Annotated in this window: 38 protein-coding genes and 1 pseudogene (2 of these 39 cut by a window edge); 22 read left to right on the plus strand and 17 right to left on the minus strand. The window is 69.2% G+C overall.

All coding sequences use genetic code 11. From position 1 onward, the window contains the following. Window positions 1–1,096: the beginning of a P-loop NTPase fold protein gene (locus ACLJRM_RS20865; RefSeq protein WP_410664019.1), read on the minus strand. It extends 1,436 nt beyond the left edge of the window; the window shows 1,096 of its 2,532 coding nt (coding positions 1–1,096); it begins with the start codon at window positions 1,094–1,096; the stop codon falls past the left edge of the window. A gap of 107 nt (window positions 1,097–1,203) precedes the next feature. Between ACLJRM_RS20865 and ACLJRM_RS20870 the strand changes: the two genes are divergently transcribed. Next, window positions 1,204–2,454 carry an MFS transporter gene (locus tag ACLJRM_RS20870; RefSeq protein WP_410664020.1) on the plus strand — a complete coding sequence of 417 codons (1,251 nt, stop codon included), beginning with the start codon at window positions 1,204–1,206 and terminating at the stop codon, window positions 2,452–2,454. Here the strand turns inward: ACLJRM_RS20870 and folE are convergent. Then, window positions 2,444–3,040 carry a GTP cyclohydrolase I FolE gene (gene folE, locus ACLJRM_RS20875; RefSeq protein WP_101607437.1) on the minus strand — a complete coding sequence of 199 codons (597 nt, stop codon included), beginning with the start codon at window positions 3,038–3,040 and terminating at the stop codon, window positions 2,444–2,446. The genes ACLJRM_RS20870 and folE overlap by 11 nt on opposite strands. 120 nt (window positions 3,041–3,160) lie before the next feature. On the opposite strand from folE, the gene ACLJRM_RS20880 reads away from it, so the two are divergent. After that, window positions 3,161–3,892 carry a helix-turn-helix transcriptional regulator gene (locus tag ACLJRM_RS20880; protein ID WP_410600921.1) on the plus strand — a complete coding sequence of 244 codons (732 nt, stop codon included), beginning with the start codon at window positions 3,161–3,163 and terminating at the stop codon, window positions 3,890–3,892. Between the two features lie 5 nt (window positions 3,893–3,897). Here the strand turns inward: ACLJRM_RS20880 and ACLJRM_RS20885 are convergent, their stop codons facing one another. Both ACLJRM_RS20885 and ACLJRM_RS20890 read right to left on the minus strand, forming a co-directional pair. After that, window positions 3,898–4,350: a carboxymuconolactone decarboxylase family protein gene (locus ACLJRM_RS20885; protein ID WP_101607439.1), complete on the minus strand. Its 453-nt coding sequence runs from the start codon at window positions 4,348–4,350 to the stop codon at window positions 3,898–3,900. A 73-nt stretch (window positions 4,351–4,423) separates the two neighbouring features. After that, window positions 4,424–5,119: an SDR family NAD(P)-dependent oxidoreductase gene (locus ACLJRM_RS20890; protein ID WP_410664021.1), complete on the minus strand. Its 696-nt coding sequence runs from the start codon at window positions 5,117–5,119 to the stop codon at window positions 4,424–4,426. Between the two features lie 104 nt (window positions 5,120–5,223). On the opposite strand from ACLJRM_RS20890, the gene ACLJRM_RS20895 reads away from it, so the two are divergent. Next, window positions 5,224–5,820 carry a TetR/AcrR family transcriptional regulator gene (locus ACLJRM_RS20895; protein WP_410664022.1) on the plus strand — a complete coding sequence of 199 codons (597 nt, stop codon included), beginning with the start codon at window positions 5,224–5,226 and terminating at the stop codon, window positions 5,818–5,820. On the opposite strand, the gene ACLJRM_RS20900 is transcribed toward ACLJRM_RS20895, so the two are convergent. Beyond that, a complete protein-coding gene (locus ACLJRM_RS20900) occupies window positions 5,817–7,199 on the minus strand; it encodes a cytochrome P450 (protein ID WP_410664023.1) in 1,383 nt (460 codons plus the stop codon). The two genes, ACLJRM_RS20895 and ACLJRM_RS20900, sit on opposite strands and share 4 nt — an antisense overlap. Before the next feature lie 89 nt (window positions 7,200–7,288). Between ACLJRM_RS20900 and ACLJRM_RS20905 the strand changes: the two genes are divergently transcribed. Beyond that, window positions 7,289–7,885, plus strand: coding sequence for a TetR/AcrR family transcriptional regulator (locus ACLJRM_RS20905; protein WP_101607443.1), 597 nt, complete (start codon window positions 7,289–7,291; stop codon window positions 7,883–7,885). On the opposite strand, the gene ACLJRM_RS20910 is transcribed toward ACLJRM_RS20905, so the two are convergent. Beyond that, window positions 7,803–8,597, minus strand: a complete 795-nt coding sequence (locus ACLJRM_RS20910; protein ID WP_410664024.1) for a glycosyltransferase — start codon at window positions 8,595–8,597, stop codon at window positions 7,803–7,805. The genes ACLJRM_RS20905 and ACLJRM_RS20910 overlap by 83 nt on opposite strands. Before the next feature lie 10 nt (window positions 8,598–8,607). Continuing rightward, a complete protein-coding gene (locus tag ACLJRM_RS20915; RefSeq protein WP_410664025.1) occupies window positions 8,608–9,237 on the minus strand; it encodes a class I SAM-dependent DNA methyltransferase in 630 nt (209 codons plus the stop codon). Between the two features lie 153 nt (window positions 9,238–9,390). Here ACLJRM_RS20915 and ACLJRM_RS20920 point away from each other — a divergent pair, with 153 nt between their 5' ends. After that, a complete protein-coding gene (locus ACLJRM_RS20920; protein ID WP_410600927.1) occupies window positions 9,391–9,735 on the plus strand; it encodes an MmcQ/YjbR family DNA-binding protein in 345 nt (114 codons plus the stop codon). Window positions 9,736–10,588: 853 nt separating this feature from the next. On the opposite strand, the gene ACLJRM_RS20925 is transcribed toward ACLJRM_RS20920, so the two are convergent. The 6 genes from ACLJRM_RS20925 to ACLJRM_RS20950 all read right to left on the minus strand — a co-directional run bounded on the left by ACLJRM_RS20925 (window position 10,589) and on the right by ACLJRM_RS20950 (window position 18,446). Further along, window positions 10,589–11,836, minus strand: a complete 1,248-nt coding sequence (locus tag ACLJRM_RS20925) for a DUF222 domain-containing protein (RefSeq protein ID WP_410664026.1) — start codon at window positions 11,834–11,836, stop codon at window positions 10,589–10,591. 203 nt (window positions 11,837–12,039) lie between these two features. Next, window positions 12,040–13,659 (minus strand): ribosomal protection-like ABC-F family protein, encoded by a 1,620-nt coding sequence (abc-f, locus tag ACLJRM_RS20930; RefSeq protein ID WP_101607446.1) that lies wholly within the window; start codon window positions 13,657–13,659, stop codon window positions 12,040–12,042. A 232-nt stretch (window positions 13,660–13,891) separates the two neighbouring features. Then, on the minus strand, window positions 13,892–15,301 hold the full coding sequence (locus ACLJRM_RS20935) for a GH1 family beta-glucosidase (protein WP_168214307.1): 1,410 nt from the start codon (window positions 15,299–15,301) through the stop codon (window positions 13,892–13,894). Then, on the minus strand, window positions 15,298–16,155 hold the full coding sequence (locus tag ACLJRM_RS20940) for a carbohydrate ABC transporter permease (RefSeq protein ID WP_101607447.1): 858 nt from the start codon (window positions 16,153–16,155) through the stop codon (window positions 15,298–15,300). Before ACLJRM_RS20940 ends, ACLJRM_RS20935 begins: the two co-directional genes overlap by 4 nt. Continuing rightward, window positions 16,152–17,141 carry a carbohydrate ABC transporter permease gene (locus tag ACLJRM_RS20945; RefSeq protein WP_410664027.1) on the minus strand — a complete coding sequence of 330 codons (990 nt, stop codon included), beginning with the start codon at window positions 17,139–17,141 and terminating at the stop codon, window positions 16,152–16,154. The genes ACLJRM_RS20940 and ACLJRM_RS20945 overlap by 4 nt, the downstream gene beginning before the upstream one ends. 3 nt (window positions 17,142–17,144) lie before the next feature. Then, window positions 17,145–18,446, minus strand: a complete 1,302-nt coding sequence (locus tag ACLJRM_RS20950; RefSeq protein ID WP_101607449.1) for an ABC transporter substrate-binding protein — start codon at window positions 18,444–18,446, stop codon at window positions 17,145–17,147. Between the two features lie 182 nt (window positions 18,447–18,628). Between ACLJRM_RS20950 and ACLJRM_RS20955 the strand changes: the two genes are divergently transcribed. From ACLJRM_RS20955 to ACLJRM_RS20995, 9 genes are all read left to right on the plus strand, one after another. Further along, a complete protein-coding gene (locus ACLJRM_RS20955; RefSeq protein ID WP_174720407.1) occupies window positions 18,629–19,675 on the plus strand; it encodes a LacI family DNA-binding transcriptional regulator in 1,047 nt (348 codons plus the stop codon). 108 nt (window positions 19,676–19,783) lie between these two features. Next, entirely contained in the window at window positions 19,784–20,797 is a 1,014-nt protein-coding gene (locus ACLJRM_RS20960) for a LacI family DNA-binding transcriptional regulator (protein WP_101607450.1), read from the plus strand. 65 nt (window positions 20,798–20,862) lie between these two features. Further along, on the plus strand, window positions 20,863–22,536 hold the full coding sequence (araB, locus tag ACLJRM_RS20965; RefSeq protein ID WP_101607451.1) for a ribulokinase: 1,674 nt from the start codon (window positions 20,863–20,865) through the stop codon (window positions 22,534–22,536). Further along, window positions 22,533–23,219, plus strand: coding sequence for an L-ribulose-5-phosphate 4-epimerase (locus tag ACLJRM_RS20970; RefSeq protein WP_101607452.1), 687 nt, complete (start codon window positions 22,533–22,535; stop codon window positions 23,217–23,219). Before araB ends, ACLJRM_RS20970 begins: the two co-directional genes overlap by 4 nt. Beyond that, window positions 23,216–24,721: an L-arabinose isomerase gene (gene araA / locus ACLJRM_RS20975; protein WP_410664028.1), complete on the plus strand. Its 1,506-nt coding sequence runs from the start codon at window positions 23,216–23,218 to the stop codon at window positions 24,719–24,721. Before ACLJRM_RS20970 ends, araA begins: the two co-directional genes overlap by 4 nt. A 40-nt stretch (window positions 24,722–24,761) precedes the next feature. Further along, window positions 24,762–25,883: a multiple monosaccharide ABC transporter substrate-binding protein gene (chvE, locus tag ACLJRM_RS20980; RefSeq protein WP_410664029.1), complete on the plus strand. Its 1,122-nt coding sequence runs from the start codon at window positions 24,762–24,764 to the stop codon at window positions 25,881–25,883. A 5-nt stretch (window positions 25,884–25,888) separates the two neighbouring features. After that, a complete protein-coding gene (gene mmsA / locus ACLJRM_RS20985) occupies window positions 25,889–27,412 on the plus strand; it encodes a multiple monosaccharide ABC transporter ATP-binding protein (RefSeq protein WP_174720408.1) in 1,524 nt (507 codons plus the stop codon). Between the two features lie 3 nt (window positions 27,413–27,415). Next, entirely contained in the window at window positions 27,416–28,663 is a 1,248-nt protein-coding gene (gene mmsB, locus ACLJRM_RS20990) for a multiple monosaccharide ABC transporter permease (protein ID WP_101607455.1), read from the plus strand. Between the two features lie 162 nt (window positions 28,664–28,825). Beyond that, window positions 28,826–32,575 carry a glycoside hydrolase family 2 TIM barrel-domain containing protein gene (locus ACLJRM_RS20995; RefSeq protein ID WP_410664030.1) on the plus strand — a complete coding sequence of 1,250 codons (3,750 nt, stop codon included), beginning with the start codon at window positions 28,826–28,828 and terminating at the stop codon, window positions 32,573–32,575. Between the two features lie 429 nt (window positions 32,576–33,004). Here the strand turns inward: ACLJRM_RS20995 and ACLJRM_RS21000 are convergent, their stop codons facing one another. Both ACLJRM_RS21000 and ACLJRM_RS21005 read right to left on the minus strand, forming a co-directional pair. Further along, entirely contained in the window at window positions 33,005–33,868 is an 864-nt protein-coding gene (locus ACLJRM_RS21000) for a LysR family transcriptional regulator (protein WP_410664031.1), read from the minus strand. A gap of 55 nt (window positions 33,869–33,923) precedes the next feature. After that, window positions 33,924–34,550, minus strand: a complete 627-nt coding sequence (locus ACLJRM_RS21005) for a cupin domain-containing protein (RefSeq protein ID WP_410664032.1) — start codon at window positions 34,548–34,550, stop codon at window positions 33,924–33,926. Window positions 34,551–35,369: 819 nt separating this feature from the next. Here ACLJRM_RS21005 and ACLJRM_RS21010 point away from each other — a divergent pair. From ACLJRM_RS21010 to ACLJRM_RS21030, 5 genes are all read left to right on the plus strand, one after another. Further along, window positions 35,370–36,617: a sensor histidine kinase gene (locus ACLJRM_RS21010; protein ID WP_410664033.1), complete on the plus strand. Its 1,248-nt coding sequence runs from the start codon at window positions 35,370–35,372 to the stop codon at window positions 36,615–36,617. Continuing rightward, a complete protein-coding gene (locus ACLJRM_RS21015; RefSeq protein WP_410601327.1) occupies window positions 36,608–37,258 on the plus strand; it encodes a response regulator in 651 nt (216 codons plus the stop codon). Before ACLJRM_RS21010 ends, ACLJRM_RS21015 begins: the two co-directional genes overlap by 10 nt. A 122-nt stretch (window positions 37,259–37,380) precedes the next feature. Continuing rightward, window positions 37,381–37,911: a hypothetical protein gene (locus tag ACLJRM_RS21020; RefSeq protein WP_410664034.1), complete on the plus strand. Its 531-nt coding sequence runs from the start codon at window positions 37,381–37,383 to the stop codon at window positions 37,909–37,911. A gap of 11 nt (window positions 37,912–37,922) precedes the next feature. Further along, entirely contained in the window at window positions 37,923–38,609 is a 687-nt protein-coding gene (locus ACLJRM_RS21025; protein WP_410600938.1) for a VC0807 family protein, read from the plus strand. A 69-nt stretch (window positions 38,610–38,678) separates the two neighbouring features. After that, on the plus strand, window positions 38,679–39,905 hold the full coding sequence (locus ACLJRM_RS21030) for a macrolide family glycosyltransferase (protein WP_410664035.1): 1,227 nt from the start codon (window positions 38,679–38,681) through the stop codon (window positions 39,903–39,905). A 57-nt stretch (window positions 39,906–39,962) separates the two neighbouring features. Here the strand turns inward: ACLJRM_RS21030 and ACLJRM_RS21035 are convergent, their stop codons facing one another. Next, window positions 39,963–40,289, minus strand: coding sequence for a hypothetical protein (locus ACLJRM_RS21035; protein WP_410600940.1), 327 nt, complete (start codon window positions 40,287–40,289; stop codon window positions 39,963–39,965). Window positions 40,290–40,738: 449 nt separating this feature from the next. Here ACLJRM_RS21035 and ACLJRM_RS21040 point away from each other — a divergent pair, with 449 nt between their 5' ends. Next, window positions 40,739–41,725: a transcriptional regulator gene (locus ACLJRM_RS21040; protein WP_233224168.1), complete on the plus strand. Its 987-nt coding sequence runs from the start codon at window positions 40,739–40,741 to the stop codon at window positions 41,723–41,725. A gap of 194 nt (window positions 41,726–41,919) precedes the next feature. Here the strand turns inward: ACLJRM_RS21040 and ACLJRM_RS21045 are convergent, their stop codons facing one another. Further along, window positions 41,920–42,945, minus strand: coding sequence for a methyltransferase (locus ACLJRM_RS21045; RefSeq protein WP_410664036.1), 1,026 nt, complete (start codon window positions 42,943–42,945; stop codon window positions 41,920–41,922). A gap of 470 nt (window positions 42,946–43,415) precedes the next feature. On the opposite strand from ACLJRM_RS21045, the gene ACLJRM_RS21050 reads away from it, so the two are divergent. Both ACLJRM_RS21050 and ACLJRM_RS21055 read left to right on the plus strand, forming a co-directional pair. Beyond that, complete coding sequence (locus ACLJRM_RS21050; protein ID WP_410664037.1) at window positions 43,416–57,302, plus strand: type I polyketide synthase; 13,887 nt, start codon at window positions 43,416–43,418, stop codon at window positions 57,300–57,302. 41 nt (window positions 57,303–57,343) lie between these two features. Continuing rightward, window positions 57,344–57,671, plus strand: a pseudogene (locus ACLJRM_RS21055) (type I polyketide synthase) (its annotated part continues 9,029 nt past the right edge of the window); the annotation flags it as partial.

Here is a 57,671-nt window from a genome sequence, read left to right on the forward strand (position 1 = left end):
CGTAGTCACGCGGCTTCCGTCGCCTTCGCTTCGCTTGTTTCTGCTGGGCGGTCAGGGTTCTGCGTTCGAGGCGGACCGCGCTGAGCCTGCCGAGGAGGGTCTTCTCGGTCTTGCGGCGTTCGGCGAGCGCGTCGGCCTGACGCTGGAGGTCGTTCTCGGCGCCGCTCGCGGCGAGGTTGTCGAAGATGTGCGTGGCGAGACTGGCGAGAAGGTTCGCTTCGCTGTAATGCCAGGCGTTGAAGCTGATCTGGCGGACGCTCGAACAGTAGGACGACACGGCTTTCCCGTGCGCGCCGGCCACGGTTTCGGCCTCCTGCGCGGAATCGGCGAGTTCGCGGACGCGCAGCTGCATCTGGCGCATGAAGAAACTCTTGCCGGAACCCCAGCTGCCGAACAGGCCGATCGACAGGGGAGGGGTGATCATCCTGGAGACGACCAGGTCCGCGAGCATGCGCACGTCGGGGCCGATACCGAGGCGGTCGACGCCGTCGTCGGTGTCGGGCCGGTAGTCGGCGACGTGGGCGGCGAAGGGGTCGGGGACCGCCGCCGCGTTCGTGACGCGTGCGCGGGTGAGTTCCTCGATGGTGAGAGCGTGCGGCCAGTTGTGCATCCGCTCGGCGGTGGTCCGCTCCTTCGTGGAGAGTTCCGGCAGGATGCGATGGACCGCGGGGCGAAGGCGATCGATGCCGCGGCGCAGGTTCGGGTTCTCGAAGTTGCTGGCGCCCACCAGCCCGAGCACGCGCCGGGCGGGGTCTCTGGCGAGCCAGTTCTCGACGATGGCAGGTTCACGGCCGATGACCTGGGGCAGCTTGTTGTCGAGCCAGATCACGGCCGGGGCGGCATCCCGGTCGAGCGCGAGATCGTTGATCTCGGGTTCGACGATCAGCTCAGTCTGCGGGAGCACCGCGAGCAGGGCTTCGTAGGCCGAGCGCCGGGCGCCCGAGTTGGTCTCGAACACGATGAGCGTGAACCGTGCGGTCGACAGTGTGGACCTGAGGTCTCCGTCGATATCGCGAGGTAGGTAGAGGCCGAGACTCGAACCCCGTGGCTTGCCCTTCAGCAGAATCGACGGATCGACGTCGCGCACCAGCACCATCCGCGGTCCCCTCCCAAGGCCGAACGGAAGGGCAGTCTAGAGGTCCGCTGCTCAGCTGTGGGTGAAACTCCGCCTCCGCTCGGTCACCGCTCGCTACGTTGGATTCCATGACGGGGGAGCGGCTGGACGGCAGGTACGTCAAACTCTGGGCGGCGAGCACGACCTCCGCACTGGGCAGCGGTCTCGCGACGGTGGCGGCACCGTTGCTGATCGCGTCCCGCACCGACGATCCGCTCGTGGTCTCGGGCGGGTTCGCGGTGGCGTGGCTGCCTTGGCTGCTCTTCTCGCTGCCGGGCGGGGTGCTGGTCGACAGGGTGGACCGGCGCAAACTGATGATCACGCTCGACTGGATCCGCGTCCCCGCCGTCGCCCTGCTGGCGGTCGCGATCACGACGGGGAACGCCAGTGTCGCCCTGGTGTACGCCGTCCTCTTCGTGATCAACTCGGGTGAGGTCGTGTTCCGGACGGCGAGCGGGGCCATGTTGCCCTCGATCGTCCCGAAGGCGTTGCTGGAGCGGGCGAACGGGCGGCTGTACGCCGGGACGACGTTGACCCACGGCATGCTCTCCGGGCCGCTGAGCGGGCTCCTGTTCGGTGTCGCGGCGAGTATCCCGTTCTACGTCAACGCCGGGACGTACGCGGTCAGCGCCCTTCTGCTCGGACTGATCGCGGGCGCCTACCGGCCACGGTCCGACGACGGCCCCGGCGAGCCGGTGAAGCGGCGCTCGATCCGGGCGGAGGTGGCCGAAGGGTTCCGCTGGCTCGCGGGCCAGCGCCTGCTGCGGACCATGGTCGGGCTGATCGGCCTGCTGAACGTGACGCTCGTGGCGGCCACCTCGATACTGGTGCTGCTGGCCAAGGAACGGCTTCAGCTGGGGGCCGTCGGGTACGGCTTGCTCTTCACCTGCATGGCGGTGGGCGGGCTGCTCGGCTCGGTCGCGGGCGACCGGCTGATCGCCTGGTGCACGCCGACCTGGACGTTGAGGATCGGGCTGCTGGTCGAGGCCGGGACCCATCTGGTGCTCGCGACGAGCACGAGCGCGCCGGTGGTCGGGGTGACGTTGTTCCTGTTCGGGGTGCACGGCGCGCTGTGGGGCATCGTCGGCAGTTCCCTGCGCCAGCGGCTCACCCCGCCGGAGATGCTCGGCCGCGTCGGCAGTACCAGCTTGTTCATCGTCGCGGGCGGGACCTGCTTCGGCGCGCTGCTCGGTGGCGTGGTGGCTTCCGAGTTCGGCCTGACGACGCCTTACTGGGTGGGCTTCGTGGTGGCGATGGTCGTTTCCGCGCTCACCTGGCGGGTTTTCGATCGCGAGGTCGTCTCCGCGGCCTACGCGCAAGAGCCCGCTGTCAGCCGTTGATGCCGGTGAGGGCGAAGAACTCCTGGCGCGAACGGGCGTCTTCGCGCAGCGTGCCGAGCAGGGTGGAGGTGACGGTGCTCGAACCGGCGGCCTGGACACCGCGCAGGGTCATGCACGAGTGCTCCGCCTCGATCACGACGCCGACACCGCGCGGCTCGAGCTGCTCGTCGAGCCAGTCGGCGACCTGTTTCGTGAGCCGTTCCTGAACCTGCGGCCGGCAGGCGAAGTGTTCGACGATCCTGGCCAGTTTCGACAGGCCCAGGATCCGATCGCCGGGCAGGTAACCGACGTGCGCGACCCCGACGAACGGCAGCAGGTGGTGTTCGCAGACGGAGCGGACCGGAATCCCCCTGGCGAGGACGAGTTCGTCGTAACCCTCGTCGTTGGGGAAGGTCGTGAGGTCGAACGACCGCGGGGTGAACAGTTCGGCGTACGCGCGGGCCATCCGGCCCGGGGTGCCGCGGAGGCTCTCGGAGTCCAGCGAAATGCCCAGTGCGGTGAGGAGATCGGCGGCCGCGGCCTCGGCGGCCTCCAGGTCCGGCCCCGGCCCGGGTTCGTGCACGACACGCAAGGCTGGAGTGGACATAAGGCCTCCTAGGCTGACCGCGATCCCCAGAGCAATTCGACTAAGATTGTTGGGCTTTTTATCGCCCGCCGGTTCAGCCTACATGGTAGATCCGCAGTTCAGGATGTTCCGCCGGTTGAGATGGGCGATATCGTGGTGTACGTGACAGTGTCCGATCCGGACGGCTTCGACGCCCGTTCCATCACCGCGGTGGCGGCGCTCGACGACGACCTCCGCCGGGGCATGTACGCCTACGCCCGGGGCGCGCGGCGTCCGGTGACGCGGGACGAGGCGGCGGCCGCTGTCGGGATCTCCCGGAAGCTCGCCGCCTTCCACCTCGACAAACTCGTGGCGGCGGGGCTGCTCAAGTTCGGCTTCGCGGCGGGGCCGGTGGTCAAGGTCGGGCGCAGGCCCAAGGTCTACGAACCTGTCGACGAGGCCATCCAGGTGCAGCTTCCCGTGCGGCGGCACGAGATCCTGGCGGGCATCCTCGCCGAGGCCGTACTCGCCGAAGGAACCGGCGAGACCGCGCGGGACGCCGTCCTGCGGGTCGCGGGGGAGCGTGGTTTCGCGGCGGGCGAAGAGGAACGCGCACGGACCCGGCCGGGCAGGCTCGGCGTGGAACGCGCGCTCACCGTGGCCGAAGGGGTGCTTCGCCGTCACGGCTTCGAGCCGAGCCGGGACACCAGTACCTGCGTCCGGCTGCGGAACTGCCCGTTCCACCCGCTGGCGGCCGAGGCGCCGGAGCTGGTCTGCGGGCTCAACCAGGCCTTCCTGGCCGGTTTCCTGACTGGCGTGCGCGCCGGGAACGTGGAAGCGGTCCTCGTCCCCGGCGCGGCCGAGTGCTGCGTGGAGCTGCGACAGGCCAGATAGGCCGGTCAGGCGGCGCCGGCGACCTGCCGGGTGGCGACGTTGAGCCGGTTCCAGGTGTTGATGGCGGCGATGGACAGGACCAGGCTCGAGAGCTGCTTTTCGTCGTAGTGACGGGCCGCTTCCGCCCAGACCTCGTCGTCGACCGGGTCGGCCCGGTCCGCGATCCGCGTGAGGGCCTCGGCCAGCGCGAGGGCCGCGCGTTCGGCGTCGGTGAAGTAGGCCGTGTCACGCCACGCGGCGACGGTGAAGATCCGCTCGTCGGACTCGCCCGCCTTGCGCAGTTCCTTGGTGTGCATCTCCAGGCAGCCGCTGCACCCGTTGATCTGGCTCGCGCGGACGTGCATGAGGTAGTGCGTGGTGTTCGGGACGCCGGTGTCGCCGGTCGACTCCGCCAACGCGATCAGGGCCTTCAACGTGGCGGGGTTCGCCAGTGCCGGGTTCGGGATCCGTGCTTCCATGAGGTTCTCCTCCAGGGTTTCCGTCTTGCTTTCACCGCACTGACGGATCCCGGGAGGAAGATGTGACCGGGCCCTACCAAGGCACGACTTCGCCGTAGAGGTCGAGGAACTGCAAACCCTTCGCACCCGCTTGGGCCTCGAGGACGTCGACGACGGCCGGCATGCTCTCCGCGGGGGAGAGGGGAGCGCCGGGGCCGCCGAGCGGCGTCTGGTTGTGGCCGGGGTGGATGAGCAGCTTGGTGTGCCCATCGTCGGCGTGCCGGGTGGAGTAGCTGCGCATCAACTGGTTGAGCGCGGCCTTGCTGGCCTTGTACAGCTCGAAGCCCGGCCGGGTGTTCAGGGAGACGCTGCCCTGCCTGGAGGACATGACCGCGACGGTGCCACCGGGTACGACCAGATCGCGGAGGGCCTCGACGGTGCGAAGCGGGCTCAACGCGTTGGTGAGCATCACTTCGGCGAAGGTGTCGGCTGAGACCTCGGTGATCGGCAGGTTCCCGCGATCGATCGCGGCGTTGACGAAGAGTAGGTCCAGTTCGGTGCCGTCCAGGCGTTCGCGCAGGGCTGCGAGCTGGTCGTCACTGGTCATCTCCAGCGATTCGACCCGCAGCCGTCCGTTCGAGGCATCGGCCTTCGCCTGCAGTTCGCCGCCTTCTCGACGTGCTGTGGCGATGACTTGCCGGCCGCGCCGGGCGAGCTCCTCGGCGAGGGCGAGCCCCAGTCCTCGGGAGGCGCCGATGACGAGGGCTTGTCGAGTGGAGGTGTCGGACACGGAAACTCCTTGAGATTCGAGGATTTGTCTAGACGCGACGTTGCGTCTAGACGGTATCACGGTTGCTGCCGCGCCTTCCCGCACCGACCGGTACTGTGGCCCGCATGCCCGCCGCGAATTCGCAACCCCCCAGGGCGCGCTCCGGCAATCAGCGTGACGAGGCCGCCCGCCTCGCCGTGCTCCATGCCGCGGACGACCTGCTCGTCGAGCACGGCTTCGCCCGGCTGACCATCGAGGCGATCGCGCGCCGGGCGGGCGTCGCCAAGCAGACGATCTACCGCTGGTGGCCCTCGAAGGTCGAGATCCTGCTCGACACGCTCATCGAAGACAGCGAAAAGCGCTTCCCCGTACCGGTGGACAAGTCCACAGAGGACGGCATCCGCGGCTATTTCCGCGGCTTCGCGCGGTTCGTCACCCGCGATCCGGCGGGCAAGGTCCTGCTCGCCCTCATCGCCGAGGCGCAGCACAACCCGGAGACGGCCAAGAGCCTTCACGCCCGCTATCTCGATCCGCGTCGTGAGTTGGAGCGTGACCTTCTCACGCGCGGAATCGAAACCGGTGAGATCTCGCCCAGGCTCGACCTCGACGCCGCCATCGACGCCATCACGGGCCCGGTCGTCTACCGGGCCCTGACGGGGGCGAGCGTTCCCCGCGGCCTGGTGGACGCCCTCTTCGACGAACTGCTCAAGCCCGGCGCTTAGGCGGTCGTTCCCACCGTCGCGCGATCGCGGAGGGAGACGTCGAGCTTGAACCCCTCGGGCTTCAGCGTCAGCAGCTCCTGCACCTTCAGCAGGTAGGAGGGGTCGCCGCGCAGGTCGTAGCGGCTCAGCAGCATGCCGAGGACCAGTGTCGCCTCGTGCAGGGCGAACTGCCGCCCGATACAGGCCCGCTCACCGGTGCCGAACGGCTTGTAGACGTGCGCCGGGCGGGCCCGGTTGCGATCCGGGGCGAAGCGGTCGGGGTCGAACGACTCGGGGTCGTCTCCCCAGACGGGATCACGGTGCAGCGCCGGGATGAGGACGAGTGCCCACTCGCCCTTCCGGAGCCGGTAGGAGCCGCCGACGACAGTGTCCACCTGGGCCTGGCGCGCGAACGCGGGCGCTGTCGGCCAGAGCCGCAGCGCCTCGTCGAGCACTCGCCGGACATAGCGGAGCTTGACGACCTCCTCGTAGGACGGATCCGGGTTCTCGCCCCAGACCTTGTCCACTTCGGACTGTGCGCGGGCGAGGACGTCCGGATTCCGGGCGAGGTAGTACAAGGCGAACGACAGCGCGCCCGACGTGGTCTCGTGCCCGGCCACCAGGAAGGTGATGATCTGGTTCCGGATGTTGACCTCGTCGAGTGCCGCGCCGGTGCCCGGCTGCGTGGTGTTCAGCATGAGCCCGAGCAGGTCTTCGGTGCTCGTGTCGCCCCGGCGTGCTTCGACGACCTCGTCGACGACGGAGTGGAGGAAGGCGAGGTCGGCTTCGTTGCGCCGGTTCGCCTTGCGGCTGAGGAGCGGGCCGATGACGGGCGGCTGGAGCGCCATCCGCTGCGCGTGCCGCAGCGTGCGGACCATCGCGGCGACGAACGGATGTGGTTCGGCCCGTTCGAACGAGGAGAAGCTGTAGCCGAACCCCGTCCGCCCGATGGTCTCCAGCGTCAGCTTCGTCATGTCGTCCGCGACGTCGACCTCGCCGCCCCGGTCCCAGGTGTCCAGCAGTTCACGGGTGATCGCCAGCATCGTCGGGTGGTAGCGCTGCATGGCGTTGCGGCTGAACGCGGGCGCGAGGATCTCGTGCGCGCGCCGCCAGTTCGGCTCCTCGTTGTGCGCGGTGAACAGCCCGTCGCCGCCGAGCGGCCGCAGGTTCGAGATCGCGGGCGTGACGTGTTTCGCGAACCGCTTCTCGTCGGAGAGGTCGGCGACCATCTCCGCGCCGTGGACGAACACGATCCGGCGCCCGAACACCTTGCGTTCGAAGACGGGGCCCAGCTCGGCGGCATGCCGCATCGAGTCCTGGACCGGGGTCTTCGGTGAAACGCCGAGCACGTCGCCGATCAGCGGGATCCGGCGCGGGGGATGGGGGAGTGCGGTGGCCATCGGGCCCTCCAGGTGAGCACTGTTGAATCGACATCCAATAGCGAGAGTGGCGTGGTACTGAACTCGTGTCAAGTAAGTACGATGACCGAATGGCGCCGAGTTCTCCCGGAAGGCCCCGCAGCAGGCTGAGCACCGCCGAGCGGCGGGAACAGTTGCTGAGGATCGGCGCCCGCCTGTTCGCGGACCGGCCGTACGACGACGTGTGGATCGAGCAGGTCGCGGACATCGCCGAGGTGTCGCGAGGGTTGCTCTACCACTACTTCCCGACGAAACGGGACTTCGTCACCGAGGTCATCAAGGCCGAGGGCGAACGCCTGCTCGCGATGACCAGGACCGATCCCACGCTGCCGGTCGCGGAGCAGCTGATGGCGGGGCTCGACGCGTATCTCCGCTACGTCGAGGCCAACGAGGACGGCTACCGGGCACTGCACGCGGGCACGGCCATCGCGGTCGACGACGTCCGGGACATCCTGGACAACAACTTCGCCGAACAGGGCCGCCGGATCCTGGCGGTCCTGTGCCCGGACGGCGACCCGCCGGAGACCCTGCGTGTGATCGTCCGAGGCTGGCTGGCCTTCGTCGTCGCCGTCTGCCTCGACTGGCTCAAGTACCGCGGGCTGACCCGGGACCAGACCCGCGACCTGTGTGCGAAGGCGCTGCTCGACCTCGTCGACGTGCCAGCATGACCTCGGCGCGTTCTTCGATCAGTTTCATCCGCGCGAGCCGTTCCGCGTCGTCGTTGTGCGCGGCGGACGCGGTGACCTGCCCCGGCCACTTCCGGTAGTACATGCCGCAGGTGGCCACGAAGTACCCGTCGGAAGAGGCGTTCGCGGCGAGGATCAGCCCGGTGTCCTCCGACGCGGGCAGCGCCATCCAGCCGCCGAGGTCCAGCAGCAGTTCACGGCGGATGCACAACGTCCCGGCCACCACCGACGACACGTAGCCGTTGCGCTGCCAGTACCGCAGGATCGCGCCTCGTTCGATCGGTCCCTCCTCGGGATCGCTGTCGACCCCGGCCGTGGTCCCGTCCGGGAAGAGGTCGAGGACCCGGCAGGTCGTCCAGCCGATCGCGGGATCCTCCAGCGCCGCGATGTCGCGTGCGAGCGCGCCGGGCGCCAGGACGTCGTCCGCGTCGAGCGCCTTGATCAGCTCCCCGGAGGCACGGGACAACGCCATCATCCTCGCCACCCCAGGGCCGCCACGGCGACCAGAACCGGGAATTACGCGTCCGTCGGCGGGGAGGACGTCGTCGAGCAGGCCGGTCTCGCCGTCCTCCTGCACCAGCCATTCCCAGGTCCAGCCCGGCGGGAGTTCCTGCGAGGCGAGGGACTCGTACGCCTCGGACAGGTACGGAAGACTCGGCGGGTGGACCGGGGTGATCACGCTGATGACCGGCATGAACGCAACGCTAGCCGGGGCGGCGGGCCATGATCAGCAGGTGTTCCTCCGGAGGTGTCCCCGGCTCGTCCGCGGTGAAGAGCTCCGAATGCGTCCCGGTGACCTCGAGCCCGGCCGCCCCGACCCGGCGGACGAGGTCGTCCGGCGCGAAACTGGTCTCGAGGAAGGTGCGGCCGAAGAACTCCGCCGGCACGTCCTCGGCGTCGCGCGGCACGGTGACCAGCGCGAACAGGCCACCGGGCACCAGCCAGCGCGCGACCTGCGCGAGCACGGCTTCGGTGTCCTTGCGCGGCATCTGCAGAAACGGGAAGAAGGCGCAGACCGCCTCCCAGGACCCGGGCGGCGAGGTCCATTCGCGCACGTCAGCGTGGACGAAGGTGGCGGCGGGAACCTGCTCGCGCGCGAGGCCGATCATCACCGGCGACACGTCGAGCCCGGTCACCCGATGTCCGGCGGCGGACAGCTCCTCGGCGACCGGCCTGCCCGTTCCGCTGCCGATGTCGAGCACCCTCGACGACGGCGGCAGCGCGGCCAGCAGTCGCCGCACCGCCTTGTCGACCACCGGCGCCCGCCCGAAGGCGTCCTCGTAGGCGGAACCGATGGCGTCGAACAGTTCCGCCGCCGTGACCGGTCGGTCCATTCCTCAGCTCCCCGGGTCGAGTGGGCTCGACGCGAACCTACCGTCCCGGCCGGGTGGCGTCGAGTCTCTGTCCACTTCGGACTGTCAGGCCGGGCTTCCGGTCTTGTCGGTGGGTTCGCCTAGACTGTGGCCGCCGAGTTTTGGGGGTTTCAGGTGAGTGTGCGGAGTGACGAGTTCCACCGGATGCTGGAGGCGCTCGCGGACGTCCAGCGTTCCGACGCGACCGAGTGGGAGTCGTACAGCGTTCGTGGCAAGCGGTTCGGGTACTACTGGCCGCGGACCCAGACCGTCGGCCTGAAGCAGACGCTGTCCGAGCAAGAGGCGCTCGTGGCCGAGCGGCCGGACGTCTTCGAAGTGCAGTTCACCGCCGGGGGCTTCGGCTGGGTGGTGGTCCACCTCGACGGCATCGAGTCCGACGAGCTGACCGAACTCGTCTACGAGGCCTGGCGGCTGTCCGCCCCGGACGAACTGGTGGAGCAGGTTCCGCCGCCCTGCTGACCGTTACCGCGTTCGTGTGTTGACGCGCGTCACTTCGGTGCTCGGGAACATGTGGCGGTTGTGTGCGTTGTAGAGAGTGTCGGTACGGATGGTGCCCCCGGGCCTCAACCTCCGCCTTCATGGAATACCGGTTCGGCCGGAGCCATGTTGTGCCACTCGCCGAGAGGCGGCCCTCCGTATCGACCTTTAGCTCCCGCTTCCGCTCGCAGGTAACCCCCAGGCCTTCGCTGAGCGGGAGCGGGTCTTTTTTGTTGTTCGCGCATTCGTGTGTTGACGGGGGTCACAGGGATCGGGGCTTGGTGCAGGGGAACATTTCGGCCGGTGGTGCGTTGTAGAGAGTGTCGGTACGGATGGTGCCCCCGGGCCTCAACCTCCGCCTTCATGGAATACCGGTTCGGCCGGAGCCGTGTCGTGCCACTCGCCGAGAGGCGGCCCTCCGTATCGACCTTTAGCTCCCGCTTCTGCTCGCAGGAACCCCCAGCCTTCGCTGAGCGGAAGCGGGACCTTTTCTTTTGAATGAGTGGGTTTGAATCGGCGTCGGAATCAGTGCAGTAGCTCGACGACCCGCCCGCTTCGGCGCCTGGTCGCCTGAAGTACGTGAAGGCCCCCTTCATTGCGTCTAGCGCAGTGAAGGGGGCCTTCACGTACCCGTGGTCTTGATTCGCCCGCCGTGGGTACGCGGCGCTGTTGGCCCTGAACCCGAATCGGTACTTGACCCTGGCGGTGGGTGGCTGAGCTGGGTCGAGTGCGGGAAAGCGGTGCGTCGGGCACTGAATGGCGACCTCGGCCGGGCGCCCCGGGGTTTGGGCATGGCGAGGGGCCCGTCGCCGGTGTGGCTGGCGGGCTCCTCGGGTCACACACGGGTATTACGCCGGGATCTTCTTAACGGATCTAAATACTGGGGCGGGATGAACTCCGGTAACCCGTCGGCCGCCATGCGGACTTCCCAATCACCGTGGTGGATCAATCGATGGTGGAAGCCGCACAGCAGCACCAAGTTCCTGAGATCTGTCGGTCCGCCGTCTGCCCAGTGGTGGATGTGGTGGGCGTGGCAGTTCTTCGGCTTGCGATGACACCCGGGGAACGCGCAGCCCCCGTCACGGATGTTGAGGGCCCGGCGTTGGCCGGGGGTGACGAATCGTCTCAGCCGTCCCACGTCCAGCGGCTCACCCGCGGCGTTCATCACCACCGGCAACATGAGGCAGTCGCAGGCCGCCATCCGCGCCTCGCGGGCGGTCATGGTTCCGACGAAGTCCACGCACGCCGTGCCCAGGCCGGTTTTCAGTTCGTCGAGGCCGATGGTGACGTGGATCAGGGTGCGGTAGCCGCTGGTCCCGGGCTGGTCCGGGCACGCGATCGCCAGATCAAGTAGCTCGGACCAGGCGTCGCCCTGGCGTTCGGCCTTGGTGCGCAGGTCGGCTTGGCCGAACTCATCCACCGGCCGCGGCTTCACATACGCCTCAAGAGCAGCCGCGGTCCGCGCACCGGACTCGTCATCCAACAGACCATTCAGTTTCCAGTAGCCGTCTTTGCGGCGTTCCAAGGTCAGCTCGCGACGAGGCTGCTTCGGTTCGGGGTCTTTGGGTTCTTTGCCGTCGGGGTCGAGCCAGCCCAGCAGTTGGTCCCCGAGGTCCGATATCTGCTGGGGTCCGGCCTTCCGGGCGAGGTCGGCGAGGGTTGTCTCCGCGTGCTCCCGATCCTCCACCGATATCTCGGCGGGGATCTTCCGCAGGATCTCCACGATCTGCTTGATCCGTTCCTCGCCGATCGCGCCGTCCGCCGCCGCAACAGCGGTCGCCGGTGCGAAGGCCGGGATCTCGGTGCCGTCTAGGGCCCGTGTGGGGTTCAGGTCGATTGCGCGATTCACGTATGGCCGCGCCTCGCCCTGGCTCAGTCCGGCGACATCGGCGAACCACGCCAACGTCGTCCCATAACCGTATAAGTCTTTCGCGCCACGAGAATCAATCTCCGCCAAATACCGCCCCAAACCGGCGGAAGCGACCCGCATCACCTGCAAGAACTGCTGCACGCCATGGGCAAGCTCCAACTTGCCAGCGCGCCACAACTCCTGCGGCAACTCGGGAACAAAGGTCTCGGACACCTCTCCATAATACCGCAAACCTGTCGAACAAGTGTTCATAATTTTAAGCAACGAGCAATCCGTGCATTCACCACTGACGGGTGATATCTGTCATTGAGGGAATGTCAATGAGTAGTGACCGAAGGCCGAAGTGGGTCGTGAGTGGCGAAGAGGGTTCTAACCCGAATCGCCACTCACGACCAACCCGACCCAAAGAAACCCCGTCAAGACTCCACAAGAGCCCCATCGGCCAACCGAACCCGCCGATTCACCTTGATCTCGGTCAGGAACCGCTCGTCGTGACTCACGACCACGAAAGCCCCCTGATACGCCCCGAGCGCGCTCTCCAACTGCCCGACGCTGACCAGGTCGAGATTGTTCGTCGGCTCGTCCAGCAAAAGCAGCTGAGGTGCGGGTTCGGCGAACAGGACGCAGGCCAGGGTGGCTCGCAGCCGTTCGCCGCCGGAAAGCACGCCGACGGGGAGCTGGCTTCGCGCGCCCCGGAACAGGAATCGGGCCAGCAGCGTCATCCGTTGCGACTCGGGGAGAGCGGGGGCGAACACCGCGAAGTTCTCGGCGATGGTCCGGTCCAGGTCCAGCAGGTCCAGTCGTTGCGACAGGTAAGCGATCCGGCCCTCGGCACGCTTCAGGACACCGCCGTCGGGCTCCAGGTCTCCGTTGAGCACCCGCAGGAGGGTCGACTTGCCGGTGCCGTTGCCGCCGGTCAGCGCGATCCGTTCGGGGCCGCGGATCGTCAGGTCGACCCCGTCGCCCGCGAAGACGTCCCGGCCGTCGTACCGGACTTGGAGGTGCTCGCCGTGGAACATCGTGCGCCCGGCCGGGACATTGGTACCCGGAAGGATCAGCGAGATCTTCTGATCGTCGCGAAGGGAACGCTCGGCCTCGTCGAGACGGTTCTTCGCATCGCTGACCCGCGCGGCGTGCGTCTCGTTCGCCTTGCCCGCGGATTCCTGGGCGTTGCGTTTCATGGTCCCGGCGAAGATCTTCGGCAGGCCGGCGTTGCCGAGGTTGCGGGCCGCGTTGCCCGCTCGACGGTCGGCGCGTTCTCTGGCCTGCTGCATCTCCCGCTTCTCGCGTTTGACCTGCTGTTCTGCGCTGCGGACGTTGCGTTCGGCGACCTCTTGCTCGGCCTTGACCGCCGCTTCGTACTGGGTGAAGTTCCCGCCGTGGTACCGGACATCGCCGCGGTCGAGTTCGGCGATGCGGTCCATCCGGTCGAGCAGTTCCCGGTCGTGACTCACCAGCAGCAGACAGCCCGACCAGTCTTCGAGGACGCCGTAGAGCTTGCGGCGGGCGTCGAGGTCGAGGTTGTTGGTCGGTTCGTCCAGCAGCAGGATGTCGGGCCGTTTCAGCAATTGCGCCGCCAGGCCGAGGGAGATGATCTGCCCGCCGCTCAGCGTGCGCAGGCTCCGGTCCAGCGAGATGCCGTCGAGGCCGAGCCTGTCGAGCTGGGCGCGGGTGCGTTCCTCGATGTCCCAGTCGTTGCCGATGGTGGTGAAGTGCTCCTCACTCGCGTCGCCGGACTCGATGGCGCTCAGGGCCGCGAGCTGCGGGGCGATACCCAGCACTTCGGCGACGTCCAGGTCGGCGGTGAGCGGCAACGTCTGCGGCAGGTAGCCGAGGATTCCCTGGGCGGAGACGGATCCGGAGACCGGCCGCAGCTCGCCGGCGATCAGTTTGAGGAGCGTGCTCTTGCCCGCCCCGTTGGGCGCGACGAGGCCGGTGCGGCCCCCGGGCACGGTGAAGGACAGGTCGTCGAAGACAGGGGTGTCATCAGGCCAGGTGAAGGACAGCGCGGACACGACGACGAAGGCGTCTGACATGGAAATGACCTCGTGAAGGACAGCGGGCGCGTCGAAGCAGCACCGCGGTGGACGTGGCTTTGAGGGAACGACGAAATGGCCACATCGGCGTCAGCGCCGGTGGCCTGGCAACTCCGGCTCACCCGGAGATGTCGTCTTCACCTGCCACGTCTGGTCTCCATGCTCGTTGATCAGCTGCGCCTCCACCATAACAAAACCGGTCGGAGCCCGCCCGGGCTCCGACCGGCGGCCCTCAGCCCAGCCCGTTGAGGCTGATCGCCCGCGCGTACCAGAGCGCGCTTCGCTTCGGCGTCCGACGCTGGGTCGCGTAGTCGACGTGCACGAGGCCGAAGCGCTTGGCGTACCCCTCGGCCCACTCGAAGTTGTCGAGCAGCGACCAGTAGAAGTACCCGCGCAGGTCGACGCCCGCCTCGATCGCCTCGTACGCGGCGCGCAGATGCGAGTCGAGGAAGGCGATCCGGTCGGTGTCCACGATGTCCCCGCCGATCAGCGCGTCCGGATAGGACGCGCCGTTTTCGGTGATGTACAACGGGATCTGCCGGTAGTCTCGATGCACCTGCAGTAGACACTCGGTGAGTCGCGAGGGCTGCACCTCCCAGCCCGAGTCGGTGCGCGGCGCCGCTTCGTCGGGGACGAAATGGACGTCGGGGACGCCGAGCCAGTCGGGGCCCGCCGGTTCGCTGCCGGGTCTGGGGGTGCCCGAGACCTGGTAACCGCGGTAGTAGTTGATGCCCAGCCAGTCGATCGGCGCCGCGATCGTGGCCAGATCGCCCTCGCGCACCAGCTCCTCGAACCCGAGCGGGGCCAGGTCGGCCACCAGATCGGCGGGGTAGGAGCCCCGCAGCACCGGATCCAGGAAGAGCCGGTTCTGCAGGCCGTCGACCCGGCGGGCGGCTTCGATGTCCACAGTGGACGAAGGATCGGCCGTCGACACCGGGTACAGGTTCAGCGTGATCCCCGAGGACGCCGCCGGGGCGTGCCGCCGCAGGACGTCCATCGCGAGCCCGTGACCCAGCAGGAGATGGTGCGCGGCGGCGACGGCGGCGCGAGGTTCGCGTCGCCCGGGAGCATGGATCCCGCTCGCGTAGCCCAGCATCGCGGCACACCACGGCTCGTTCAGGGTGGACCAGTTCGCCACCCTGTCGCCCAGCCGCGCCACGATCGTTTCGGCGTACTCGGCGAACCGGAACGCGGTCTCGCGCGAGGCCCAGCCGCCCCCGTCTTCCAGTACCTGCGGGAGATCCCAGTGATACAGCGTTGCCCAGGGCTGGATCCCCGCTTCGAGAAGCCTGTCGACGAGCCGGTCGTAGAACGCGAGCCCGTGCGGATTCGGCTCGCCACCGTCGGGCCGGATCCGCGGCCACGACAGGGAGAACCGGTACGCGCCGAGCCCGAGCCGCCGCATCAGGTCGACGTCTTCGGCATACCGGTGGTAGTGATCGGCCCCCGGTTCACCGGTGTCGCCGCCGACGACGGCGCCGGGGCGGCGGGCGAAGACGTCCCAGATCGAGTCGGTGCGCCCGTCGGCGGCCGTGGCCCCTTCGACCTGGAAGGCCGCGGTGGCGGCGCCCCACACGAATCCGGGCGGGAACAGCAGCGCGGTCTTCGCCCGGACACTGTCGGGATGAGCGGACATGGTCACCCTTTCACGGCACCTTGCATGATCCCGGCCACGATCTGGCGGCCGAGGAGGAGGAAGACGATGAGGATCGGGATGGTGGCCAGGGTGGTCCCGGCCAGCACCAGCGAGTAGTCGACGTAGTAACCGCTCTGCAGCTTCTCCAGTGCCAGCTGGACGGTGGGGTTGCCGGCGTCCAGCACCACGAGCGGCCAGAGGAAGTCGTTCCACGACGTCATGAACGTGAACATCGCCAGGATCGCCGCCGCCGGGCGGACCGCGGGCAGGCAGACGTTCCAGAAGATCCGGATCATGCTGCAGCCGTCGACCCGGGCCGCCTCGATCAGTTCGTACGGCACCGCGTCCACTGTGTACTGACGCATCCAGAAGACACCGAAAGCGGTCACCAGGTTCGGCACGATCACCGACTGCAGCCCGCCCGCCCAGCCGAACTCCGACATCGCCATGAACAGCGGGATGATGCCGAGCTGGGTCGGGACGGCGAGCGTGATCACGATGAACACGAACAACCCGTTCCGGCCGCGGAACCGCAGTTTGGCGAACGCGAACCCGGCCAGCGACGAGAACAACACGGTGGTGAGGGTGACCGTGCCGGACACGATCAGGCTGTTCGCGAGCGCCTTCCAGAACGGCACCGTGTCGAACACCCGGGCCGCGTTGGCGAAGAAGTTCCCGCCGGGCAGGAAGGGCGGGACCCGCTCGGTGAGCATCCCGCTGTCCCGGCTGGCCACCAGGAACGACCAGTAGAACGGGAAGAGCGAGCCCAGCACGAAGATCGTGAGCACGACGTAGGTCGCCCGGCGTGGCTTGCCGAGCGCCGAGACACTCCGCTTGACACTGCTGGTGAGCACGGTCATTTCTTCTTCACCGCCGGAGTCCGGGCGAGCCTGCCGGTGAGGAAGAAGTTCACCAGCGCGATCAGCACGATGATCAGGAACAGCACCCACGCGATCGTCGAGGCGTAGCCGAGTTCGTAGTTCTCGAAGGCCGTTTGGTACAGGTACAGCGTCACGGTCTGGAACTGGTTGGACGAGCCGCCGTTGTTCGATCCGGGCATGGCGTCGAACAGCTTGGGCTCGGTGAAGATCTGCAGCCCGCCGATCGTCGAGGTGATCGTGACGAAGACCAGCGTCGGTTTCAGCAGTGGCAGCGTGATGCTGAAGAACCGGCGTACCGCACCCGCGCCGTCGATGAGGGCGGCTTCGTGCAGTTCCTTGGGAATGGCCTGCATCGCCGCGAGGACGATCAGCGCGTTGTACCCGGTCCAGCGCCAGTTCACCATGATCGCGATCGCGGCATGGCTGCTGAACCGGCCTGCCTGCCAGTCGACCGGGTCGAGGCCGATGGTCTGCAGCAGCCCGTTGACCAGGCCGTACTTCGGCCCGAACAGGCTCGCGAAGATGATCCCGAGCGCGACGAGACTGGCGGCGTAGGGGAGCAGGACGCCGACGCGCCAGCCGGTCGCCCCGCGCAGCCTGGCGCTGAGCAACGCGGCCAGGAGCACCGCGATGATCAGCTGGGGAACGCTGGAGAGCAGGAAGATGCTGACGGTGTTCTCGAGCGCGTTCCAGAACTGCGTGTCGGCGAACAGTTCCTTGAAGTTGTCCAGCCCGATGAAGTCCGGGGCGTCGTCACCGGCCTCCCAGCTGAACAGCGACACGTACGCCGTATAGAGCAGCGGGAACAACCCGACGATCCCGAACACGAGGAAGAACGGGGCGATGTAGAGGTACGGCGAGACTTTGACGTCCCACCGGCTCAGCCGGTGCCGGAGGGTCGGCCGGGGCGACGTGCGCACCCCGGCCTCCCTCCCTTCCGGCGCGATCTTGTCGACGACGGTCATCGGTCAGCGCGTGATCTTCTTCGCGGCGTCGAGCAGTTGCGTCCAGCCCTCGTCGGCCGACTTGCCCTGTTCGACGGCCTGCAGTGCCGGGCTCGACGCGTTCTCCTGGATCTGGCCGTCGCCCGGGCCCTTGTACTGCGGCTTGGCGACCTTCTTGGCCTGCTCCGCGAACAGCTGGCCGATCTTGGCGCCACCGAAGTAGGCGTCGGTCTCGCCCAACAGCGCCGGGTCTTCCAGCGCCTTGACCTGGCTGGGGAACGTGCCCTTCGCCTGGAACGCCTTGATCTGCTGCCCGGGCGCGGTCAGCCAGGCGGCGAGTTCGGCCGCCTCCTTCGGGTGTTTGGACTGCGTGGGCACGGTCAGGTACGAACCGCCCCAGTTCCCGCCACCGCCGGGGAAGGCCGCGGTGACCGCCCACTTGCCGGCGTTCTCCGGTCCGGAGTGCTCCTCGATCACGCCGAGCATCCACGCGGGGCACACCTTGGTGGCGAACGCGCCCTGCTTGAACCCGGAGTTCCATTCGTTGCTGAACGCGGTCAGCTTGGCCGACTGTCCTTTCGAGACGGCGCCGGTCACCTTGGTCCAGGCGTCCTTGATGCCCTGGTTCCCTTCCAGCGCCAGTTTGTCGTCGGTGCCGAGGTATCCGGTCGGGAGCTGGTTGACCATGGCGTTGAAGTTCTGTGCCGCCGAGTCGAACCACGCCTTCCCGCCGCTCTTGGAGACGTACTGGTCGCCCGCGGCGAAGTAGCTGTCCCAGGTCGCGAACAGTGGCTTGACCGCCTCGGGGTCGGTCGGCAGACCGGCTGCGGCGAGCATGTCCTTGCGGTAGCACATGGCGAGCGGGCCGATGTCGGTCCCGTAACCGATGACCTTGCCGTCCTTGGTCTTCGCCGCGTCGTACTTCCAACCGAGCCAGCGGTCAGGGGAGGCGTCCGCCGGGCCGATCTTGGGCAGGTCGTTGAACTTCGAGCCCTTGTCGAGGACGTTCGACAGATGGCCCTCTTCGACGGCGGTGACGTCGGCGAGGCCGGAACCCGCCGCCAGTTTCGTGATCAGGTCCTGGTGGTACGGGCCGCCCTGGCCGGTCTTGCGGTGGGTGATCTTGATGTTCGGGTGCAGCCGTTCGTATTCGGGGATGAGCTCCTCGTAGCCGAACTCGGTGAACGTCGCCAGCGACAGCTCGACCTTCGCGTTCGGGTCCGACGCGGCGGGAGCCCCGCCGTCGTCACCTCCGCACGCCGCCAGGCCGAACGCCGTCATCGTGATACCCAGTGCCAGCACCAGGCCGTTCCGGATGGTTCTCACGTCTTTGTCCCTTGCTGATGGGGTGAAGGAGAACTGGGAGCGCTCCCAGGAATGCGCAGAGTTTGTCCCCCCGGACGAGATCGTGTCAAGGGCTTGTAATGAGAGTGTTTCCATCGAGGGAGCGCTCTCAGTGTTCCCGGCCGCCGGACACTAAGCTGGGGGTGTCCGGATGACGCTGAAAGGTGAAGGTGACGCGGGTGGGGCCTCGACCAGGGGATGACGGCCGGCCGACGCTGGAAGACGTCGCCGCGTCCGCCGGGGTCAGCCGGTCGACGGCGTCCCGGGCGCTGAACGACGACGGCTACGTCAGCGCACGTTCCAAGGAGAGGGTGCTGGCCGCGGCCAAGGAGCTCGGCTACTCGCCGAACCAGGCGGCCCGGTCGCTGGTGACCAAGCGGACCGGGGCGGTCGCGGTCGTGCTGTCGGAGCCGGAAGCGCGGCTGCTCGACGACCCGTACCGCACCGCGGTCATGCGGGCGGGGTACCGCGAGCTGGCCGACATCGGCTGTCAGATGGTCTTGATCTTCAGCGACACCCGCGAGGATCTCGACCGCACGGTGCGGTTCCTGGACGGCGGGCACGTCGACGGTGTGCTGGTGTTCGCGCCGCACCGGACCGACCCGTTGCCCAAGGCGTTGCGGCAGTTGAGGATCCCGGTGGTGTACGGCGGGCAGGCGGCCGGGCTCAAACGCGGTGTCCACGTGGTCGACTTCGACAACGAGGGCGGCGCGAAGCTGGCCGTCGCGCATCTGGTCGGAGCGGGGCATCGCCGGATCGCGACGATCGCGGGCCCGCAGGACCAGAGCGCGGCGATCGACCGGCTTTCGGGCTGGCGCAAGACGCTGCTCGACGCCGGGCTCGACCCGGCGGACCTGGTCGAGGAGGCCGACTTCACCCTGACCGGCGGGGCGAAGGCGATGTCGAGCCTGCTCGCGCGGCGCCCCGATCTCGACGCCGTCTTCGTGGCCAGCGACATGATGGCCCTCGGCGCGCTCCGCACCCTGCATTCGGCCGGACGGCGGATCCCGTCGGACGTCGCCGTCGTCAGCTTCGACGACAACGCGACGCTGGCACCGGAGATGGACCCGCCGCTGACGTCGGTCCACCAGGACCCGCGGGAGCAGGTCCATGCGATGGTCGAGACGCTGCTCGCCCTGATGGACGATCAAGAACTCAAGCCACGCCAACGGATCTTGCCGGTCTCGCTCACGCATCGCGCCTCCAGCTGATCCGGGTGTCCGTGACCCGACTGTGACTCGGGGAGCGCTTGACCCGGCTCGTGTTATCGCTAACACTTGCGGCACTCGTCACACGGTACCGGCAGGGGGAGACACGCGATGGCGCGCGAGACCACCGAGGGCAAGCAGGCCAGTCTCACCGACGTGGCCGCGCTCGCGGGTGTTTCGCACATGACGGTCTCCCGGGTCATCAACGGCACCGGGCCGGTCCGCGCCGAGACCCGGGTCCGCGTGAACGCCGCCATCGAGCAACTGGACTACAGGCCGAACTCGGTCGCCCGCGCGCTGGTCACCGGCCGTTCCGGCACACTCGGCGTGGTCGCGCTGGAGGCCAATCTCTACGGACCGGCCAGCACCCTGAGCGGGATCGAGCACGCCGCCCGCGAGGCCGGCTACGCGACGACCATAACCAGCATCAGTCGTCCCGGCCGGTCGTCCATCGCCGACGCGGTGGAGCGTCTGCGGCGCCAGGCGGTCGAGGGCATCGTCGTGATCGCGCCGCACGTCACCGCGGGCCGGGCGCTGGAGGCGGCGCCCAGCGACGTGCCGCTCGTCGCGGTCGGCGGCGGGGAACAGGCGCCGGTGCCGGTGATCTCGGTCGACCAGTACGACGGCGCGCGCCGGGCCACCGAGCACCTTCTCGGGCTCGGGCACGAGACCGTCTGGCACGTGGCCGGACCCGAAGACTGGCTGGAGGCGCTCGACCGCGAGCGTGGCTGGCGGGAGACCCTGCAGCGGCACGGCGCGCGGATCCCGCCGGTCGTCCGGGGCGACTGGAGTGCGCGTTCCGGGTACGCGGCGGGGCGGTCCCTCGTCGGCGAAAAGGGGCTGGACGCGGTGTTCATGGCCAACGACCAGATGGCCCTCGGGTTTCTCCGCGCCTGCACCGAGGCCGGGGTGAACGTGCCGGGGGAGATGCGTGTCGTCGGATTCGACGACGTGCCGGAGGCGGCCTACTACACGCCGCCGCTCACGACGGTGCGCCAGGACTTCGTCGAAGTCGGCAGGCGCACGTTCGACCTGCTCCGCCGCCGGATGAACGGCGGTGAGGAACGTGCCCGTGACCTGGTGGTCCCCGAGTTGATCGTGCGGGAGAGCACCGGCATTTCGTAGGACCGGCGCTGGCTCGGCAAGGTGCCTCACAGCGGAATGTTAACGCTAACAGTTCGGGAGAAGAAGTGAGTACAGGGGAGCCGCTGGTCGTCGGCGTCGACTTCGGGACGCTGTCCGGCCGGGCCGTCGTGGTCCGGATCCGTGACGGCGCGGAACTGGGCAGCGCGGTTTCGGAGTACTGCCACGGGGTGATCGACGGGATCCTGCCGTCGACCGGCCGGGGCTTGCCGCCGGACTGGGCGCTGCAGATGCCGTCGGACTACGTCGACGTCCTCCGCACCGCCGTGCCGGAAGCGATCCGCGCGGCCGGGGTCGATCCCGCCGACGTGATCGGCATCGGAACCGACTTCACCGCCTGCACCATGGTGCCGACGACCGCCGAAGGCACTCCGCTGTGCGACCTGCCCGAGTTCGCGGCCGAACCGCACGCCTACGCGAAGTTGTGGCGGCACCATTCCGCGCAGCCGCAGGCGGACCGGATCAACGCACTGGCACGGGAACGCGAGGAGTCCTGGCTGCCGCGCTACGGCGGGCTGATCTCCTCGGAGTGGGAGTTCGCCAAGGCGCTGGAAGTCTTCGAGGAGGCGCCCGAGGTGTACGCGCGGATGCGGCACTGGGTCGAGCTCGCCGACTGGATCGTCTGGCAGCTCACCGGGACCTATGTCCGCAACGCCTGCACCGCCGGGTACAAGGGAATCCTCCAGGACGGCCGGTATCCGGGCGTGGGCTTCCTGGAGGCGCTGGCACCCGGCTTCGGATCCTTTGTGGACGAGAAGCTCGCGCATCCGCTGGGGGCCCTCGGCGCCAAGGCGGGAACTCTGAACGCCCAGGCCGCCGAATGGACCGGTCTGCGCGAGGGGATCGCGGTCGCCGTCGGGAACGTGGACGCGCACGTCACCGCGTCGGCCGTCCAAGCCGTGGCCCCGGGGCAGATGGTCGCGATCATGGGCACCTCCACCTGTCACGTGATGAACGGCGCCGAACTGCGCGAGGTCCCGGGGATGTGCGGCGTCGTCGACGGCGGGATCGTCTCCGGGCAATGGGGCTACGAGGCGGGTCAAAGCGGCGTCGGCGACATCTTCGCGTGGTTCGTCGAGCACGGCGTCCCGGCGTCCTATGTGGACGACGCCCGTGAGGCGGGGATGTCCGTCCACGAACTGCTCACCCGGCTCGCGGCCATGCAGGAGATCGGCGAGCACGGTCTCGTCGCGCTGGACTGGCACAGCGGCAACCGTTCGGTGCTGGTCGACCACGAGCTGTCCGGCGTCGTCGTCGGGCAGACGCTCGCGACCCGCGCCGAGGACACCTACCGGGCGCTCCTGGAAGCGACCGCGTTCGGCACCAGGATGATCGTCGAGACCTTCGAACGGGCGGGTGTCCCGGTCACGGAGCTGATCGTCGCCGGTGGCCTGGTCAAGAACCCCCTGCTGATGCAGATCTACGCCGACGTCACGAATCTGCCGCTCTCGGTGGCCGGCTCCGCGCAGAGTCCCGCGCTCGGATCGGCGATCCACGCCGCCGTCGCCGCGGGAGCGCATCCGGACGTGCCCACGGCGGCGGCTGCGATGGGTTCGGTCCGCCGGGCCGTCCACCTGCCGATCGCGGAGAACGTCAAGGCCTACGACGAGCTGTACACCGAGTACGCCGTCCTGCACGACTACTTCGGCCGCGGCGCCAACGACGTCATGCACCGCCTCGCCGCCCGCCGTCGTTCCGTCCGGAAAGGACAGCACCGATGAGCCTCGCCGTGGAGATCACGGACACCTTCGAAGAGCTGCGGGACACCGTCGCCCGGCTGCACGCCGAGCTGACGAGGTACGAGCTGGTGATCTGGACCGCGGGCAACGTGTCGGCTCGCGTGCCCGGCCACGACCTGATGGTGATCAAGCCGTCCGGGGTGTCCTACGACGCGCTGAGCGCCGACACGATGGTCGTCACGGACCTGTACGGCGAGGTCGTCCACGGTGACTTCGCACCGTCTTCGGACACCGCCGCGCACGCCTACGTCTACCGGCATCTGCCGGAGGTCGGCGGCGTCGTCCACACGCATTCGACCTACGCCACCGCGTGGGCGGCACGCGGGGAGGCGATCCCTTGCGTGCTCACGATGATCGCCGACGAGTTCGGCGGGGAGATCCCGGTCGGGCCGTTCGCGCTGATCGGGGACGACTCGATCGGCCGCGGCATCGTCGAGACACTCCGGTCCAGCCGGTCACCCGCCGTCCTGATGCGCAACCACGGGCCGTTCACCGTCGGCCGGACCGCCAGGGACGCGGTCAAGGCCGCGGTGATGGTCGAAGACGTCGCCAGGACCGTCCACATCGCCTCCGCGCTCGGGAAACCGGAGCCACTGTCCGAACAGGACATCGACCGGCTCCACGCGCGCTACCAGAACGTCTACGGGCAACAGGGAGAGAAGTGAGCACGCAGCGGAAGACCGAGGTCTGGTTCCTCACCGGGAGCCAGGCGCTCTACGGCGAAGAGACCCTGGAGCAGGTCGCGGGCCAGTCGTTGCAGATCCAGCGGATGCTCGCCGACACCGGCCGGATCTCGGCGGAGATCGTCGCGAAACCGGTGCTCACCGAGCCGTCGGCGATCCGGCGGGTGATGCTCGAAGCGAACGCGGACGACGCGTGTGTCGGCGTCATCGCGTGGATGCACACGTTCTCGCCCGCCAAGATGTGGATCACCGGGCTGGACGCGCTGCGGAAACCGTTGCTGCATCTGCATACCCAGCTGAACGAGGCACTGCCGTGGCGGTCCATCGACATGGACTTCATGAACCTCAACCAGTCCGCGCACGGGGACCGCGAGTTCGGCTACATCCAGACCCGGCTCGGGGTGGCCCGCAAGACGATCGCAGGGCACGCGGCGGATCCGGCGGTGGCGACCCGGATCGACGCGTGGATCCGCGCCGCCGTCGGGCGCCAGACGCTCGGCTCGCTCGAACTCGCGCGGTTCGGCGACAACATGCGCGACGTCGCGGTCACCGACGGGGACAAGGTCGAGGCCGAACTCAAGTTCGGTGTCTCGGTGAACACCTACGGCGTCAACGACCTCGTCGCCCTGGTCGACGCGGCGCCGGACGACGAGGTGGACGCGCTGGCCGAGGAGTACGCGGACACGTACACGCTCGCACCGGACCTGGCCAAGGGCGGCGGACGGCACGAATCGCTGAGGTACGCGGCCCGGATCGAGCACGGTCTCCGCGCGTTCCTCACCCGCGGCGGGTTCGGCGCGTTCACCACGAACTTCGAGGACCTCGGTGGCCTGCGCCAGCTCCCGGGGCTCGCCGTGCAACGCCTGATGGCCGACGGCTACGGCTTCGGCGGTGAAGGGGACTGGAAGACGTCCGCGCTGCTGACCGCGGTGAAGGCGATGGGCCGCGACGCCGAACTCGGAACGTCCTTCATGGAGGATTACACCTACCATTTCGGTCCCGGCGAACCGAAGATCCTCGGCGCGCACATGCTCGAGGTCTGCCCGAGCATCGCCGCGGCACGTCCGTCGTGCGAGATCCACCCACTCGGCATCGGCGGCCGAGAGGACCCGGTCCGGCTGGTGTTCGACGCCGCCCCCGGTACCGCCGTGGTGATCGGCATGGCCGACCTCGGTGACCGGTTCCGCCTGGTGGCCAACGAGGTCGAGGTCGTCGCGCCGGACGAGCCGCTGCCGAACCTGCCGGTCGCCCGAGCGGTGTGGAAGCCGGCGCCCTCGCTGACGACGTCCGCCGAAGCCTGGATCACCGCGGGCGGCCCGCACCACACGGTGCTCACCCGGGCCGTCGGCACGGAGGCGATCCGCGACCTCGCCACGATGCTCGACGTCGAACTGCTGGTGATCGATCACGCGACGACGACGGAGTCGTTCGCGGACCGGTTGCGCTGGAACCAGGCGTACCACCGGCTCGCACAGGGGTTTTAGAAGCAGGGTTTCTGACGGTCCCCACCGGAGAGAAGGAACAATGAAGTTCACGAAACTGGCCGCCGTGGCCATCACCGCCGGACTGGCTTTGGCGGCCTGCGGTTCGAGTGAGAAGACCGGCGGACAACAGCAAGCGGCGGGCGGCGCCGCGGGTGGTCTCGTCGGTGTCACCATGCCGACCAAATCGTCGGAGCGCTGGATCCACGACGGCGACAACATCAAGGCGGCGCTGGAGAAAATGGGCTACCAGGTCGACCTGCAGTACGCCGAGGACGACATCCCCACCCAGGTCAACCAGATCGAGAACCAGATCACCAAGGGCGCGAAGCTGCTCGTGATCGCTTCGATCGACGGCACCGCGATCACCACGCAGCTGCAGGAGGCCGCGGACAAGAAGATCCCGGTCATCGCCTACGACCGGCTGATCCGCAACACTCCCAACGTCGACTACTACGCGACCTTCGACAACTTCAAGGTCGGCGTGCAGCAGGCGACGTCGCTGCTCACCGGTCTCGAGGTGCTCAAGGAGGACGGTTCGCCGGGTGAGGCCAAGGGGCCGCTGAACGTCGAACTGTTCGCCGGTTCGCCCGACGACAACAACGCGACGTTCTTCTTCAACGGCGCCATGTCGGTGCTGAAGCCGTACCTGGACAACGGGACACTGGTCGTCAAGAGCGGCCAGACCGCGTTCAACGTCGCGGCGATCCTGCGCTGGCAGGCGGCGACGGCGCAGCGACGCATGGAAGACCTGCTGACCAAGACCTACAGTTCGGGCGACAAGGTCCAAGGCGTGCTCTCGCCCTACGACGGGCTTTCCATCGGGATCCTGTCAGCGCTCAAGAGCAATGGCTACGGCACCCCGGGTCAGCCGTATCCGGTCGTGACCGGCCAGGACGCCGAGGTCGCGTCGGTGAAGTCCATCATCGCCGGCGAGCAGTACTCGACCATCTTCAAGGACACCCGCAAGCTCGCCGAGACCACGGTCGAGATGGCCGATGCGGTGCTCAAGGGCGGCAAGGCCGAGGTCAACAACAGCAAGGACTACGACAACGGGAAGAAGGTCGTCCCGGCGTTCCTGCTGGAGTCGGTGATCCTGAACAAGGGGAACTACCAGAAGGAACTCGTCGACTCCGGTTATTACACCGCGGAACAGCTGAGGTAGCCGACGTGACCGACGAAATCCTTCGGATGCGGGGGATCACCAAATCCTTCCCCGGGGTCAAGGCACTGCAAGACGTGAACCTTTCGGTGCGCCGGGGCGAGATTCACGCGATCTGCGGCGAGAACGGCGCGGGCAAGTCCACGCTGATGAAGGTGCTCTCGGGCGTCTACGCGCACGGCTCGTACGACGGCGAGATCGTCTTCGACGGCGAGCCGTGCGCGTTCTCCGCGATCCGCGACAGCGAACGCCGCGGCATCGTGATCATCCATCAGGAGCTCGCCCTCTGCCAGCAGTTGTCCATCGCGGAGAACATCTTCCTCGGCAACGAGAAGGCGCGTGGCGGCCTGATCGACTGGAACCGGACCAACCAGCGGGCGGGCGAACTGATGCGGCGCGTCGGCCTGCGGGAGAACCCGGTGACGCCGGTGCTCGACATCGGCGTCGGCAAGCAGCAGCTGGTCGAGATCGCCAAGGCACTGTCCAAAGAGGTCAAGCTGCTGATCCTCGACGAGCCGACCGCCGCGCTCAACGACGACGATTCGGCGCATCTGCTCGAACTGCTGCGAGGTCTCCGTGACGACGGCGTCACCTGTGTCCTGATCTCGCACAAGCTCAACGAGATCGCCGCGATCGCCGACTCGATCACCATCCTGCGTGACGGCAGGACGATCGAGACGCTGGACGCGGCGACGGTCACCGAAGACCGGATCATCGCCGGGATGGTCGGGCGGAAGCTCGAGAACCGTTTCCCGCCAAGGGAACCGCGGATCGGTGACGAGGTGCTGCGGATCGAGGACTGGACCGTGCACAGTCCCACGCAACACGGCCGGGTGGTCGTCGACCGCGCGAGCCTGACGCTGCGGCGCGGCGAGATCGTCGGGCTGGCGGGACTGATGGGCGCCGGGCGGACCGAACTCGCGATGAGCGTGTTCGGCCGTTCGTACGGCAAGGACATCTCCGGACGTCTGGTCAAGGACGGCAAGGAGATCGAGGCCCGGACGGTCGGCGAGGCCGTCGGGCACGGCCTCGCCTACGCCACCGAAGACCGCAAACGGTACGGGCTCAACCTCATCGAGGACATCCAGCGCAACGTCTCCGGCGCGGCGCTCGGCAAACTCGCCCGGCGGGGCTGGGTGGACGAGAATGAAGAACACCGCGTCGCCGAGGAATTCCGCAAGAGCATGAACATCAAGGCGCCGGACGTGAAGAGCGTGACGGGCACGCTGTCCGGCGGCAACCAGCAGAAGGTCGTCCTGTCCAAGTGGATCCTGACCGATCCGGACGTCCTGATCCTCGACGAGCCGACGCGTGGCATCGACGTCGGCGCGAAATACGAGATCTACACGATCATCAACCGGCTCGCCGACGAAGGGAAGGCCGTGCTGGTCATCTCGTCCGAGCTGCCGGAGCTGATCGGCCTGTGCGACCGGATCTACGCGTTGTCGGCGGGCCGGATCACCGGCGAGGTCGGCCGGGCCGAGGCGACGCAGGAGGTCCTCATGCGCGCGATGACCAGGGAACAGGAGTAAGTCATGAGCACCGCCTCCGCAGACACGATCACCGGTGTCCCGGACCGGAAGGGAGCCACTCCGCCACGAGCGCCGCGGCGGATCTCGTTCAACCCGCGCCAAAGCGGGATCTACGTCGCGTTCGCGCTGATCGTCGTGCTGTTCTCGATCCTGACCGGCGGCGCGCTGCTGGAACCGCAGAACATCTCGAACCTGATCGTGCAGAACTCGTACGTGCTGATCCTCGCGATCGGCATGATCCTGATCATCATCGCCGGCCACATCGATCTGTCCGCCGGTTCGGTGGTGGCGCTGACCGGCGCGATCTCGGCCGTGCTGATGGTGAACGTCGGCATGGCGTGGCCGCTTGCGTTGCTCGTCACGCTGGTCGTCGGCGCGGTGATCGGCGCGTGGCAGGGCTATTGGGTCGCCTATTTCGGCATCCCCGCGTTCATCGTGACGCTGGCGGGGATGCTGATCTTCCGCGCGCTGACCTTGACCGTGCTGGGAAACCAGGGGATCGGCCCGTTCCCGGACGCGGTGCGGACGCTGGCCAACGGCTTCACCGGCGGCTATCTCGGCAACATCGGTCTCGGCCCGCTCGGCGGCGCGGACCTGGTCAGCCTGCTGGTCGGTGTCCTCGCGATCGGCTGCGCGATCCTCTCGCAGTGGCGCAAGCGCACAGCCCGCCTGAACTACCTGCAGGAGGTCGACCCGCTGCCGATGTTCCTGCTGAAGATCGCCGCGGCGGCCGCCGTCGTGCTGTTCGTGGTGGTCCAGCTGGCGCGGTACAAGAACCTGCCGTGGGTGCTGATCCTGCTGTCGGTGCTGGTGATCGGGTATTCACTGGTGACCACGCGGGCCGTGTTCGGCCGCCACATCTACGCCATCGGCGGGAACCTGCAGGCCGCGACGCTGTCCGGGGTGAAGGTCAAGGCGGTCACGTTCTGGATCTTCGTCAACATGGGCGTGCTGTCCGCGATCGCCGGTGTCATCGTCGCCGGACGGCTCAACCAGGCCGGGCCGACGGCGGGCAACATGTTCGAACTCGACGCGATCGCGGCGGCCTTCATCGGCGGCGCCGCCGTCCAGGGCGGGGTCGGCAAGGTGGTCGGCGCGATCACCGGCGGCCTGATCATGGGCGTCATCAACAACGGCATGTCCCTCATCGGCGCGCCGACCGAGAGCGTGAACCTGGTCAAGGGGTTCGTGCTGCTCGCCGCCGTCGCCTACGACATCTGGACCAAACGGCGGGCGAGGGCCGCTTCCTGACGGTCGTGAGTGGGCGGTGTCGTTCCGCCTGCCGGGGGAAACCTGCCACCTGTTTGGCCCACGACCTTGGAAGGATCTTGGTCTTCCGTCCCGGTGCCGGGGTGCGGGATGGTCAACGGGTCAGCTTCCGGCTCAGCTGAACTCTCTGGGAGGTTGAACGCAGTGCTGCGAACACGCCCCATGATCCTGGTCCTGGCGTTGCTCGCCGGGACCCTCGTCGCCGCCGGATCCCCGGCCGCGGCTGGCGGCCCACCCGCCGACGTCCAGTCCTATCTCGACGATCCACGAAAGGTGGCGGAAGGGCAGGAGCCACCGCACGCCTTCCTGAAGCCGTACGCGGACGTTTCCGCCGCCGCCCGCCGGGACGAGCGCAGTCCCTACACGCTGTCGCTCGACGGCAAGTGGCGGATCGCGATGGCGGACAACCCGTCCCAGGTCCCGGCCGGTTTCCACGAGGACGGCTACGACGCTTCACGCTGGCGCGAGGTTTCCGTGCCGCACACGTGGCAGACAGACGGTCTGGACCACCCGATCTTCCGCAACATCGCCACCGAGATCCAGCCCGACGATCCGCCGCGCGTCCCGCGTGACGTGAATCCGACGGGCGCCTACGTCCGGGACTTCCCGCTGCCCGCGGACTGGACAAAGAACAGGACATTCCTGCGCTTCGACGGCGTGACGTCGGCGTACTTCGTCTGGGTCAACGGCACGTACATCGGCTACGACCAGGGTGGGTACACGCCGGCGGAGTTCGACATCTCGTCCGCGCTGCGGCCCGGGCCGAACCGGATCGCCGTGCAGGTGCACCGCTGGAGCGCGGGCGCCTACCTCGAAGACGTCGACCAGTGGCGGTACTCCGGCATCTTCCGTTCGGTGACCCTGCATTCGGCGCCGGGGACGTTCATCCAGGACGTCGGGCTGACGACCGACCTCGACGCGACCTACACCGACGCCACCCTCGAGGCCGCGGTCGAGGTCGCCGCCAAACCCGGTGGGACGACGGGCAGGCACCGCGTCGGGCTGAGCCTGCGTGACGCGGCGGGCAAGGAGGTCGGGACGACGAGCGGAGAGGTCGACGCGGGTGGCGAGACCGCGCTGAGCCTGCCCGTCCGCAACCCCGCGAAGTGGACGGACGAGACGCCGAACCTGTACACGGCCGTCCTCACGCTGACCGCGTCCGACGGCCGCGTCACGCACATCACCAGCGAGACGGTCGGGTTCCGCGAGATCGAGATCCGCGACAAGCAACTGCTGGTCAACGGGAAGCGAGTGTTGTTCAAGGGCGTCAACCGTGCGGAGACCGACCCGGACCACGGGAGACATGTGCCGCGGAAGGCGCAGGAACGTGACGTCGCGCTGATGAAGCAGCTCAATGTCAACGCCGTCCGGACCTCCCACTATCCGTCGGACCCCTACTTCTACGAACTGGCCGACCGGCACGGGCTCTGGATCGACGACGAGATCGACATCGAGACCCACAACCACGAGAACTGCGCGAGCTACTGCCAGGCGAACGACCCGGCTTGGCGGGACGCGTTCTTCGACCGCATGATCGGCATGGTCGAACGGGACAAGAACCACCCGAGCGTCTTCCTGTGGGACACCGGCAACGAGGCAGGCCTCGGCGCGCACCACTTCGCGCTGGCGGAATGGCTCGACGCGAACGAGCCGACCCGGCCGATCTACCACCAGTCCAACAGCCCCGACGGCGACGCGCCCTTCGCCGACGTCTGGGGGCCGAGGTATCCGTCTCCGGAGAAGTTCGCCGAACAGGCGAAGAACACCACCAAACCGCTGATCTTCGGCGAGTACGCCCACGCGATGGGCAACAGCCTGGGAAATTTCCGAGAGTTCTGGGACACCATCCGCGCGAATCCCCAGACGCAGGGCGGCTTCATCTGGGACTGGGCCGAGCAGAACATCCGGCAGCAGATCCGGACCACCCCGGATTCTTCGGGCAACGACATCTCGGCGCACGTGACCGGGAAACCGGATCTGGTCGAGGGCCATCGCGGCAAGGCGCTGGGACTGTCCGGATTGGACGATTTCGTCGAGGTGTACCGCGACCGGAGACTCGACATCACCGGAAAGGCGCTCACCCTCGACGCGTGGGTCAAGCCGGGGAAGTGGACCGGTGACTTCCGCATCCTCGGCAAGGGCGACCACCAGTACGCGCTCAAGATGAAGACGCAGGACACCCTGGAGTTCTTCATCCACAGTGGAACGTGGCAGGCGGTCCAGGCCAAGGTGCCTGCCGACTTCTACGGCAACTGGCACCGCGTGAGCGGTACCTACGACGGCACAGCCCTGCGGCTGTACCTCGACGGCAAGGAGATCGGGAGCAAACCGTTCACCGGCGCGATCGACTCGTCGTCGGCCGAGGTCAACGTCGGCCGCGACTTCGAGACGTCGTGGAACGACCCGTCGAGTATCGGCTGGATGGGTCGCGGCGCCGTCGACGACGTCCGGATCTACGACAAGCCGCTTTCCGTCGCGGAGTTGTCCGGCGATACCCCCGCGGACGGGGCGTTGCTGGCGCTGGACTTCGACAGTGTCGCCGACCGGGGGAGCCACCTCTCGTACGGGTCGAGTCTGTCCGGTGTGGACGGTCTGATCGGCTCGGATCGTTCGGTGCAGCCGGAGACCGCGCAGATGGCGTGGGCGCATCAGCCGCTCCGGTTCGCCTACTCCGGCGGTGTTCTGTCGGTGACCAACGAGCGGCAGTTCAAGGGCACCGACGAGCTGAACCTGCGCTGGCGGGTCCAGGAGGGCTCCCGGATCGTCGCGCGCGGCGAACAGCTGTTGCGGGTCGGAGCCGCCTCGACCGGGAAGATTTCCTTGCCGGTTCCGGCGAATCCGGGCGATCGTGAGCGGTTCCTCACCGTCGAGGCGGTGACGACGAAGGGCGAACCGATGCTCGCGCGGGGACACGTCCTGGCGCACGATCAGTTCTCCCTGGGCGGCAAGCGGGTCCCGGGCCTGGACCGGACTCCGCTCGACGGGAAGTCCGTCGACGTCGCGGAGGACGCGGCTTCGGTCACCACGTCGGCCGCGGGCGTCACGTACAAAGTGGACAAAGCCACCGGCGCGCTGACGTCGATCCGGCACCAGGGCAAGGAACTGCTGACCGGGGGACCGAAGCTCGACGCGTGGCGGGCGCCCATCAGCAACGAGACCTTCGCGTGGGGCCGGGCCGAGGGTGAGGACTGGCGCAAGGCCGGGCTCGACCGGTTGAAGACCGCTGTCACGGGTGTCCGGGTCGAGAAGGACGGGACACGAAGCGCACGGGTGGTCGTGGACAGCCGGGTCGCGGCGCCGGACGTCACCGGGGCCTGGTTCGACCAGACGATGACCTACACGGTCGACCGGACCGGGACGCTGAGCCTCGGCAACAAGGTGGTGCCGCAGGGGAGTGTGCGCACTTTGCCGTACCTGCCCCGGATCGGGGTCTCGCTCGCCGTGCCGGATCGGTACGACCGGTTCGCCTGGTACGGGCGGAAGGCCGAGAGTTATGTCGATCGCAAGGACGGGACCCCGATCGGCGTGCAGTCGAGCACCGTGGATCAGCAGTACGTCGAGTACCACCGGCCGCAGGACCACGGCAACCACACCGACAGCCGGTGGGCGCTGCTCACCGACGGCCGGACCGGTGGCCTGCTGGTCGGGGGTGCGAACGACGTCAGCGTGACACCGTTCGACGACCTCGACCGGGCCGCGTACCCGTTCCAGCTGCAGCGCAACAAGGGCTGGTTCACGCTGCACGCGAGCCACGCCGTGACCGGCGTCGGGGACACGCCCAACCCGGTGCGGGAACGCAGCCAGGTCCGGCAGGACCGCACCTACGAGTACACGTTGTCGCTGCGGCCCCTGACGTCGCAGGAAGCGCGGGCGGGGGTGCCGACCGGCGGCTGATCTTCGGCCTCGTGAGTGGTAAGGGCGGTTCTATTGAGGGTAAGGCAAACGCGCCGTGTTCGCGGGCCGCCCATGCCGGACTGAAGGCTCCCTTCACCGCGTCCGATGCGGTGAAGGGAGCCTTCAGTGTCGCGGATCTGGACCGGCCGACGAGAGCCAGCCGCACCCCGACCGTCCACACGGGACACTTCCAGGCGAGTAGTGTCTGATTGATGCCCATGTGCGCGCTTTGCAAAGGGGTCGTGAGTGACAAAGCGGGTTCTGTAATGACTTCCGCGGGACACGAAATCGATAAGGCCGAGGAGGCGCTGGGCGCCGACGCGCTGCTGATCGGGCGTTGGCAGACCTGACCCGAATCGATCGCGCGGAGCCTGGTACGGCTGGTGAAGGTGTTTTCGGAGTCGCGGGAGGTCTTCCGGCCCGCTTCGGCTATCGCTGCGGAAGCGGTGGCTGCCGAAAGGTGAGCGGCGATCGACTCCATTGGGCCGACAGGATCGTGTCCGCCAACGCCGCCGCCGAGCCCCGTGCCGTTCCCCGGTGGCTCAGCACGAACGTCACCGATCCCGGATCGGGCAACCCGCTGATCGGGACCAGCCCGTCCGGGACCACGGACGCCGCGAACAGGCCGACGCCGAGTCCTGCTTCGAGCGCGACCCGTAGGCCGTTGAGCCGTTCGCTGACGCAGCCGATCCGCCACTGGACACCGTTACGGCGCAACGCGTTCAGTGCGCGGGCCCGGGTGACGCTCGGCTCCGGGTAGAGGACCAGCGGCAGCGGCTCGCCCGGGATCAGGTCCAGTCCGGGCGAGCTCACCCACACGAGCGGATCCCGTCGCACGCCCTGTCCGGAGTCGCGCTTGGCCAGCACCAGGTCGAGGTCTCCGTCGGCGAGCCGGGAGTGCAGCACCTCGCTCAGCTCGACCGACAGTTCGAGGTCGATCCCCGGATACGCGCTGCGGAACCGACCGAGGACGTCCGCGGCGTGGCCGAGCAGGAAGTCCTCGCACACCCCGAACCGGACCCGCCCGCGTGCGCCCGGCCGGGAGAAATATCGCAGTGCGCGGTCCTGCTGGTCGAGCATGCCACGGGCGAATCCGGTCATCGTCTCGCCGTCGCCGGTGAGCCGCACGCTGTGCGTGTCGCGCTCGAACAGCACGCTGCCGAGCGCCGTCTCGAGGCGGCGGACGTGCTGGCTCACCGTCGACTGCCCGAGATCCAGCCGGCGGGCGGCTTCGGAGAACCCGCCTGCCTCGGCCACGGCGAGAAAAGTGCGCAGCAGCACCGGATCGATCACTACTCCGGAGTACCACTGTCAGTGCGCGACCGTCTACCATGTGTGTGCGCTGCCACTACCGGCGGCGGGTGATGACCACCGGCTTGAGGTCCTTGGGGATCGCGGCGAACGCGGACACCGGAACCCCGAACGAGGCGGCGAGAATCTCCCTCGGCAGCGAGTTCAGCGTCCCGACGATGCCGATGTCGTCGTTCGGCTCCCCGGTACTGGTGTTGAACATGACGAGCACGTCCAGGCCTTCGGTGGTGCTGGAATTCGCGAAATAGTGAAAGAACCCCTGCGGGGCGAAGACGAGTTCCCCTGCGCTCGCGCTGAAAACTTCGTTGTGATAGCTGCCGTCCTCGTGCGTGCCGAGAATGCTCCAGTCCGACTTGCCGGAAATGATGTAGCTCAGCTCCCACGCGGACGGGTGCCAGTGCGGCTCGCGGACCCCGCCGGGGTCGAGGTGCACCAGGTACACCGAGCCCTGCTGACCGGCCAGGACCGGGAAGTTCTTCTCGTGGGCTCCGCGCAACGTCCCGCCGTCATGGACGGCCGGCGCAGATTTGGCGAGCGGGAAAACATGCGACGGCGTGGTCGTTTTGGCAGGTTCCGCCGTGCTCGCCCCCGCCGTCCCGAGCGCAGTCGCGGCGGCGATTCCCGCACCCGCGCCGAGCGCACCCCGCCTGCTGATTTCCGACATTTTCTCCGCCTTTCCCAAAAGAACGAGGAAGATTAGCTTCCTCATGATTCTTCCAAAAATACGAAGACCGGAAAGTGTCTCGCGCGGATCACTGCTATCGCGTGCCGCGATGAGCGGCCGCGCTGCTGAATCTGTGGAACAACGACATTTCCGGCGCGCTCGGTCTGGGGCCGTCGAGGCCGCGATGGCGGAGGCGGCCGGCCGAGGGTGCGGCTCGGGCATGGTCCAGGCCCTCGCCAGTGTTGTCCGACATCCGGGTTCGCCGGGTGGCCATCATCGCTTCGAGTACGAGGCCGAATTGTTTTTGGTTGTCGGGGTCGGTGGTGTCATGTGGATCCTTGCCGGCGGTGGCTTTGCTGCCCGACGGCAGATCCGATTGTCTCCCGGGTGCGATCAACCTCTGCAGCCGTCGGGACGGAGCCTTCACCAACGACGCTGTCGACCACGCCCTGATCCTGTCCGCACATGCCTCGATCGCCCTGACGGGTACCGCCGCCGGCCTGCGCGAAAACCAACTACGGCAGGCCATCGACAGCCGCGACATCATCGGCCAGCGTCCGCCCAGCCGGGGCCGTTGCCCGCAGCCCCCGGCGCACCGGCCAGAATCACTGGGCCGAACGAGCGGCGCGGCAGGTCGGAAACGTCCGATTCGGCGGTTGTGTCGGACTCGGGTGGGGCAAGGGGCGGGGCTTGTGCGCCCAGCCTGGTGGGGCTAGCCCTACTCCGGGTGGCTCGGTGCGGACAACGGGTCACCTCGCGGTGCAGACTTGTCTCAGATCCGATCGACGGGACCGGCGCGAAGGGGAAGAGGACATGGCCATGCGAGGGCTGGTGAAGTGGGCGGCGGACGCCGGGACGGGGTTCTGGCGGGCAGCGGCGCTGACCGCGGTCAGCATGGTCGTCCCGGCCGTGTGGGCCGCCGCGGTGTGGCTGATGATCGCGTGGGGCAGCCCGTGGGCGGCGACCGTGCCCGCGCTGTGGGCGGTGGTGGCCACCTTCCTGCTCGCCCGGCCGATCTGCCGGACCTTCCGGTTCTTCCGCCGGAGCTGGACCGGCGTGGTCGTGCCCGGCGGGTACCGGGAACCGGTGCCGGCGGTGCAGATGTCCACCGGGTACTGGTGGAACGGGTCTTCGTACGCGAAGAGCCGCCGCGAGGCCGAAAAGGACCAGCGGCTGCGGATGCTCTGGAGCGACCCCGCCACCTGGCGCGATCTGCGATTCGTCTGGATCGCGCCGTTCACGGCCGGGATCGCGGCGGCCGTCCCGCTCGCCGGGGTCGCCTGCCTGGTCTGGGGGATCCTCGCCCCGGGCCTGGTCAGCATCCTGCTCGCGGGGGTCGGCCTGGTCGCGGCGGTGGGCGCCGCGCCCTACGCCTGGCGGGTCATCGCGCCCGTGACCGACCGGTTCCTGCGCGGCTCGCCCGCGATGATCCTGGCCGACCGGGTGGACGAGCTGACCGCCCAGCGCGCGGACACCACGGTCGCGCAGGCCGCGGAGATCAGCCGGATCGAGCGCGACCTGCACGACGGCGCACAGGCGCGGCTGGTGGGGCTCGGGCTTTCGCTGGCCACCGCGGAAAAACTCATGGAAAACGACCCGGAAACCGCGCGGGCGCTGCTGCGGGATGCGCGGGCCGGTGCGGCCGCCTCGCTGTCCGAACTCCGCGAACTCGTCCGCGGCATCCGGCCCGCGGTGCTGAACGAACGAGGACTGACCGACGCGGTGCGCGCCTTCGCGCTGGACAGCCCGCTCGAAACGACAGTCAGCACGGATGTGCAGCTGAGCCTGGACGCGCCCATCGAGTCCGCGCTGTACTTCGGCGTCGCCGAGCTGCTGACCAACGCGGCCAAGCACGCGAGCGCGACGAAGGCGACCGTCCTGATCGCCCGGGACTCCACCAGCATCGCCATCGAAGTGGAGGACGACGGCAAGGGCGGGGCGAACGAACAGAACGGCGGGGGGCTCGCCGGACTGCGGCGGCGCCTGGCGGTGTTCGATGGCGACCTGAAGATCACCAGCCCCGTGGGCGGTCCGACCCGAGTGAGGATGAGCGTGCCGTGCGAGTAGTCGTTGCCGAGGACCTGTATCTGCTGAGGGACGGAATGGTCCGCCTGCTGGAGGCGTACGGCCACACGGTGGTCGGCACGGCCTCCACCGGCCCGGAGACCCTGGAAGCCCTGCGGACCCTGAAGCCGGACGTGTCCATCCTCGACGTCCGGATGCCGCCGACCCAGTCCGACGAGGGGCTGCGCGCGGCGCTGGCCGCCCGCAGCGAGATGCCGGGCCTGCCGGTGCTGATCCTCTCCCAGCACGTCGAACAGCTCTACGCCCGCGAACTGCTGGCCGACGGCACCGGCGGCGTCGGGTACTTCCTGAAGGAAAGCGTGTTCGACGCCGACCAGTTCATGGACGCGCTGGAGCGCGTGGCGGGCGGCGGCACCGCGATGGACCCGGTGGTGATCAGCAGACTGCTCGCCAGCGGCAGTTCGAACCGCCGGCTGGAAGCACTGACCGAACGCGAGCACTCGGTGCTCGGCCTGATGGCCGAAGGGCTGTCCAACCAGGCGATCGCCAAGCGTCTCTTCCTCGGCGACAGCGCGATCAGCAAGTACACCACCTCCCTGTTCGGCAAGCTCGGCATCACCGACGACGACAGCAGCAACCGCCGCGTGCTGGCGGTCCTCGCCTACCTGAACAGAGCCGGCTAGCCAGTCCGGCGGGCCAGCGGCACCGGTCCCGACGGGTCTCCGGCGCCCGGTTTCGTCATGCCCTCAGTCGCCTACACAGCGAACAGGATCAACCACTCTCAGTTCACTCGAAAGGAGGCAGCATGATCGCGACGTTGACCGACCGGTACGTGGCCGCCGTTTTGCGGCACGTGTCGTGTCGGGCGCGGCCGCAGCTCGAACGGGAACTGCGCGCCGTGATCACCAGTGAAATCGACGAACGCATCGCACTGGGCGAATCGACCTGCGAGGCCGAGTACTCCACGCTCGAGGACCTCGGCGACCCCCGCCTGCTGGCCACGCACTACGCCGACCGCGCCACGGTGCTGATCAGCCCGGAGACCTATCCCGACTACGCGCGGGCGCTGCGCTGGGCGGTGGCGGTGTGCCCGCCGGTCGCCTACACCGCCGCCGCGCTCGACCGCCGGGGGCGCGGGGCTTCGGCGTCCGCGGCGCTCGTTGAGCCACTGCGGCTCGCGCTGACCATGGCGGCCTACCTCGCGGTCGCGGTGACCGTCTGGTTCGTCCTGGTCGACCGCGTCCGCGCGGACCGGCCGGACGGCGGCTGGACGCCCGACGCGCTGCTGCCCGCCTCCGCCCGAACCGACCATCGGCAGCTGATTTTCCTCCCCTGAAAGGAATTCCAGTGAACACCAGCCAGACGAGCACGGTGCAGTCCGTCTCGAGCGAGCACGAGTCCAAGAACATCCGCCGCGAGATGCTGCTCAACCTCGGCATCAACGTGGCGGCCCCGATGGCGCTGTTCTACGGTCTGCGCGGCGCGGGGCTCAACCAGTGGGTCGCGCTCGCCATCGGCATGGCGCCCGCCCTGCTCCGCGCGGTGTACACGGTCGTCAAACAACGCAAGATCGACGTCACCGCGCTGTTTTCGCTGAGCGTCATGCTGTTCAGCATCGTCATCTCCTTCGTCACCGGGAGCCCGCGGCTGCTGCTGGCCAAGGACGGCCTGCTGACGGTGGTGATCGGCGGCTGGATCCTGCTCAGCCTGCTGCGGATGCCGTTCATCTTCCAGCTCACCCGGTCGATGATGTCCGACGAGGCCCGCGAGCGCGCCGACCTCAAATGGGCCAAATCGCCGACTTACCGGCACGTCATCCGGGTCATCACCGCGATCTGGGGCGTGGTGCTCGTGCTCGACGCCGGGGTGCGGGTGCTGCTGGCCTACACCCTGCCGATCGACAGCGTGCCGCTGATCAGCGGTCTGCAGTTCATCGGCGTGTACATCGTGATCGAGGTCACCACCCGGATTTACGCGCGCCGCAAGGGTTTCGCCGAAGCGGTCGAGGCCGAAGCGGGCGTCCCGTACATGTGAGCGGAGTCCCCGGCTTTTCCTGATTCGGTCCCCACCGCTGTTCTAGGAATCTCGCAGAGGGGCACATCCATGGGCAAGCACATCGCTTTCGTCAGCATCCCGGCGCAGGGCCACGTGAATCCCGCGCTGCCGCTGGTGTCCGAGCTGGTCGCGCGCGGGCACCGGGTCAGTTTCGCGACCGCGCCGGCCCGGCTCGACCAGGTCGCCGCGGCGGGTGCGGAGCCGGTGCCGGCTCCGTTCCGGCTGCCGCTGCCGCCCGGGGACGGCAAACTCCTCGACGCCGGCACCGTCGGCCTGCGGTTCGAGGAGTTCTACGAATCGGTCGTCGAGGTCTTCCCCCGGCTGGTGGAGCATTTCGCCGCGGACCGGCCCGAGCTGTTCTGCGTCGACGCGATGACGCCGGTCGGCCGGATGGTCGCGCAGAAACTCGGCGTCCCGCTGGCCGCCATGCATCCCACCCACGCCAGCAACAAGGAATTCTCGCTCCGTGCCACCGTGATGGGCATCGAAGGAGCGCTTTCGGACCCGGCCTCGGTCGAGGTGGTCATCGGCGCCGTGCAGGAGGTGGGCCGCAAGGTCCGCGCTTTCGCCGAGGAAAACGGGGTCGACCCCGATTACGACATGTTCGACTATCCGGCCGACCACAACCTCGTTTTCATCCCCCGGGAATTCCAGATCAAGGGGGAGACTTTCGACGACCGGTTCCGTTTCCCGGGGCCGACGATCGTCGAACGACCCGACGCCGGGAACTGGCAGCCCGACGGGAAACCGCTGCTGTACATCTCGCTCGGGACTTTGTTCAACGACAACCTGGAATTTTACCGCAGCTGCCTGGACGCTTTCGGCGGCACGGAATGGCAGGTGGCGATGTCGGTGGGCGCGGAGGTCGACCTCGCGGAGCTGGGCCCGGTGCCGGGCAACATCGACGTGCGACCGCATTTCCCGCAGCTCGAAGTGCTGCGCGAGGCCTCGGCGTTCGTCTCGCACTGCGGCATGAACTCGACGATGGAGGCGCTGTTCTTCGGGGTCCCGCTGGTCGGGGTGCCGCAGCAGGCTGAGCAGTTGATCAACGCCGAACGCGCCGCGGAGCTGGGCTTCGGCGCGGTCCTCGCGCCGGAGGAGCTGACCGCGGCGCGGCTGCGGGAGAGCGTGGAAGCGGTCGCCGCCGACGGGCGGATCCGCGCGAACCTCGACGAAATCAGTGCCAAGCTGCGGGAACGCCGCGGCGCGGTGCTGGCGGCGGACGCGTTGCTGGCGCAACTGGACCGAACAGCGGCGGACGCGCTGCCGGACTGAACGCACGAGAGCGCGGCGATCCGGTCTCGGCCGGGTCGCCGCGCTCTCGTGCGCGCCTCACGCCTTGTCGGCGCCCGCGGCCGCCTCGACGGTCTCTCCTTCGATCACATCGCCTTCCGACGCCTGCCTCGGCACGGCGGGCACGGACAGGCCGGGCACGGTCAGGTCCGGGACCTTCTTGACCGCGGCGAGCGCCGCTTCGATCGCCTCGGCGAGCGTCGGCGAAACGTTCTCGTCGAAATCGACCTTGGTGACCTGAATGTCCGCGTTGGTCGGGAGCGAGTCGGTGCCGAAGGTCGCGTTGCTGAACCCCAGCTCCTTCAGCGTGACCGACTCTTCTTCGGTGATCTCGCGGCTGAGGACGAGGGAAAACTTGTGCCCCACGTAACGTCACCTCTCAACGTTGCCAAGCATTGTGAACGGTAGGCGGGCACCCGGACACGACCTGCTCCACGCACCCGTCTCGAAAGATACGCAGCCGCGCGGGTGTTCAGCCCGGTGTTCAACTGCCCACCCCGACGATCCGAGGGGCGGGGCGGACCCGGTAAGGGGTGCCGGGTGATCGGCTAGGGGTTGCTAGGGGATCGGCGCGGAAATAGTGTCGGAAGCGAGGCATCCGCCAATGAAGTCGGGTGTTCCGGCGAATGTTTCCTGTAAGACCGGCGACGTTTGTCGCGATAATGGGGACCGTTTTTCGCGCGGCCGCGTCTGGGGGCGGACGGCTGCGGCGCGGTCGCTGTGGGCGCGGTCACGGAAAGCGTTCCCATTCTCTGTCCGCCCCGGTTTTCCATCGTCATATGGGGGTTTGCACAGTGTTGCTTGCAGACAGCGACGTGTCTTCTGCCGAAACGGGTCCGCAGGATTACGACCTGATCGGGCCGGGGGTGTACGCGGTGCCGATCGTGCGCCTGCTTCCCGGCGATTCGCCTCGGCTCAACGGTGAGGACAAGGTGCACGTGCTGCGCCTGGCGGCGATGGAGACGATGCTGCCTCCGATCCAGGTGGACCGCGCGACGATGCGGGTCGTGGACGGCATCCACCGGCTGATGGCGGCCTCGCTCAAGGGCGAGCACACCATCGCCGTCGAGTTCTTCGACGGCAGCCCGGAGGACGCGTTCCTCAAATCGGTGGAGGCGAACGTCGAGCACGGTCTGCCGTTGACCCAAGCCGACCGCTCCGCCGCCGCGCTGCGGATCCTCCGCACTCATCCCACCATGTCCGACCGGGCGATCGCGAAGTCCACCGGGCTCGGCGCGCAGGCCGTCGCGGCGCTGCGGCGGTCGTCGGATTCGGTGCCGCAGTCGAATTTCCGGGTCGGGCGGGACGGCAAGGTCCGTCCGCTCAACAGCGCGAAGGGCCGGCTGCGGGTGGCCGAGCTGATGCGGGAGAACCCGGACGCGTCGCTGCGCCAGCTGGCCAGGACGGCCGGGGTGTCGCCCGCGACCGCGCTCGACGTGCGCCGCCGCCTGGAGCGCGGTTCGGGTCCGGTGCCGAGCCAGGATCGTCGCGACCCCGGCGAAACGCCCGCCCCGAAGGCTGCCGCGCCCGCGCCGGAGCCTGCCGAACCCGGTGTGCCGGCCGCGGTCACTCTGGAAGTGCTGATGCGCGATCCGTCGTTGCGGCAGAGCGAACTGGGCCGTCGGCTGCTGCGGATGTTCCGGGACAACGTGCTGGGCGCGAAGGCGTTGACCGATATCGCGGCGTCGGTTCCCTCGCATTGCATCGAGATGGTCACTCAGCTGTCCCGGGACAACTCCCGGATCTGGGAGGACTTCGCCCAGGAACTGGCTCGACGCGCAAGGGCTAGCGGAGTGGCCTGAGCCACCGGCCCGAGAGAGGATTTCGCGGCTTCCCCGCCGGTGTGGCGGGGGAGCCGCTTTTTCGGTGTGTGCTTCGGGATCGCGGCCGGAGGCGGGGTGTCCGAATGTTCGGGTTCAGGGGGCAGCGCGTTTCCGTTCCGGGGGTGCGAAAGAACGCCACGGGCGCCCGGCCCGTGGCGTTCTCGACGTGCGGATCAGACCGTGGCCGGCGCCTCGGCCAGCTTGCAGGTGGCGACGCTGAGGTCGGCCGGGCACGGGGTGATCGACTCGACGTGCAGGCCCGCGTCCGCGGCTTCGCGGCGGATGTCGGCCTCGGTGCGTTCGCGGGCGTGGGTCTCGCCCACCACCATCTTGATCACGTTGCGAAACGCCGCGCCGGAATCGTGCTCGGCCAGCGGGTCGATGACCAGCAGCGTCGGGTTGTCGCTGGCGGCCATCGCGGTGCGGATGTTCGACAGGATCCGCACGCTGCTCTCGGAGCTCCAGTCGTGCAACACGTTCTTGATCAGGTAGAGGTCGCCGCCCTCGGGGATTTCCTTCAGGATGTCCGCTGGGCGGTAGGTGAGGCGCTGCTTGAGGTCTTCGTCGTCGGAGGCCCGGAGGTCCGCTTCCGCGCGCCGGCAGGTGTCGGGCCGGTCCACGCACACGCCGTACAGGTGCGGATGGGCTGCCAGGATCGTCTTGAGCAGCGCGCCGTTGCCGCCGCCGACGTCGACCACGACGCGGACGTCCTCGAAGGGCACGTGCTCGGCCAGCACCACGCCGATCGGGCGGGACCAGTCCTGCATGGCGAGGTCGAAGATCCGCGAGGTCTCGGCGTCGTTCTCCAGGTACTCGTACAGCGAGACCCCGAACGCGGCGGGCATCACCGCGGTGCCGTCCTTGACCGCCTTCGCGAGCCCGCCCGCGGCCGCCTGTCCGTAGAGGCCGCAGATGAGCGACGCCAGGTGCCGGATGGACTGCGGGTGGTCGGATTTGAGCTGCTCGGAGGCGGCGGTGTTGGCGTAGCGGCGGTCCTCGTCGACGGTGAAGATCCCCAGCGCGGCGACTGCCTGCATCAGCGATTCCAGCGAGACCTGGTCGGCTTCGATCGCTTCGGCGATCTCGGCGCCGGTCTTCGGCCTGTCGGCGAGCGCGTCCGCGATGCCGAGGCGGGCGACGGCGCCGATCGCGGCCGACGAGATCGACCCCATGACATGACTCAGCAGTGACACTTCCATGGCCCTTGGCTCTCCCCGGCTGGCTGGTGAATTGGCAGGCTCGTGCATTGGCTGGCGTGCTGTGCACACTAGGAGAACCGGGGTCGCGGGGGCGGGCGTTCAACCGCCCGCGCGCCCGGAAGTCGTTCAGCCGCACGGAAAGGGCAGTTGAACAACTCTCGCGGTCTTGCGCTTCTTCCAGGCCGACGACGAGGCTGAGGCCATGACTGGTGCTCTCGAGGTTCCGGGTGCGCGGCGCAGTCGGGTCACGGCGACGCGCGGGTCTCGGCCGGCGGCGTGAACCTCGCGGGACTCTCCGGTCACCGAAGCCGATTTCGACACGCGTCACTGAAATGCGCTGGGCCGCACGGTGCGGGCGCCCGTTCGGGGTGCGCCCGCGAATCCGTCTGTTATTCCGCCGTGGTCGCCCCGCCGCGGCGCTGTAGTGCGCAAGAGACAGAACCCCGGTAGTCAGGCGAGGTTGGGACCAGATGGCGAACGAAGACAAGCTCCGCGACTACCTCAAACTCGTGACGGCCAACCTGCGACAGGCCCGTCGCCAGCTCGCCGACGTCGAGCAGCGCGGACAGGAGCCGATCGCGATCGTGGGCATGGGCTGCCGGTTCCCCGGCGGCGCGCATGGCCCCGACGCGCTGTGGCAGCTGCTCGCCGAGGGCGCCGACGCCATCGGCGAGTTCCCGCAGGACCGGGGCTGGGATCTGGAGAACCTCTACGACCCCGACCCGGACACTCCGGGCACCTCCTACGCCCGGCACGGCGGCTTCGTCTACGACGCGGCCGGGTTCGATGCCGAGTTCTTCGGGATCAGCCCGCGCGAAGCGCTGATGATGGACCCGCAGCAGCGGCTCTTCCTGGAGGTGGCCTGGGAGGCCGTCGAGCGGGCGGGCATTCCGGCGGATTCCCTGCGCGGCACCAAGACCGGCGTGTTCGTCGGCGCCTACAACCAGGGCTACGGCGCCAACCCCGCGGCCGAGGCCGGCGGTTCGGAAGGCCATCTCGTCACCGGGGTGTCGACGAGTGTCCTTTCCGGACGCGTGGCGTTCACGATGGGGCTGGAAGGCCCGGCTGTGACGCTTGACACGGCGTGCTCCTCCTCGCTGGTGGCCCTGCACCTGGCCACGCTGGCGCTGCGCTCCGGCGAGTGCTCGCTGGCGCTGGTCGGCGGGGTCACCGTCATCTCCGGGCCCGGCGTGTTCGTCGGCTTCTCGCGCCAGCGTGGCATGTCGACCGACGGGCGCTGCCGATCGTTCAGCGCGGACGCGGAGGGTTCGGGCTGGGCCGAGGGCGCCGGCGTGCTGGCGGTGGAACGGCTTTCCGACGCGCAGCGCAACGGCCACCCCGTGCTCGCGGTGATCCGGGGCAGCGCGATCAACCAGGACGGCGCGTCGAACGGGCTGACCGCGCCCCACGGTCCTTCGCAGCAGCGGGTGATCCGCGCCGCGCTGGCCAACGCGCGGCTGTCCGGTTCCGACGTCGACGTGGTGGAGGCGCACGGCTCCGCGACCACGCTCGGCGACCCGATCGAAGCGGAGGCGCTGCTGGCGACCTACGGCCGGGAGCGGCCGGAGGGTCGTCCGCTTTGGCTGGGTTCGGTGAAGTCGAACATCGGGCACTCGCAGGCCGCGGCCGGGGTGGCCGGGGTGATCAAGATGGTGCTGGCGCTGCGGAACGGACAGTTGCCTCGGACGCTGCACGTGGGCGAGCCGACCCCGCATGTGGACTGGTCGGCGGGCGAGGTGCGGCTGCTGGCCGAGCCGGTGCCGTGGGAGCCGGGGGAGCGGGTCCGGCGGGCGGGGGTGTCGTCGTTCGGGATGAGCGGGACCAACGCGCACATCATTCTCGAGGAAGCTCCGGCCGGGCACGAGGCTGCCGAGTCCGCCGAGGTGTCCGATGTGGACGCCGCGGAGAACGAGCTGCCGGTGGTGGTCGAGCGCGTCCCGGTGGTGGCGGGCGAGGCGACGGCGTGGCCGGTGTCGGCGCGTTCGGCGGCCGGGGCGGCGGGGCAGTGGGGCCGGTTGGCGGCGTGGGTCGGGGCTCGTCCGGAGCTGGACCCGGCGGACGTGGGGTGGTCGCTGGCGGCGACGCGGTCGGTGTTCGAGCACCGGTCCGTGACGGTCGGCGGCGACCGGGAGTCGTTGCTGTCGGGGGTTCCGGTGCGTGGGGTGGCGCGTTCTGGCGCGCGTGCGGTGTTTGTGTTCGGTGGGCAGGGTGCGCAGTGGGTGGGCATGGGCCGTGCGCTCCTGGTGGAGAGTCCTGTTTTCGCCGATCGGTTCGTGGAGTGCGAGCGGGCGTTGGTGTCCTGTGTGGACTGGTCGCCGCGTGCGGTGTTGACGGAGTCGGCGGAGTTGGGGTCGGCGGCGGTGGTGCAGCCGTTGTTGTGGGCGGTGATGGTTTCCCTGGCGGCGGTGTGGGAAGCGGCGGGCGTCGAACCTGAGGCCGTGGTGGGGCATTCGCAGGGTGAGGTCGCGGCGGCGACGGTGGCGGGGATGTTGTCGTTGGAGGATGCGGCCCGGGTTGTGGTGGCCCGGTCCCGGGGGCTGTCGGGATTGTCGGTTGAGGGGTCGATGGTGTCGGTGGTTGCGCCGGTTGGTTCGGTGCGCGAGTTGGTGCAGCGGTGGGGTGATCGGTTGTCGGTGGCGGCGGTGAACGGTCCTGCGGCGACGGTGGTGTCCGGTGATCCGGAGGCGCTGGCGGAGTTTGAGCGGGAGCTTGCGTCGCGGAAGATGTTGCGTTGGCGTGTTCCGGAGACGGATTTTGTCGCGCACTCGTCGGCGGTCGAGCCGCTGGAGGCCGTGCTGGCGGACGAACTCGGCGGGATCGAGCCGCGGGCCGGTCGGGTGCCGATGATGTCGGCCGTCACGGGCGGTTGGGTGTCCGGGGAGGAGCTGGGCGCGGGTTATTGGTATCGGAATTTGCGGCAGACGGTGCTGTTCGAGAGTGCGGCTCGGGCGTTGCTGGCGGACGGGTTTGATTCCTTTGTGGAGGTTTCCCCACATCCGGTGTTGATCGCGTCGGTGCGGGAGACCGCCGAGGATGCCGGGGTTTCCGGGGTCGTCGCGGTCGGGACGGTGGAGCGGGACAACGCGGGTGCGGCGCGGTTGCTGACCGCGTTCGCGGAAGGCTTCGTGCACGGTCTGCCGGTGGACTGGTGCCGGGTGCTTCCGGCTGGGAAGCCGGTGGAGCTGCCCACTTACGCGTTCCAGCATCAGCGCTACTGGCTGAACAACGAACTGCCCGCCGTTCGGCGAAGCGGTGCGGAAACGCCGGGCGAGGACTGGCGGTACCGGGTCAGCTGGGCGCCCGTCGCGGAGCCCGCGCCGGTGCGGCTCGGCGGGAACTGGCTCGTCGTGACGGCGGCGGGACAGTCTGGGCGCCCGCTCGTGCAGGAATGCCGCGACGCACTGGCGGACGCTGGTGCGGAGACGCGGACGCTGGAGCTGCCGGACGGCACCGGGGATCGCGGCGAGATCGCCGCCCTGCTGGCGGGCGACGAGTTGTCGGGCGTGCTTTCGCTGCTCTCGCTGGACGAGACGCACGGTCTGACGCAGACCGTTGCTCTGGTTCAGGCCCTCGGCGACCTTCAGTTCGAAGCTCCATTGTGGACGGTCACCAGTGGTGCGGTCGCGGCGGTTCCCGGTGAGGCACCGAAGAATCCCGCACAGGCCGGTGTCTGGGGACTCGGCCGGGTCGCGGCGCTCGAACACCCCGACCGCTGGGGCGGACTCGTGGACGTACCCGCGACGCTGGCGGGTCGGGCCGCGAAGCGGTTGACGGCGCTCCTCGCCGGAGGCGGCGAGGACCAGGTCGCGATCCGCGAGACGGGTGTCCTCGGACGCAGGCTGCTGCGCGCCGCCACGCCGCGCGGTGGCGAAACGCCTTGGACGCCAAGGGAAACCGCCCTGATCACCGGTGAGGCGGACAAGATCGGCGGGCACGTCGCCCGGCTGCTGGCCGACCGGGGCGCCTCGCGCGTCGTGTTGGCCGGGCGGCGCGGTCCGGACGCGGGCGAGGCGGCGGCTTTCGCCGCGGAGCTGGCGGCGGCGGGCACCGCGGTCGACATCGTGGCCTGTGACACCGGGGTGCGGCCGGAGGTGGCCGCGGTCGTCGCCGGGCTCGGTTCGACGCTGTCCTCGGTGCTGCACACCGAAGAACTCATCGACGACCGGCCGATCGAGGACGCCGATCCGGCCGAACTGGACGCGGTGCTGGCGGCCAAGGCGGGCGCGGCGGCCTGGCTGCACGAACTGACCGCGGACCTCGACCTGGACGCGTTCGTGCTGACCTCGTCGGTCGCCGCGGTGTGGGGCGGCGGGCGGCAGCCCGGGTTCTCCGCGGCGAACGCCCGGCTCGACGCGCTGGCCGAGGCGCGGGTCGCCGCCGGGCTCCCGGCCACCTCGGTGGCATGGGGGCCGTGGGGCGCGGACGCGATGAACTCCGCCGCCGACCAGGCGCAGCTCGAACGCCGCGGCCTGTCGCCGCTGGCTCCGGACCGGGCGATCAGGATGCTGGCGCGGATCATGGACGCGCGCGAAGCGGTGGTCACCGTGGCGGACGTGGACTGGGCGAAGTTCGCTCCGCCGTTCACCCTGCGCCGTCCCAGCCCGCTGCTGGAAAACCTGCCGGAGGTGCGCACCGCCCTCACCGCCGGCGAGGCCTCGGCTGACCAGCAGGCGAGCGGCTCCCTGAAGCAGCAGCTCGCGGAACTGTCCGCGGCCGAGCAGGAACGGCTGCTGGTCACCCTGGTCCGGACCGAAGCGGCGGCGGTGCTCGACTACCCGTCCCCGTCGTCCATTCCGGCCTCCCGCGCGTTCAGCGAACTCGGCTTCGACTCGCTGACCGCTGTCGAACTGCGCAACCGCCTCGGCGCCGCCACCGGGCTGAAACTGCCCGCGACACTGCTTTTCGACTACCCGAACCCGACCACGCTGGCCGATTACCTCGGCACGGAACTGCTGGGCGCCGCGGAATCGACTCCGGTCGCGACGGCAGCGACGGCGGCGCTGGACGACGACCCGGTGGTCATCGTCGGCATGAGCTGCCGTTTCCCTGGGGGCGTCCGGTCGCCGGAGGAGCTGTGGGAGCTGCTGGCGTCGGGCACGGACGCGATCGGCGCGTTCCCGCAGGACCGCGGCTGGGAGCTGGACAGCCTCTACAACCCCGACCCGGAGCACACCGGCACCTCATACGTGCGGCAGGGCGGTTTCGTTTACGACGCAGCCGAATTCGACGCTGGGTTCTTCGGGATCAGCCCGCGCGAGGCGCTGGCGATGGACCCGCAGCAGCGGCTGCTGCTCGAAGTCTCCTGGGAGGCGCTGGAACGGTCCGGCGTCCCGGTGTCCTCGTTGCGGGGCAGCAAGACCGGGGTGTGGGCGGGGGCCAGCTTCACCGGCTACGGTCTCGCCGGTTCCAGCGCGGAGGAAGGCCTCGAAGGGCATCTGCTGACCGGCACCACCACGAGTGTGCTTTCCGGCCGGTTGTCCTACACCTTCGGGCTTGAAGGCCCCGCCGTCACGGTGGACACTGCCTGCTCTTCGGCGCTGGTCGCGGTCGATCTGGCCAGCCAGGCGCTGCGCTCGGGCGAATGCTCGCTGGCGCTGGCCGGCGGCGTGTTCGTGTCGGCCACTCCGGACCTGTTCGTCTGGGTCAGCCGGCAGCGCGGGCTTTCCCCGGACGGCCGGTCGAAGTCCTTCTCCGCCGAGGCGGACGGCATGGGCATCGCCGAGGGCGCGGGCGTGGTCGTGCTGGAGCGGCTGTCCGAGGCGCGCCGCAACGGGCATCCGGTGCTCGCGGTGGTCCGCGGCTCGGCGGTCAACCAGGACGGCGCGTCGAACGGGTTGACCGCGCCGAACGGTCCTTCGCAGCAGCGGGTGATCCGCGCGGCGCTGGCGAACGCCGGACTGTCCACTCAGGACGTCGACGTGGTCGAGGCGCACGGGTCCGGCACGTCGCTGGGCGACCCGATCGAGGCGCAGGCGGTCATCGCCACCTACGGCCAGGACCGGCCGCAGGACCGGCCGGTCTGGCTCGGCTCGGTCAAGTCGAACATCGGGCACCCGCAGGCCGCGGCAGGTATCGGCGGGCTGCTGAAGATGGTGCTGGCGCTGGGGCACAAGCAGCTGCCCAAGACCCTGCACGCCGACGAGCCGTCTCCGCACGTGGACTGGTCCGCGGGCGCGGTCGAACTGCTCACCGCGCAGCGGGAGTGGGAGGCCGAGGGCCGTCCGCGCCGGGGCGGGGTCTCGTCGTTCGGCGTCAGCGGCACCAACGCGCACATCATCCTGGAAGAGGCCCCCGAACCGGAGGCCACCGCAGACACGGAGCGCACTGCGGGCCCGCACGCGTGGACGGTTTCCGGTCGCACCGCGGAAAGCGTGCGCGCCCAGGCAGCCCGGCTCGCCGGGCACGTGGCCGCCCGCCCCGATCTCGACCCGGCGGACGTCGCGTGGTCGCTGGCGTCGACCCGCACGGTGTTCGAGTACCGCGCCGTGATCACCGGCACCGATCTCGCGGAACTGACTTCGGGGCTGGCCGCGGTGGCCGCCGGCGAGTCCGCTCCCGGCGTCGTGGTCGGCGCTTCGGCGGCGGCTGAGGAGAGCGAGCCGGTCTTCGTGTTCCCCGGACAGGGCGCGCAGTGGGCGGGCATGGGCCGGGAACTTCTGGCATCCTCGCCGGTTTTCGCCGCCCGGATGGCCGAATGCGAGCAGGCGCTGCGACCGTACGTGGACTGGTCGCTGACCGAGGTGCTGCGGAACGAAGAAGATCTCGACCGCGCTGAGGTCGGTCAGCCCGCCCTGTGGGCGGTCATGGTTTCCCTCGCCGCGGTGTGGGCGGCGGCCGGGGTCGCGCCGAGCGCCGTGCTCGGGCATTCCCAGGGCGAGATCGCCGCTGCCACCGTCGCCGGGATCCTGTCGCTGGACGACGCGGCCAAGGTCGTCGCGGTCCGCAGCAAGGCGCTGTCCGGGCTGGGCGCCGAGGGCGGCATGCTCTCGGTCGTCATGCCCGCCGAGGCAGTGCGGGAACTGCTGGTGCGGTGGGAGGACCGGCTGGCGATCGCCGCGATCAACGGGCCCGCCGCCGTCGTGGTCTCCGGCGAGACCGAAGCACTCACCGAATTCGAACGGGAACTGGCGTCGCGCAAGGTGTTGCGGTGGCGTGTCCCGGTTTCCGACTTCGTGGCGCACTCCGCCGGGATCGCCGGGCTGGAGAACGAGCTGCTCGAAGGCCTGGCGGACATCCAGCCGCAGCCGGGCGAGTTCCCGCTGTTCTCCACGGTCGAATGCCGGTGGATGAACGGCGAGGAACTCGACGCCGCGTACTGGTTCGCCAACGTCCGCCGAACCGTCCGGTTCGACGAAGCGGTCCGGGCGCTGGCCGCAGCCGGGCACCGCGCCTTCGTCGAGGTGTCCCCGCAGCCGGTGCTGACCACCGGCATCGCCGAGACCATCGAGGACCTGGCAGTCCCGGGCGCCCCGGTGATCACCGGCACGGTGGAGCGGGAGCAGAGCGGCGTCGCGCGGCTGCTGGCCTCGCTGGCCCAGGTGTATGTCGGCGGCACCGCGGTGGACTGGCCCGCCGTGCTGCCCGCCGGACAGTGGGTGGACCTGCCGACGTATGCGTTCCAGCGCCAGCGGTACTGGCTGGCCGGGTCCAGTCTGTCCGGCCCCGCCCCGGTGTCCGGCGACGGCGCCGTCTCCGCCGCGGACGCCCAGTTCTGGGCTGCCGTCGAGGAAGGAGACTTGGGACGGCTGGGCGGCGCTTTCGCGGTGGACGCGCAGCGTTCCTTCCACGAGGTGCTTCCCGCGCTCGCGGCCTGGCGCCGACGGGAGCAGGACCGGGACATCACCGGGAACTGGCGTTACCGCGTCACCTGGCGTCCGGTCGCCGATCCGGCTCCCACGCCGCTGACCGGGACCTGGCTGGCGGTCGTGCCGACCGGACACGGCGATGACGCTCTGGTGCGCGCGTGCGTCGAGGCGCTCGCCGCCCGCGGCGCGGACGTGACCGAGCTCGAAGTCGACGCGAGCACCGCCACCCGTGAAGAACTGGCGACCGCGGTCGCCGGGCCGCTGACCGGAGTGGTCTCGCTGCTCGCGCTGGACGAGACTCCGCTCGCGGGAGCGTCGGTGGTGCCGGGCGGACTGGCGGGTACCACGACGCTGATCCAAGCGCTGGCCGACGCGGATGTCACTGCGCCGCTGTGGCTGGTCACCACGGGCGCGATCGCCACCGGGCCGGGGGACGTGCTGACCCGGCCGGTGCAGACCCAGACCCGCGGCCTCGGCCGGGTGCTGCTGCTGGAGCAGCCGGACCGCTGGGGCGGGATGATCGACCTGCCTGCCGTGCTCGACGAGCGCACCGCGAACCGGCTGTGCGCGGTGCTCGCCGGCTGCGGTGAGGACGAGGTGGCGCTGCGGCCCGCGGGCATTCTCGGCCGCCGCATCGTGCGCGCGCCGCAGCCCGCCGAGCGGGAATGGCGGCCGCGCGGCACCACGCTGATCACCGGCGGCACCGGCGCGGTCGGCGGCCGGGTGGCCCGCTGGCTGGCCGAGCAGGGCGCGGAGAAGGTGGTGCTGACCAGCCGTTCCGGAGCCTCGGCCGAAGGCGCGGCGGCGTTGGCCGCCACGCTGGCCGACGCCGGGACCGCGGTGGAGATCACCGGCTGCGACGCGGCATCGCGCGCCGATCTGTCCGGAGTGATCGACCGCATCGGGGCCGACGGACCCGCGCTCACCGCGGTGATGCACACCGCAGGGGTGCTGGACGACGGCGTGCTCGACCGGATGACCACCGATCGGCTCGCCAGTGCGCTGTCGGCCAAGGCCGGCGGCGCGGCGCACCTCGACGACCTGACCGCAGAGCTGTCGCTCGATGCGTTCGTGCTGTTCTCCTCGGCCGCCGCGACCTTCGGCGGCGCCGGTCAGGCCAACTACGCGGCCGCGAACGCCTATCTGGACGGCTTGGCGGAGAACCGGCGTTCGCGTGGCTTGCCCGCGCTGTCGGTGGCGTGGGGACCCTGGTCCGGCGGCGGTGTTTCGCAGGCCAGCGAAGCCGCCCGCGCCCGGCTGCGCCGCAACCACTGGGAAGTCCTGATCGACCCGGACCTGGGCGTCAAGGCGCTGGCCGGGGCGATGGCCGGACCGGACACCGTGCTGACCGTGATGGACCTGGACTGGCCCGCGCTCGCCGCCGCGCCCGGACAGGCCGCCATCCTGGACCTGCCGTTCGTGCGCGACCTGCCGGACGCGCAGCGGTTGAAGGCCGGGCTCGAGGCCGACGGCGGCGCGCAGCGCGACGCGGGCGAACTGGCCCAGGGCCTCGCGGGCCGCTCCCGCGCCGAACAGGACCGGCTGCTGGTGGACCTGATCCGCGCCGAGGCGGCCGCCGTGCTCGGCTACGCAGGGCCGCAGGACGTGGAGCCGAGCCGCGCGTTCAGCGAACTGGGCTTCGACTCGCTGACCTCGGTCGAACTGCGGAACCGGATTTCGGCCGCGGCGGGCGTGCCGCTGCCCGCGACGCTGATGTTCGACTATCCGACCCCGACGGTGCTGGCCGAGCACCTGCGCACCACGCTGCTCGGCGCCCAGCCCGCGAGCCCGGCCGAACTGCCTTCGGCGGCGGCCGTCGACGACGATCCGATCGCGCTGGTGGCGATGAGCTGCCGCTTCCCCGGGGACGTCAACAGCCCCGAGGAGCTGTGGGATCTGCTGGCCGCCGGGGGCGACGGGATCTCCGAGTTCCCGGCCGACCGCGGCTGGGACGCGGCCGCGCTGTTCGACCCGGACCCGGCGAACCCCGGCACCACCTACGCACGCCACGGCGGCTTCCTCCACCAGGCCACCGCGTTCGACCCGGGCTTCTTCGGGATCAGCCCGCGCGAGGCGCTGGCGATGGACCCGCAGCAGCGGCTGCTGCTCGAACTGTCCTGGGAGGCGCTGGAATCCGCCGGACTGGACCCGGTCGCGCTGCGCGGTTCGCGCACCGGCGTGTTCATCGGCGGCTACTCCTCGAACTACGCGATGGTCAGCATGCAGCTGGCCGCGCAGAACGGCGCCGAAGCGGTCGAAGGCCACCTGATCAGCGGCAACGCGACCAGCATCATCTCCGGCCGGATCTCCTACACACTCGGTCTCGAAGGCCCGGCGCTCACCGTGGACACCGCGTGCTCGTCGTCGCTGGTGGCACTGCACACGGCGAGGCAGGCGCTGCGCACCGGCGAATGCTCGCTGGCGCTGGTCGGCGGCGTGTCGGTGATGGCCACGCCGTGGGAGATGGTCGGCTTCGCCCGCCAGCGCGGCATCGCGGCGGACGGCCGGTCCAAGGCGTTCTCCGAAGCTGCCGACGGCATGGGCATGGGCGAAGGCGCGGGCATCCTCGTGCTGGAACGCCTTTCCGACGCTCGGCGCAACGGGCATGCGGTGCTGGCCGTGGTGGCGGGTTCGGCGGTGAACCAGGACGGGGCGTCGAATGGTTTGACGGCGCCGAATGGTCCTTCGCAGCAGCGGGTGATTCGGGCGGCGTTGGTGAATGCCGGGTTGTCGGGGTCCGATGTGGACGTGGTGGAGGCGCACGGCACGGGGACGCCGTTGGGCGACCCGATCGAGGCGCAGGCGTTGCTGGCGACCTATGGACAGGAACGGGCCGGGCGGGACCCGCTGTGGCTGGGTTCGGTGAAGTCGAACATCGGGCACACGCAGGCGGCCGCCGGTGTCGCTGGCGTGATCAAGATGGTGTTGGCGTTGCAGAACAAGGAACTTCCGCGGACGTTGCACGCCGAGACGCCGTCGTCGCATGTGGACTGGACGGCGGGCGAGGTCCGGTTGTTGACGGAGAACGTGGCCTGGGAGTCGGGGCGGACTCGCCGGGCGGGCGTGTCGGCGTTCGGCATCAGCGGGACCAACGCGCACGTCATCATCGAGGAAGCTCCCGAGGAAGAGGCTGCCGAGGTCGTGGCGACGGACGAGCCGACGGTGTGGGTGGTGTCGGGTCGTTCGGCGGACGGGCTGACGGCGCAGGCCGCGCGGCTTCGCGAGCGGGTCGTCGGGCGTGGGCTGGATCCGGTGGATGTCGGCTGGGCGTTGGCCACCACGCGGTCGGTGTTTGACCATCGGGCCGTCGTGTTCGGCGACGATCTCCTGAGCGGGCTGGACAGTCTGGCCGCGGGGGAGTCCGTCGGGTCGGTTGTTTCGGGCGTCGCGGATCCGGGTGTTCGGGTGGGTTTGGTGTTCGCGGGTCAGGGTTCGCAGTGGGCTGGTATGGGCCGGGCACTGTATGAGTCGAGTCCGGTGTTCGCTGAGGTGTTTGACCGGGTTTCGGGTTTGTTGGAGCTGGAGCTGGGTGTTTCGGTTCGGGATGTGGTGCTGGATCCGGGGACGCCGGGCAGTGATCAGACCCTTTACGCGCAGGCTGGGTTGTTTGCTTTCGAGGTGGCGTTGTTCGAGGTGTTGCGGGCGGCCGGGGTTCGGGCGGATGCGGTGGTGGGGCATTCGGTGGGTGAGATTGCGGCGGCGTATGCGGCTGGCGTGCTTTCTCTGTCGGATGCGTGTCGTCTGGTCGCTACTCGTGCTCGGTTGATGCAGGCGTTGCCGGTGGGTGGTGCTATGGCGGCGATCAACGCGCCGGAGAGTGAGGTCGTTGAGACCTTGACAGATGGGGTGTCGATAGCGGCGGTGAATGGGCCGGAGTCGGTGGTGGTCTCTGGTGAAGTCGATGCGGTCGAACAGATCGTGGCGCGGTGGAAGGAACGCGGTCGTCGTGCTCGGCGGCTGCGGGTCAGCCACGCGTTCCACTCGGCGGCGATGGATCCGGTGCTGGATGAGCTGCGTCAGGTGGCTGAAGGGCTCACGTACGAGCGTCCGGAGCTGTTGTGGGCGGGTGCGTTGACCGGTGAGCTGGTCGCTGACTGCGAGGCCGAGTACTGGCCCGTGCAGACGCGTCGCCCGGTCCGGTTCGGGGACGCGGTGGAGTCCCTTGTGGCGCAGGGGATTTCGGTGTTCCTTGAGGTCGGACCGGACGGTTCGCTGTCGGCGTTGGGTTCGGCGGCCGGGTTCGTCCCGTTGCAGCGCAAGGACGGCACCGGCCTGATCGCCGGGCTGGCGCGGGCCTTCGTGCAGGGGGTGAGTGTCGACTGGAGTGCGCTGATTCCCCAGGGGAACCGCGCGCAGCTGCCGACGTATGCCTTCCAGCACAAGCGCTACTGGCCGCAGGGCGTGCAGACGCGACCGGGCACCGCGACGGGTTCGGCGGCGGACGCAGAGTTCTGGGCCGCGGTGGAGAGTGGCGATCTGACCGAACTCGCCGACACCTTGTCCCTTGAGGACAGTGCGCAGCTCGGCGAGGTGCTGCCCGCACTGGTCTCCTGGCGCAAACGTGAACACGACCGCACGGCCACCGCGGACTGGCGTTACCGCGTGAGCTGGGCGTCGATCCCGGAGCCAGCCGCGCATACGTTGTCCGGGCGCTGGATCGTGGTGCGCACCCCGGACCAGGCCGGGCACGAGTTGGCGCGGACCTGTCTGCGTGTGCTGGCCGAGCACGGCGCCGAGGTGAGCGTGCTGGAAGCGGTGGAGAGCACCGACGTGGCGGCCATGACCGCGCGGATCGAGGACGTCGTCGGCGACGGCGCGGTCTCCGGGCTGGTGTCGCTGCTGGCGCTGGACGAGACTCCGGCGCCCGGCTTCCCGAACCTGGTCAATGGGGTGGCCGGGACCCAGACGCTCATCCAGGCGATGATCGCGCTGCACCTGCCCGCTCCCTTGTGGACGCTCACCCGGGGCGCGGTGTCCGCCCTTCCCGGCGAGCCGACTGAGAATCCGGAGCAGTCGCAGGTATGGGGCGTGGCCAGGGTCGCGGTGCTGGAGCACCCCGACCATGGCGGCGGCATGATCGACGTGCCGGTCGAGTTCGACGACACGGCCGCGCGACGGCTGTGCGCGCTGCTGGCCGACTCTGACGGCGAAGACCAGCTCGCGATCCGCGAGAACGGGATCTTCGGCCGTCGTCTCGGCCGGGCCGGTGCGCCCAAGGGCGCGGCGGGGCGGTTCGCGCCGTCCGGCACCGCGCTGATCACCGGCGGCACCGGCGCGATCGGCGGGCACGTGTCCCGCTGGCTCGGCGAGCGCGGCGTCGAACGGCTCGTGGTGACCAGCCGCTCCGGCGCCACCGCGGTGGGGGCACCGGCGCTGGCCGCCGAACTGGCCGGCGAGGGCACTGCGGTCGAGGTGTTCGCCTGCGACGCCGCTGTCGAGTCCGAGCTGGCCGGAGTGCTGACCCGGATCGGGCACGACGGCCCGCCGTTGAAGGTGGTCATGCACGCCGCGGGCGTGGCGCAAGCGACGCCGCTGGACGAGATTTCCCTGGCGGAGCTGGCGACCGTGCTGGCGGCCAAGGCCGACGGCGCGGCCGCGCTGGACCGGCTGACCGCGGGGATCGAGTTGGACGCGTTCGTGCTGTTCTCCTCGATCGCGGCGACCTGGGGCAGCGGCATGCAGGCCAGCTACGCTGCCGCCAACTGCTACCTGGACGCGCTGGTGGAGAACCGGCTCGCCCGCGGCCTCGCCGCCACTTCGGTGGCTTGGGGTCCGTGGGGCGGCGGCGGAATGACCGACGTCGAGGACGCGGCGCTGCTGAGCCGTCGCGGGCTCGGCATGCTCGATCCCGGCCACGCGGTCAACGCGCTGGCGCAGGTGCTCGACAGCGGCGAGAGCCTGACGGTCGTCGCCGACGTGGACTGGGGCCGGTTCGCGCCGCCGTTCACCCTGCGCCGCCCGAGCCGGCTCATCGAAAGCCTTCCCGACGTCGTCGAGGCGTTGGAGAGCCGGGACGAGGAGCCGGGCGTGGCCGCGGGCAACGCGCTGGCCGGGAAGCTGTCCGGGCTTTCCCAGGCCGAACAGCAGCGGCTGCTGGTCGACCTGGTGCGCGCCGAGGCGGCGACCGTCCTCGGGCACGAGAAGGACGTCGTGGAGGCCGACCGGTCCTTCAGCGATCTCGGCGCCGACTCGCTCACCGCGGTGGAACTGCGCGACCGGCTGGGTTCGAGCACCGGGATGTCGTTGCCCAGCACGCTGTTGTTCGACTACCCGACTCCGGCCGCGCTCGCCGAACACCTGCGAACGAGCCTGGTCGCGGAGGTCAGCGCGGTCGCCCCGGTGCTCGCCGAACTGGACAAGCTGCAAGGCCTGCTCGACGGGCTGGCCACCGCGGACGAGTCCGCGCTGATCACCAACCGGCTCGAAGTCGTGCTGGCGAAGTGGAAAGAAGCGAAGGAAAACCACGCCGGCGACGGCGTCGAGGAGAAGCTCGAATCGTCTTCGGACGACGAAGTCTTCGACTTCATCGGCAAAGAACTCGGCATCTACTGACCAGACGAAGACGCGACTTCCTCCACGGGGTGACGTAAGTGAACGAAGACAAGCTCCGCTACTTCCTCAAGCGGGTGACCGCCAGCCTGCACGAAACGCGGCAGCGCCTACAGGAGGTGGAATCCTCCGGCGAGGAGCCGATCGCCATCGTCGGCATGAGCTGCCGGTTCCCCGGCGGCGTGGCGACGCCGGAGGACCTGTGGGAGCTGCTGTCCGACGGGCGCGAGTCGGTCGCCGAACTGCCGCGAGACCGCGGCTGGGACGTCACCGCCGCGGAGGTGCGCGAGGGCAACTTCGTCGACGACGCCACCGGTTTCGACGCCGGGTTCTTCGGGATCAGTCCGCGCGAGGCGCTTTCGATGGACCCGC

The sequence above is a fragment of the Amycolatopsis sp. lyj-84 genome, assembly GCF_046549075.1.
Classification (GTDB): Bacteria; Actinomycetota; Actinomycetes; order Mycobacteriales; family Pseudonocardiaceae; genus Amycolatopsis.

Excerpts from the sequence above, each read along its gene's own strand:
- folE (WP_101607437.1), bottom strand. The coding sequence starts at position 3,040 with ATGTCCACTCCAGCCTTGCGTGTCGTGCACGAACCCGGGCCGGGGCCG.
- ACLJRM_RS21045 (WP_410664036.1), bottom strand. The coding sequence starts at position 42,945 with ATGGAAGTGTCACTGCTGAGTCATGTCATGGGGTCGATCTCGTCGGCC.
- ACLJRM_RS20945 (WP_410664027.1), bottom strand. The coding sequence starts at position 17,141 with ATGACCGTCGTCGACAAGATCGCGCCGGAAGGGAGGGAGGCCGGGGTG.
- ACLJRM_RS21030 (WP_410664035.1), top strand. The coding sequence starts at position 38,679 with ATGGGCAAGCACATCGCTTTCGTCAGCATCCCGGCGCAGGGCCACGTG.
- ACLJRM_RS20970 (WP_101607452.1), top strand. The coding sequence starts at position 22,533 with ATGAGCCTCGCCGTGGAGATCACGGACACCTTCGAAGAGCTGCGGGAC.
- ACLJRM_RS21005 (WP_410664032.1), bottom strand. The coding sequence starts at position 34,550 with ATGTCGGAAATCAGCAGGCGGGGTGCGCTCGGCGCGGGTGCGGGAATC.
- ACLJRM_RS20880 (WP_410600921.1), top strand. The coding sequence starts at position 3,161 with ATGGGCGATATCGTGGTGTACGTGACAGTGTCCGATCCGGACGGCTTC.
- ACLJRM_RS20905 (WP_101607443.1), top strand. The coding sequence starts at position 7,289 with ATGGCGCCGAGTTCTCCCGGAAGGCCCCGCAGCAGGCTGAGCACCGCC.
- chvE (WP_410664029.1), top strand. The coding sequence starts at position 24,762 with ATGAAGTTCACGAAACTGGCCGCCGTGGCCATCACCGCCGGACTGGCT.
- ACLJRM_RS21010 (WP_410664033.1), top strand. The coding sequence starts at position 35,370 with ATGCGAGGGCTGGTGAAGTGGGCGGCGGACGCCGGGACGGGGTTCTGG.
- ACLJRM_RS20900 (WP_410664023.1), bottom strand. The coding sequence starts at position 7,199 with ATGGCCACCGCACTCCCCCATCCCCCGCGCCGGATCCCGCTGATCGGC.
- ACLJRM_RS20915 (WP_410664025.1), bottom strand. The coding sequence starts at position 9,237 with ATGGACCGACCGGTCACGGCGGCGGAACTGTTCGACGCCATCGGTTCC.
- ACLJRM_RS21050 (WP_410664037.1), top strand. The coding sequence starts at position 43,416 with ATGGCGAACGAAGACAAGCTCCGCGACTACCTCAAACTCGTGACGGCC.
- ACLJRM_RS21020 (WP_410664034.1), top strand. The coding sequence starts at position 37,381 with ATGATCGCGACGTTGACCGACCGGTACGTGGCCGCCGTTTTGCGGCAC.
- abc-f (WP_101607446.1), bottom strand. The coding sequence starts at position 13,659 with ATGTCAGACGCCTTCGTCGTCGTGTCCGCGCTGTCCTTCACCTGGCCT.
- ACLJRM_RS20895 (WP_410664022.1), top strand. The coding sequence starts at position 5,224 with ATGCCCGCCGCGAATTCGCAACCCCCCAGGGCGCGCTCCGGCAATCAG.
- ACLJRM_RS20885 (WP_101607439.1), bottom strand. The coding sequence starts at position 4,350 with ATGGAAGCACGGATCCCGAACCCGGCACTGGCGAACCCCGCCACGTTG.
- ACLJRM_RS20940 (WP_101607447.1), bottom strand. The coding sequence starts at position 16,155 with ATGACCGTGCTCACCAGCAGTGTCAAGCGGAGTGTCTCGGCGCTCGGC.
- ACLJRM_RS20960 (WP_101607450.1), top strand. The coding sequence starts at position 19,784 with ATGGCGCGCGAGACCACCGAGGGCAAGCAGGCCAGTCTCACCGACGTG.
- ACLJRM_RS20870 (WP_410664020.1), top strand. The coding sequence starts at position 1,204 with ATGACGGGGGAGCGGCTGGACGGCAGGTACGTCAAACTCTGGGCGGCG.
- ACLJRM_RS20910 (WP_410664024.1), bottom strand. The coding sequence starts at position 8,597 with ATGCCGGTCATCAGCGTGATCACCCCGGTCCACCCGCCGAGTCTTCCG.
- mmsB (WP_101607455.1), top strand. The coding sequence starts at position 27,416 with ATGAGCACCGCCTCCGCAGACACGATCACCGGTGTCCCGGACCGGAAG.